The sequence below is a fragment of the Aromatoleum sp. genome (assembly GCF_035254505.1).
Lineage (GTDB): Bacteria > Pseudomonadota > Gammaproteobacteria > Burkholderiales > Rhodocyclaceae > Aromatoleum.
This window is the reverse complement of record NZ_DATFAO010000058.1, coordinates 1-57671: the sequence shown is the minus strand read 5'-3', so window position 1 is coordinate 57671 and position 57671 is coordinate 1. Positions and strand designations below refer to the sequence as shown.

General features: G+C 63.8%; 43 protein-coding genes and 1 tRNA gene (1 of these 44 running past the window's edge). 28 read left to right on the top strand and 16 right to left on the bottom strand.

Features of this window, described 5'->3' with window-relative positions; all coding sequences use genetic code 11:
* From VJ673_RS11575 to VJ673_RS11540, 8 genes are all read left to right on the top strand, one after another.
* Positions 1-399: the 3' portion of a hypothetical protein gene (locus tag VJ673_RS11575; protein ID WP_324126256.1), read on the top strand. 171 nt of this gene lie to the left of the window's left edge; 399 of the gene's 570 nt are visible here — the last part of the coding sequence; the start codon falls outside the window, past its left edge; the stop codon is at positions 397-399.
* A 108-nt stretch (positions 400-507) separates the two neighbouring features.
* Positions 508-726, top strand: coding sequence for a helix-turn-helix domain-containing protein (locus VJ673_RS11570; protein WP_324126255.1), 219 nt, complete (start codon positions 508-510; stop codon positions 724-726).
* Positions 727-738: 12 nt separating this feature from the next.
* Positions 739-1614: a toprim domain-containing protein gene (locus tag VJ673_RS11565; RefSeq protein ID WP_324126254.1), complete on the top strand. Its 876-nt coding sequence runs from the start codon at positions 739-741 to the stop codon at positions 1612-1614.
* Positions 1614-3530: a DUF927 domain-containing protein gene (locus VJ673_RS11560; RefSeq protein ID WP_324126253.1), complete on the top strand. Its 1917-nt coding sequence runs from the start codon at positions 1614-1616 to the stop codon at positions 3528-3530. Before VJ673_RS11565 ends, VJ673_RS11560 begins: the two co-directional genes overlap by 1 nt.
* Complete coding sequence (locus VJ673_RS11555) at positions 3527-3919, top strand: hypothetical protein (RefSeq protein WP_324126252.1); 393 nt, start codon at positions 3527-3529, stop codon at positions 3917-3919. Before VJ673_RS11560 ends, VJ673_RS11555 begins: the two co-directional genes overlap by 4 nt.
* Positions 3920-4003: 84 nt before the next feature.
* Entirely contained in the window at positions 4004-4312 is a 309-nt protein-coding gene (locus VJ673_RS11550) for a hypothetical protein (protein WP_324126251.1), read from the top strand.
* 86 nt (positions 4313-4398) lie between these two features.
* Complete coding sequence (locus VJ673_RS11545; RefSeq protein WP_324126250.1) at positions 4399-4818, top strand: DUF5681 domain-containing protein; 420 nt, start codon at positions 4399-4401, stop codon at positions 4816-4818.
* Positions 4815-5339: a hypothetical protein gene (locus VJ673_RS11540; RefSeq protein WP_324126249.1), complete on the top strand. Its 525-nt coding sequence runs from the start codon at positions 4815-4817 to the stop codon at positions 5337-5339. Before VJ673_RS11545 ends, VJ673_RS11540 begins: the two co-directional genes overlap by 4 nt.
* A gap of 72 nt (positions 5340-5411) precedes the next feature.
* Here the strand turns inward: VJ673_RS11540 and VJ673_RS11535 are convergent, their stop codons facing one another.
* The gene (locus VJ673_RS11535; protein ID WP_324126248.1) at positions 5412-8288 is read right to left on the bottom strand and encodes an SEC-C metal-binding domain-containing protein; all 2877 of its coding nucleotides are present in this window, start codon (positions 8286-8288) and stop codon (positions 5412-5414) included.
* A 378-nt stretch (positions 8289-8666) separates the two neighbouring features.
* Positions 8667-9716 carry an LAGLIDADG family homing endonuclease gene (locus tag VJ673_RS11530; protein WP_324126247.1) on the bottom strand — a complete coding sequence of 350 codons (1050 nt, stop codon included), beginning with the start codon at positions 9714-9716 and terminating at the stop codon, positions 8667-8669.
* A gap of 345 nt (positions 9717-10061) precedes the next feature.
* On the opposite strand from VJ673_RS11530, the gene VJ673_RS11525 reads away from it, so the two are divergent.
* A complete protein-coding gene (locus VJ673_RS11525; protein WP_324126246.1) occupies positions 10062-10277 on the top strand; it encodes a helix-turn-helix domain-containing protein in 216 nt (71 codons plus the stop codon).
* Positions 10278-10748: 471 nt separating this feature from the next.
* On the opposite strand, the gene VJ673_RS11520 is transcribed toward VJ673_RS11525, so the two are convergent.
* The 7 genes from VJ673_RS11520 to VJ673_RS11490 are packed head-to-tail and all read right to left on the bottom strand — an operon-like array spanning position 10749 to position 28067.
* Entirely contained in the window at positions 10749-11669 is a 921-nt protein-coding gene (locus VJ673_RS11520; RefSeq protein WP_324126245.1) for an HNH endonuclease, read from the bottom strand.
* 2 nt (positions 11670-11671) lie between these two features.
* Positions 11672-12865, bottom strand: a complete 1194-nt coding sequence (locus VJ673_RS11515) for a phospholipase D family protein (RefSeq protein ID WP_324126244.1) — start codon at positions 12863-12865, stop codon at positions 11672-11674.
* 52 nt (positions 12866-12917) lie between these two features.
* Entirely contained in the window at positions 12918-13709 is a 792-nt protein-coding gene (locus tag VJ673_RS11510) for an HNH endonuclease (protein WP_324126243.1), read from the bottom strand.
* Between the two features lie 7 nt (positions 13710-13716).
* On the bottom strand, positions 13717-15717 hold the full coding sequence (locus tag VJ673_RS11505) for a hypothetical protein (RefSeq protein WP_324126242.1): 2001 nt from the start codon (positions 15715-15717) through the stop codon (positions 13717-13719).
* On the bottom strand, positions 15714-19847 hold the full coding sequence (locus VJ673_RS11500) for an Eco57I restriction-modification methylase domain-containing protein (RefSeq protein WP_324126241.1): 4134 nt from the start codon (positions 19845-19847) through the stop codon (positions 15714-15716). The genes VJ673_RS11505 and VJ673_RS11500 overlap by 4 nt, the downstream gene beginning before the upstream one ends.
* A gap of 1 nt (position 19848) precedes the next feature.
* Positions 19849-22716: a DUF8741 domain-containing protein gene (locus VJ673_RS11495; protein ID WP_324126240.1), complete on the bottom strand. Its 2868-nt coding sequence runs from the start codon at positions 22714-22716 to the stop codon at positions 19849-19851.
* Positions 22713-28067, bottom strand: coding sequence for a DEAD/DEAH box helicase (locus tag VJ673_RS11490; protein ID WP_324126239.1), 5355 nt, complete (start codon positions 28065-28067; stop codon positions 22713-22715). Before VJ673_RS11490 ends, VJ673_RS11495 begins: the two co-directional genes overlap by 4 nt.
* A gap of 435 nt (positions 28068-28502) precedes the next feature.
* Here VJ673_RS11490 and VJ673_RS11485 point away from each other — a divergent pair, with 435 nt between their 5' ends.
* From VJ673_RS11485 to VJ673_RS11445, 9 genes are all read left to right on the top strand, one after another.
* Entirely contained in the window at positions 28503-28781 is a 279-nt protein-coding gene (locus VJ673_RS11485; RefSeq protein WP_324126238.1) for a hypothetical protein, read from the top strand.
* Positions 28782-29424: 643 nt separating this feature from the next.
* Positions 29425-30888, top strand: coding sequence for a tyrosine-type recombinase/integrase (locus tag VJ673_RS11480; RefSeq protein WP_324126237.1), 1464 nt, complete (start codon positions 29425-29427; stop codon positions 30886-30888).
* A gap of 195 nt (positions 30889-31083) precedes the next feature.
* A complete protein-coding gene (locus VJ673_RS11475) occupies positions 31084-31308 on the top strand; it encodes a helix-turn-helix transcriptional regulator (RefSeq protein WP_324126236.1) in 225 nt (74 codons plus the stop codon).
* A 2-nt stretch (positions 31309-31310) separates the two neighbouring features.
* Positions 31311-31652, top strand: a complete 342-nt coding sequence (locus VJ673_RS11470) for a hypothetical protein (RefSeq protein ID WP_324126235.1) — start codon at positions 31311-31313, stop codon at positions 31650-31652.
* A gap of 11 nt (positions 31653-31663) precedes the next feature.
* Positions 31664-32215 carry a hypothetical protein gene (locus VJ673_RS11465; RefSeq protein ID WP_324126234.1) on the top strand — a complete coding sequence of 184 codons (552 nt, stop codon included), beginning with the start codon at positions 31664-31666 and terminating at the stop codon, positions 32213-32215.
* Entirely contained in the window at positions 32205-33263 is a 1059-nt protein-coding gene (locus VJ673_RS11460) for a hypothetical protein (protein ID WP_324126233.1), read from the top strand. Before VJ673_RS11465 ends, VJ673_RS11460 begins: the two co-directional genes overlap by 11 nt.
* Positions 33260-34981, top strand: coding sequence for an AICE element replication initiation protein (locus VJ673_RS11455; protein WP_324126232.1), 1722 nt, complete (start codon positions 33260-33262; stop codon positions 34979-34981). Before VJ673_RS11460 ends, VJ673_RS11455 begins: the two co-directional genes overlap by 4 nt.
* Before the next feature lie 635 nt (positions 34982-35616).
* The gene (locus VJ673_RS11450; RefSeq protein ID WP_324126231.1) at positions 35617-36036 is read left to right on the top strand and encodes a hypothetical protein; all 420 of its coding nucleotides are present in this window, start codon (positions 35617-35619) and stop codon (positions 36034-36036) included.
* A 1149-nt stretch (positions 36037-37185) separates the two neighbouring features.
* The gene (locus VJ673_RS11445) at positions 37186-37503 is read left to right on the top strand and encodes a hypothetical protein (RefSeq protein ID WP_324126230.1); all 318 of its coding nucleotides are present in this window, start codon (positions 37186-37188) and stop codon (positions 37501-37503) included.
* Positions 37504-37670: 167 nt separating this feature from the next.
* Here VJ673_RS11445 and VJ673_RS11440 read toward each other — a convergent pair.
* Positions 37671-37746: transfer RNA gene (locus VJ673_RS11440), tRNA-Thr, on the bottom strand.
* 180 nt (positions 37747-37926) lie between these two features.
* Here VJ673_RS11440 and VJ673_RS11435 point away from each other — a divergent pair.
* Complete coding sequence (locus tag VJ673_RS11435) at positions 37927-39534, top strand: bacteriohemerythrin (RefSeq protein WP_324126229.1); 1608 nt, start codon at positions 37927-37929, stop codon at positions 39532-39534.
* On the opposite strand, the gene VJ673_RS11430 is transcribed toward VJ673_RS11435, so the two are convergent.
* Positions 39517-40467: a LysR family transcriptional regulator gene (locus VJ673_RS11430; RefSeq protein WP_324126228.1), complete on the bottom strand. Its 951-nt coding sequence runs from the start codon at positions 40465-40467 to the stop codon at positions 39517-39519. The two genes, VJ673_RS11435 and VJ673_RS11430, sit on opposite strands and share 18 nt — an antisense overlap.
* Before the next feature lie 180 nt (positions 40468-40647).
* Between VJ673_RS11430 and VJ673_RS11425 the strand changes: the two genes are divergently transcribed.
* Genes VJ673_RS11425 through VJ673_RS11415 form a run of 3 tightly spaced genes read left to right on the top strand, consistent with a single transcriptional unit; the run spans position 40648 to position 44318 of the window.
* A complete protein-coding gene (locus VJ673_RS11425) occupies positions 40648-41355 on the top strand; it encodes a haloacid dehalogenase type II (protein WP_324126227.1) in 708 nt (235 codons plus the stop codon).
* The gene (locus VJ673_RS11420) at positions 41352-42128 is read left to right on the top strand and encodes a sulfite exporter TauE/SafE family protein (protein WP_324126226.1); all 777 of its coding nucleotides are present in this window, start codon (positions 41352-41354) and stop codon (positions 42126-42128) included. Before VJ673_RS11425 ends, VJ673_RS11420 begins: the two co-directional genes overlap by 4 nt.
* Positions 42129-42140: 12 nt before the next feature.
* Positions 42141-44318: a malate synthase G gene (locus VJ673_RS11415; RefSeq protein ID WP_324126225.1), complete on the top strand. Its 2178-nt coding sequence runs from the start codon at positions 42141-42143 to the stop codon at positions 44316-44318.
* Positions 44319-44397: 79 nt separating this feature from the next.
* On the opposite strand, the gene VJ673_RS11410 is transcribed toward VJ673_RS11415, so the two are convergent.
* Positions 44398-44823: an acyl-CoA thioesterase gene (locus VJ673_RS11410; protein WP_324126224.1), complete on the bottom strand. Its 426-nt coding sequence runs from the start codon at positions 44821-44823 to the stop codon at positions 44398-44400.
* Between the two features lie 140 nt (positions 44824-44963).
* On the opposite strand from VJ673_RS11410, the gene VJ673_RS11405 reads away from it, so the two are divergent.
* Entirely contained in the window at positions 44964-45902 is a 939-nt protein-coding gene (locus VJ673_RS11405; protein ID WP_324126223.1) for a nucleoside recognition domain-containing protein, read from the top strand.
* A gap of 16 nt (positions 45903-45918) precedes the next feature.
* Here the strand turns inward: VJ673_RS11405 and VJ673_RS11400 are convergent, their stop codons facing one another.
* Complete coding sequence (locus tag VJ673_RS11400; protein WP_324126222.1) at positions 45919-48009, bottom strand: TonB-dependent receptor plug domain-containing protein; 2091 nt, start codon at positions 48007-48009, stop codon at positions 45919-45921.
* Positions 48010-48289: 280 nt separating this feature from the next.
* Here VJ673_RS11400 and VJ673_RS11395 point away from each other — a divergent pair, with 280 nt between their 5' ends.
* From VJ673_RS11395 to VJ673_RS11375, 5 genes are all read left to right on the top strand, one after another.
* Complete coding sequence (locus tag VJ673_RS11395) at positions 48290-48649, top strand: CidA/LrgA family protein (protein WP_324126221.1); 360 nt, start codon at positions 48290-48292, stop codon at positions 48647-48649.
* Positions 48646-49377, top strand: coding sequence for an LrgB family protein (locus VJ673_RS11390; RefSeq protein ID WP_324126220.1), 732 nt, complete (start codon positions 48646-48648; stop codon positions 49375-49377). Before VJ673_RS11395 ends, VJ673_RS11390 begins: the two co-directional genes overlap by 4 nt.
* A gap of 93 nt (positions 49378-49470) precedes the next feature.
* Positions 49471-51039: an MFS transporter gene (locus tag VJ673_RS11385; protein ID WP_414635650.1), complete on the top strand. Its 1569-nt coding sequence runs from the start codon at positions 49471-49473 to the stop codon at positions 51037-51039.
* A gap of 91 nt (positions 51040-51130) precedes the next feature.
* Entirely contained in the window at positions 51131-53182 is a 2052-nt protein-coding gene (gene fusA, locus VJ673_RS11380; RefSeq protein ID WP_324126218.1) for an elongation factor G, read from the top strand.
* A 12-nt stretch (positions 53183-53194) separates the two neighbouring features.
* Positions 53195-53461, top strand: a complete 267-nt coding sequence (locus tag VJ673_RS11375) for a DUF4212 domain-containing protein (RefSeq protein WP_324126217.1) — start codon at positions 53195-53197, stop codon at positions 53459-53461.
* A 75-nt stretch (positions 53462-53536) separates the two neighbouring features.
* Here the strand turns inward: VJ673_RS11375 and VJ673_RS11370 are convergent, their stop codons facing one another.
* The 3 genes from VJ673_RS11370 to VJ673_RS11360 form a co-directional block, all read right to left on the bottom strand.
* Positions 53537-54211 (bottom strand): OmpW/AlkL family protein, encoded by a 675-nt coding sequence (locus VJ673_RS11370; RefSeq protein ID WP_324126216.1) that lies wholly within the window; start codon positions 54209-54211, stop codon positions 53537-53539.
* A 325-nt stretch (positions 54212-54536) separates the two neighbouring features.
* Positions 54537-55781, bottom strand: a complete 1245-nt coding sequence (gene icd / locus VJ673_RS11365; protein ID WP_324126215.1) for an NADP-dependent isocitrate dehydrogenase — start codon at positions 55779-55781, stop codon at positions 54537-54539.
* 230 nt (positions 55782-56011) lie between these two features.
* A partial coding sequence (locus VJ673_RS11360; RefSeq protein ID WP_324126214.1) for an NADP-dependent isocitrate dehydrogenase occupies positions 56012-57671 on the bottom strand: 1660 nt, incomplete at its 5' end.

The following is a 57671-nucleotide window of genomic DNA, read 5'->3' as shown; positions in this document are numbered from 1 at the left end:
GCCCCCCTTCGTCTGCTCGCAAGGTCGTACGCGTGGCTCCATTCAATGGATCGGAACTCTCCTTACGATGATGAGTTGGACCCCCTTAGTCGAGCAGAAGATGAGGCCGAGACTATTTTCGGCTGGCCCGCCGACCAGTGTCCCGACTTCGATGCTATCAAAGCCGGCACTAAGATTGTCTTGCCCCCTCAGCGCAAAGGTGCAGAAACTAAGGTAACCAGTTCGCGGCTTGTGATCATCGCGGCTCTTGCCCGCGCGCTCCGAATTGAATGCGGCTCGCGTGGAGCAGCCGCGAGGATCGCTGACTACACGGCGTCCGCGGGCACGCCGGTTAGCGAGGACACGATCCGGGGAATTCTGAAGGAAATTCCCGAGGCGATCGAGCGCCGCCGGATCTAGGAAAAACCGAATTCAGCACCGAATTCCCGAATTCGGCCATCGCCGTCCTGCCATTTCCCATAGTTCGCATCCATACCGCACTCATGCGGGGCTTTATGGATAAGGACTATGACCATCGAAAACATCATCCACGCTAACCGCGATCTGCTCGACGAGCGCGCGGCAGCCGACCTGATCGACGTGGCGCCGGGCACCCTTTCTGTCTGGCGCAGCACCGGCCGCTACAACCTCCCCTTCATCAAGATCGGACGCAAAGTCCGCTACCGCCGCGGCGACCTGCTCGCGTGGATGGAAGCGCGCACCCGGGAGTCTGGTGCAACGGCATAAGGGGCAGCGGCGATGACCAAAATCGTTGACCAATTCCGGGAAGCCATGCACCGGGCCGCGCTGATTCCCCCTGTGGTGATCGAGGGCGATGGGTTGCTGCATCGCTTCTACGTCGAAGGCGACCGGCGCGGCACACTCAATGGCTGGTACTGCCTTCACCTGGATGGCCGGCCCGCCGGCGTATTCGGCAACTGGAAAACCGGCCTCCGCGCCACGTGGGCGGCGGACGGACGATGCATGAGTACGGCCGAGCGCGACGCCTTCGCCAAACTCATCGAGTCTGAGCGGGCGCGCGCGAAGGCCGAGCGCAGGATCGAGCAGGAAGCACGGGCGGCCGAGGCGCGGGCCGAATGGAATAGGGCCCAAGTCGCCGACCCCATGCATCCCTACCTCATCGCGAAGGGGGTGGTGCCGCATGGCCTGCGGCAGGCGGGCAGCGCCCTGCTCGTGCCCCTGTTCGACGTGCATGGGCAGCTGTGGAACGCGCAGCGCATCCAGGCGGACGGCACCAAGCGGTTCCGCGCGGGCCGCGCGGGCGGGCTGTTCTCGCCCATCGGCGACCTTTGCGACCCGGCGCGAATCCTGATTTGCGAAGGCTGGGCCACGGGGGCAACGCTGCACGAGGAATCCGGGCATCTGGTGCTGTGCGCGATGAACTCCGGCAATCTCCTGGCAGTAGCGCGTGCAGCGCGCTCGGCTTGGCCGGGCGCGGAACTGGTGATCTGCGCGGATAACGACCGCGGCACGCCCAACAATCCGGGCGTGACCGCTGCGACCAAGGCGGCAAAGGCGACCGGCGCGCGACTCTTGATCCCGGAATTCCCCGCAGGGGCGAACGGCACGGACTTTAACGACCTGGCGGCGTTGCGGCGCAAGGAGGTCGCATGATGAGCGCGGATCTTCTCGACGCCGCTACGCTTTGCGACGTTCCGGACGTTCCGGGCGTGCAACCCAATGACAATGCGGAATCGGCGGGAACGGCTGCCGATACGGCGGACGTTCCGCATGTTCCGGCGCTGCGCGATCTGCTCGACCGGGCGACCGATCACGACAATGGTAATCGCCAGGACGCGACCACGCCCGCCGTGCCCGAGCAAGAGCGCCCGTGCTTCCGCATCTATGACGACTGGACCCTGCTCGGCACCGGGCGCAAGCTCAAACCCGGCGTCTGGCATCACGCGATGAGCACGCCGAAGAGCGGCGAGTCGTTTCCCGTCGATACCTGGGTGTGCGGGGCGCTGCACATCGAGGCGCAGACCTTCGACACCACAGGCAACAACTTCGGGCGGCTGCTGCGCTTTCGCAACACGGCCGGTCGCTGGCGCGAATGGGCGATGCCGATGGAGTTGCTCAAGGGCGACGGTTCCGAGCTGCGCGGCGAACTGCTGGCGATGGGTCTGGTAATCGACCCCACGGCGCGCAACCTCCTTGCCCGTTACCTGCAAGACAACACCCCGCAAAAGCGTGTCCGCTGCACGCTCCAGGTGGGGTGGTGTGGTGACGTCTTCGTGCTGCCCGACGCAGTGATCGGACCGGATGCCGACGCGGTGATCTTCCAGTCCGGCGAGCGCGCGCATGAGGAGCACGGACAGGGCGGCACGCTTGAGGGCTGGCGGACGCAGGTCGCCGCGCGGGCCGTGGGCAATCCTCTGTTACTGCTTGCGCTGTCGGGGGCATTTGCCGGTCCGCTTCTCAAGCGCACCAACACCGAAGGCGGCGGCCTGCATTTCGTGGGCGACTCCTCGACCGGCAAGACAACCCTTCTTGAAGGGGCCTGCTCCGTGTGGGGCGGACCGGGCTACCGCCGAAGCTGGCGGGCGACGGCGAACGGCATGGAAGGGGCGGCGGTGCTCTTCAACGACTGCCTGCTCGCGCTCGATGAAATCTCGGAGTGCGACCCGCGCGAAGTCGGCGCCATCGTCTATTCACTGGGCAATGGGCGCGGCAAGCAACGGGCAAACCGCACCGGCACGGCACGCGCGGTGACCCGATGGGCCGCGTTCATCATCTCGACCGGCGAGCGCACCATCGCCACTACGATGCAGGAAGGCGGACAGCGGACCAAGGCGGGGCAATCGGTTCGCCTTCTCAACGTTCCGGCAGGACGACCCTTCGGCTGCTTCGACGCGCTGCACGACATGCCGAGCGGCACCGCGCTGTCCGACGCGATCAAGCGCGAGGCGGCACTTCACTATGGCCGGGCCGGGCGCGCTTTCCTCGAGCGGGTCACGCACGACACGCGGGACCTGGCCGAACGACTGGAACGTATCAAGGCGCTGCCCCCGTTCAATGCGCCCGATGCCGAAGGTCAGGACAAGCGCGCCGCATCCCGCTTTGCACTACTCGCGCTGGCAGGCGAACTGGCGACGGAGTATGGGGTGACGGGCTGGCCGGAAGGTGCGTCGATCGACGCGGCGGTAATCGGATTTGCCGCTTGGCGCTCCATGCGCGGAACGGGTAACGACGAGCGGCGGGAAATCCTCGACAGGGTCGCATTGTTCATCGAGCGGCATGGGGACAGCCGGTTCTCGAATCGGATGGACGAAGGCGCAGTGGTGCGCGACCGCGCGGGCTGGTGGAGGGCTGACGACCAGGGCGGGCGGCTGTACCTGTTCAACTCGGGGGGACTGCGCGAAGCACTCAAGGGGTTCGATTTCATGCGTGCGCTCGATGTGCTCGAAGTCTGCGGCGCGATCCCCAAAGGGAACGCGAAAGGCGAGCGCTCAAGGCCCGAGAACATCGGCGGTCGAAAGGTCCGCGTCTATGCAGTACGAGCCAACGCGCTATATGGGGATCAGCAATGAGCCTCGACGACGTGATCGCCAAGTTTAAGGTCGAGTACGGAACGGCCGGAACGGCTCCCGTTCTTGCCGACGTTCCAGCAGCCCCCTTGAAAACGCCGGGCGGCACGGCTGGAACGCCTGGTACGGCACAAATGGGCAACTGGCAGGAGAGGGCGACACGGGCCTGGGCACAGCACGCCGATCCGGGCGATTGCGCCATGCGGACCGACACCCCGCACGTCTACGGGCTAGCGCAGCGCCCACTGCCCGAGGACCGCGGCGTACACAAAAGCTGGCGCGTCTCAGTCCCCGGTCGCACGCCCTTCGACGCGGTATGCATGCAGGGCGCGTCCGCCGCTGAAATCCGCTCCCAGTGGCCGGGTGCCGCTGTCGAGCCCAACCATGCTTAGGCGCAAATCCTACCCGGACCTGAGCCATTCCGATTTCTACCCGCGCCGGCCGGCTGCCGGCATCTTCAACATGAGGAATTCATCATGACGACATCACACGATTTTCTTGACGCACTCATCCAACGCTACAAGGAGGATTCCGCCCAAACGCTCGATGAGTTGGTCGAGATCCAGAAAATGGTAACGGACCTTCGGGCCGGCCGTGGTCTTCCCGTCTACAAGGAGGAGGTGAAGGAGGCGCTCCAGTCCGCCTTCGCGACAATTCAGGCCGCACACGCAATACTTCAGTCCAACTTCGCCAGCCTTGAGCATAAGCGCGCCTTGTTCGAAGAGTTAGGCCGCATCGTCGACGAGGCCGAGGAACCTGCTCACCTCGCCGGTCAGCAACCCTAAATGTAGGGTCAATCTGCCGGGGGCGTGGCTGGCACGTTGCCCCCGGCGCTACCACAGCGACTGTTTTTGCACTGGAGGATACAGACATGAGCGGAAAGCGCGCCGGCCCGTGGCAGCCGGGCCAGAGCGGTAACCCGAAGGGGCGCCCCCGGGGATCGCGCAACCGCGCGACCCTGCTTGCGCTTGCAGCGATGGAAGGCGACCTGACGGAGATCGTGGGTGTGGTGCTTGCGGCGGCTCGGGGCGGCGACCTCGTAGCCGCCCGACTGGTGCTGGAGCGTCTGGTGCCGCCGATGCGCGACCGCCCGGTCACGCTTGACTTGCCGGACACCTCGACTTTGCAAGGCGTGAGTGCAGCGCAGGCCGCTCTTGTGGCCGCCGTCGCGGCTGGCGAGCTGACCCCAGTCGAGGCCGACACTTTGACCGGCATCGTGGAGGCGCGCCGTAAGGCCTTGGAGACCGAAGAGCTCGATGCTCGCGTGCGGGCGCTGGAGGAAAAGCAATGAGTCGCAGCTTGACCACGCGCATCGGCGTCCTGGAGGCCCGGACACGGTCCGACGACGAGGCCGTGGACCGGGATCCCACCGACTACGCGGCCCTTCGGCGAGCCTTCTGGGAGCGCGCCGCACATCCTACGCCGGCCCCTGTACAGCCGGCCTCACCCAGCGGGGTAGCCGGCGTTTTGCACTGGCGCCGCGAGATCGCCGAGACGGCCGCTATGGCGACTTCGACCCCGCCCCCAGACGAGCCCGGAAAGACCAACTATCAGGCGTTGCGCATTATGGCGGCCCAAAAAGCGGGCGGCGCTGCGCACCACGCGCTGCGAGGTGCTGAGCTGGAGGTGCTGACGGAGGCGGGGTTCGACCCCCTTGTGCTCGACCAACTCAAGGCCGAACACACTCGCTACGCAGGAATCCCGTGGCAATGGGGTAAAGGCGAGCTGCCCCCGAAAGCTCTTGCCGTCGTTGAGGCGGCAGCGGCGCTGCATTTGTCGGATGCCACCAAAAGTGAAAACTGTGCCGAGTAAGCGAAAAACTGGTCGGTGTCACATCGCGGCACCTCAACGATCCGATCGACTTCCGCCCCACGTTCGTACTGTCTATGTCTGACCGTGGCAGCGCTTGTACTTCTGCCCTGATCCACACGGACACGGGGCGTTGCGCCCGACCTTCGCGCGACGCGAAGCAGTGCTTTGTGACGCTCTCACCGTGCCCGGCTGCGTGCCAAGCCGGCGTAGGTCCCTCACCAACCTGCGCTGGTCTTCGAGTTCGGCGCGTTGATCCCTGGTGAGTCCCTCCCTATAGGGCTCAAGCCGATTCAGCTCGGCGTCTGCGGCATTGTATTCACCGCAATATCCGAGCACGACGGCGTACTGGCTTCGCACAGGGACAATCCAGTCCAGCATCCTTTGCTCGATGACCGCCGGTAGCAGATGCTGCTCGATCACTTGCCGGGCGCCGACGTAGTCACCACGTCCCACGAACTCGTCCACGAGGTCTTGATTGATTCTGGCGAAGGAGTCCAGGGCATTGGCCAAACCATAGAACTTGGCCGCATGTATGCGAGCGTAGCCTGAATCACGCCCTTGGGCGTTGGTCGTGCGGGCAACCACATCAAGGGAGTCAGCTAAGTGCTTGAGGTCGTCATTCAGCGTTGGGGTCAGCTTTAGCAGACCTGCAATTTTGGCGTTGCTGGCTCCGATGATGTCCAGCGGCGTCAATCCCAGGAGGTCAAAATACTCCTCGACCAGTTCGCGAGCGATTTCTTCCCCTTCAGCATGGTGATCCAGCTTGAACAGCGCAAGCGCGATGTTGTAGCGGAGGATGCGCTGGTGCTCGGGGTCCTGGGGAGCGAGGTCCCTCGCCCGCTCCATCGCTTGGCGTGTCCCGACCTCGTTGCCTCGATCGGACTCAAACACCATCCGCTTGAGCAGGACAACTAGTCTCTCGTGGCGGCCGAGGCTATGCTCGGCGAGGAGCGCTTCCATAGCCTGCAGTTGCCGATCGGCCTTGTCCAAATCACCCGATTTGATCTTGGCGAACACAAGCGCATCGAGCGCATAGAACCGCTGCTCCGCTTCGATTTCCTGATCAGCAACGGCAGCCTCCAGCGCCTCCCAGATGCCGCTATCCACGCCAAGTTCGTGGAACCACTCCTCCGTGGCGATATCGACCAAGAGCTTGAGTTCGCCCAGTTCCACAAGAGTGCGGATGAACAGGGGGAAGCGCGAGAAGTCGCGTCGCTTCTCGAACGACTCGAGGATCAGCTCCTTCAGCGCTTCACGGCCCGCCGTAGCCTGCAGCCGCGGGACGTTGGCGAACCTGCGCAGACCGAGCACGCGAAACGCGTCATGGATCTGGAGTCGCCGCGCGCCGTAGACACGCACAACACCTAGGGGCCTCAACTGCCGCACGGCGGCGGCAAGCGCCGGAGCGTTGAGCCCAAACGCGGCGTTGACCAGCCTTGCCGCTTCGGCTTCGCTCAGCGGCACGTCGCTCAGACTCAACACGGCAACACAATCGCGCACCTGTTCCGGCAAAGTGTCGAACAAGCGACTCAGGAGCAACTCCTGCGCGGTCTCGACGAAGTTCGTGTGGGCCTCGACCGCAGCGTACATCGCTCCCACGTTACCGTCGTATTCGGCTGTGCTTAGTTGAACGGCCGTGCGTACATATAGCGGCAGACCGCCCGTGAGGGTCAGCAGCGAGCCAAGTTCCGCGGTCGAGGCACGGGCACCCTGCGCGTGTACTTCTGCCGCAGCCTGGTCTAGCCCCCAACCTCGGAGCTCTTCCTGCCGCACGCCGGTGATGGCTTCCAACTCGGCGATCGATGCGGAGGGTTGCGCCAGCAGCACAAATCGCAAATGCTGCGTGGCGTCGAGCAGCATCCGCAGATCGCAGGCGGGCACCCGGTGCGCGTTGTCGAGCACAACAAGCGCCAGCGCGGCGTTTGTGCCAAGGAACTTATCCAACGCACGCAAAGATTCGGTGCCGCTGGCCCCGGGCAACAGCACCTGGCGCAGGCCGTCGGCTGTGGGTGCCGCCCATTGAGCGGCCAGCTCGCGCACGAGGCTCGCGGCGATTGCGGGACCGGGTATGTCACCGACGTCGTAATAGGCGCATTCGCTTCCCAAGTGTACCGCGGCCTGTGCCGCCCAAGCGGTCTTGCCCGCACCTGAGAAGCCGCTGACGATCCGCACACGTGCCTCGCTGTCCAGGGCGGGCTCGTCATCGAGCGGGCGATAGACCTCCGGCGGCGCGGGAAATTGCTGCAGTTGAATGATGAGCTGTTCGAAGAGCGTGTGCAGATCGGCCGTATTGAAGACGTGACCGGGCGCTCGGCCCGCCGCCGCCAGCAGCACCCGCCCGGCCAACTTCCAGACCAGTGTTTCCGGTTCGAGCGTGGCCATCGGCAACGCGCGAGCCCGATCAGTGCACCAGGTGATCGCGTCGGCAATGTCGGTCCATGCCGGCGGCGCACAGGCCGGTAGAGCCGTCATCGCACCGGGCGTGAGCAGAAGCACGCCCACGGGAAGGTCACCGGCATTAACGCGTGCCTGAAGTTCAGGTCCCGGCGCTGCATTCGCGATGACCATGAATGACGCTGCCCCCGATCGCCGTCCCTCCTGATGCTCAAGGCGGAGCCGCTCGAATCGCTCGAGTGCCCCCGCGATATCACTGTGTATCAGCGGCGACGAGCGCGTCTTAATCTGGACGTAGAGGCGATCTCCACTGTTGAGCTCGAGTTCGACGTCTTCGTCGAGTTCCACAGCGACCGAACGCACACCATGCTGACCGGCCAGGAGCAGGCATCCCGCCGCGTACAGGTGCTGGTAGAGAAAGCCGCGGTGTACGGACTCGATGCGCGCGACTTGGCGCGGGTCCAACGGGTCGAACGCGGTTCGGATAGTGTCTTGAGTATTGTGAGTCACGAGCAACGCCGGCTTGCCGCTCGGCGCAGTCAAGTCGGAAAACATCGAATCGGATTTTAGCTAAGTATCATGACACGGTCCGCACGCTGCGAGAAGTTGCGGAGCGTCAGGCGAACCAAACGCGAATCGGGGTCGTCTGCTTTAAGAGGCACTCACGGCTGGTGAGCCATGGGCGCTCCCTTCTGGCCGGGTGCAGCCGACAGGCCACGACGCCACGTAGCGGTTATTGGAATCGAAACCCAGCGCTGCGTCTCACTACCACTTTCCGCCGGTCGCCGTGGGGGCGGCTGCCTGGTGCGCCAATTCGAGTGCCGAACTCCCCGGCCATGGCGGCAACACGGACCAACTCGTCGACGAGATGATCCAGGCACGTCTCGTGCGGACGGCCCGCCATAATGAAACTGTGATGGCCCTAAAACTCTGCTAGGCCATGTCGTGGGTGGCCACCATATGATGCCCGACCAAGAACAAACCGTCCTCGCGCTGCAATTTCACGGTGCGTACCAGTGCGCTGCCGATTCGCGAGCAACCAATAATGTAGCGTCGCGGGCTGGGCCGGGCGCCCACCTTTGCGCGATTCGCCTTGCGGCTCAATCTAAAGGGGTTGAGGGCTTGATAGGCCTGAAACGCGACCTGCCAGTACGGCTTTTTTGCGCCAAAGTAAGCATATTTGGACGGCTTCAAACCCAATCCGGCCGCCAAGTCAAATACGTCGTCAGCCAGGCGTTCATTTGAATTGACGAAGGTCGCCGTGCCGCGCGTGTTGCAGTGACCATCGGTGTCCATGAGCCCGCGAAGCAGTTCCAGACGTTGCACAGTTGCCCCCCGCTGGTAGAGCAATGGAATGTGTTTGTTATGCAGCAGCCCAAGCGAGCGCAAAACGGTTGTCATACCCGTCCCTTTCCGGCCCCGTTGCCCGCAATCAAGACTATATAGGCCAGACGCTTGGTTTGACGATGCGACTTCGGCCACGCGCACGCCTTCGGCCCGTACGGCCTCTACAATTTCGTAGTCAGCATAGGCGCACGTGAGGCGCGCCGAGTTGCTGTGGCCGTCGCCGAGCCAGGCGCCCAAGGTGTAGGGCGGGACCGGTAACACAGCGTCGGGCATGACCAACGGAGCGTTAATTGGAATCGCAAGTCGGTTATCCCAGTGATGATCATGAGCGCCGATCTCTCGAACGGTGATCCTAACCCTCTCACGATACTGCCGCCTGTCAAGTCCTTGGCTCGACGAGCCGGCAACACGCCTGCGAGTTTTTCTTTCTACCACCCATAAATGCTCTGCGCTTGTTAGGAATTGGGCGCCATCATCAAAGCCGAGCTCGTAGATGTCATGGGCGGTACGGATCGCGCTGATTGCGACTACGGGCGTGAGTCTCCCGTCGGGACCATACACCTTGTCACCCAGCGCAAGCTCGGACAGCAAGCACCAGCCGAATTCCGTTGGAATCGGTAAATCGATCTGGAGCATTCTCTGCACCGCCCTGTGCGCCCGATCACCTACGGGCGCACCCCTACGGCTTGCCGAAGAGTCCGTCGCCTCTCCGTCATGGAGCGAGCGCTCGTGTGAGCAGGCCGACCAATCTCGCAGGGGCCGTTGCTGATCGTGGTGATTCCACTGGGTGACTCTCCAACTCGCGTTCAATCCAACCGGTTGGCTCGAAAAGTAGGGCACCGCCCCAAGCGTGCAGGTGAAACTCTGTGTGCCCTGCCTTCAAATTCCCACTACTGTGGGAAGACCAAAGTCTACCTCCACCGGCAAATTCCTCCAATTGTGGGAGGAGTCGGGTTGGACGCAGCGGCGGCGTTCGGGAGAGTGCTGAGACAGGCCAGAAGGCGGGCAGGGCTGACGCAAGAGCAGCTCGGGCTTGAGGCCGACCTACGCCGAACCTACGTCAGTCTGCTTGAGCTCGGGCAGCAGCAGCCGAGCCTTACCACGATACTCAAGCTCGCGACGGCGCTGCAGTGCCAACCGGGCGAACTCGTGGATCTCGTCGCTTCCGAAATGGAGAAAGTGGCTGACGAGAACTGATCGTCGCCCTGGCTGCCGCCCACCGGCACGCGGGATCGCGTTGATGCTTGGCGCAGTCGAGCCATTGCGTGATCGGCAGCCAAGGCAACGGGAAGTCGAGCGCTTCGGGCCCTCCTCCACTACCGGGAGACGTCGTCCTTCGTGGCCTCTGGGTCGGGACGGAGAAACGGTGGAATATCAAATTCATCCCGGAGCCCCGCCGCGCGAGGCTGTTCGGGCGCCCGCACCATGATGTGCGTGAGCTCGCCATGCTCATCGATACGCCACAAGCAGATGGACGGCGACCGCCGGGCTCTTGCAGCGGCTCGTGTCCGATACCGCCGAAGTACTCCATATAGGGCGATGGCGAGGACGAAAGTGGCGAGCGAGAGGGCGGTCACAACATCTCCTGAAGGACGCAGATGGTCTTACTGTCGGATGACGTCATGCGCGTCAGGGTGTGGAGGTCCTCGGCAAGCAACGGCGTCACGATCAGCCTCGGTAACAATGCTCATTGTGCCAGCTCAGCGCCTCGGGGTCCGGACGCTGCCCGACCTCCTTCGGCACCGCAATGGCCTGGCCATGCAGCGCGTAGTAGTGCCGGCCGTTGTCGAACTCCTCCTTGATGCGCCGACTGACTTCGAAATGCAGAGAGGGCGTCACAGTGACGTAGCCGGCGTCAAACAGACTGTGGACGTCGCGCCGCAGCAGCAGTCCGTTTCGCGCTGCATGCTCGCCGCCGTCGCCGTAGGGCCGAATGTGCGCAGCCTCCAGCGCAGGCAGTGTCCGCTCACCCGTCACAGCGCATCGCCGCTCGTAGATGTCAGTCACCAGCACGCGAAATGCCCCCTGCCCGAGTCGTGGCCGGATGAGCTGCGGCGCCCCGAAGCGGACGGGTGGCTCGGCAACTGCCGGAAACCGGGGTTGATTCAGGCGGTCGTTGATGGCCTCCCACAGCGCCAGTCCGTCGGCATCATCCGTGTTGTACGTCTTGAACGAAACGATGTTCGGGGACCAGCTCGACGGCACAGGAATCCAGTCGGGCTCATCGAAGAAGAACGGCTGGGTCAGGATCCGACAGCCGATCGCGAAGTCGCTGCGGTCACCCGGATCGGCCCTCCGGTACCGCGCAATACGCGTGCGCATCTCGTGTGCCGAGCGCGCGCCGTTGGCAGCGCCGAAAGCCTCCCAGGCCAGGGAGCACGGGAGCGTGTTGGCGTAAGCAAAGATACCACCGCCGACGATCATATTGCGCGGGGCGTGCAGCTTGAACAGGAACAGCTCGCCGGGCTGCAGCGCGCGAAAATTCGCAGCGGAAGGGGCCCAGAAATTAACCTCGGCGAGGTCCGGCATCCGCCGCAGTGACTCGAACCAGTCCCCATCGGTGACGGCGACGACGAGATTGATGGCCATCTCTATCGGCCTCCGCTATCCGCTGCACTAGCGGGCAACCGCGGCCAGTCGAGGCCGTCGAGAGTGGCCTGCGGCACAGTACCGTGGAAGTCAAATGCGGCCTGAAGCCGTTCGCTCAACCACGAACGCCCCTGGCTCGAGAGTTCCACGGCTGCTTGCTGTCGGTATGCCTTTCGGGGATCGGTGTTGCCCTTCCCCCGATCTGCATTGCGTTTCGTCGGCGCAAATGAATCGGGTCCGAGGGCTAGCATTAGCTCGTTTAGCGAGACGCCATTCGCCATCGTGCCCGCAACGAATTCGGCGCGGTGGACTCGGATGTATTGCGACCATTTCTCCTTCCACGGTCGGCTCTTGATTTCTGCAGGGCTGGCCTCGTCCCGACCGGAAACGTAACTCATCCCGATTGCGCGCCCGAAGACGCGGATGTCGTTGGGGTCACGCGTCAGCCGCGCGATGAAGATCACGGCATCGTCCTTGACACCGATCGGCCGGCGGGAAGCCGGATAGGCCACGGCCCAGTGGCACCCCGCGCGCCTGATCTCCTCGAACGTCTCGAATGTCAGCGCAACCCGATTGCTCCCTTCACCGAGGAATTTCACGAACGCCTGTGGGGCATTGGCGACCGAGGCTGGAAGGAAAGCCGGCAACGGCTTCGCAATTCCGACATCGGCGCCGAAGTCACCCAAGCCCGCCGCCCGATTCGGCCTCCCGCCCGCGGCTCTGGCACGCGTGACTTGATCCTCCCACGCGTCAATCTGCTCCAGCGTCAGAAAGTCACCTCCACATTGCCAGAGGGCGTCGAAGTAAGCGCCACAGGCGGAGATAACTGCCTGGTCACTGGCAACCATCCCGAATTCATGATTCCGATTCAGTGCTGCTTCGGTGAGGTTAGCCGACGTGACGATCGCGCGACTATCACCGAACAGGTAGAGCTTGGCGTGGAGGTTGCGGATACCCCTCACGTGTGCGCCGGCACGGACCAGGCTGCGCAGCGCCGCAAGGTCGCTGACCCCCTCGGCGAAATCGGCGAGATTGAACCGAGTGATGACCAGGATCGACTTTGGACACTCGGCAAGGAGGCGATCGAGCGCACCGGCCTTAATGAACGGGCAGATGATCCTGAGCTGACTGGCATCGGCGCGCAGGGCGTCGGTCAGTTCGCTATCCCATCCCGAATCGACCAGTCGGATGTTCACGCAGCTTCCTCCTTCAGCAGCATCGGTGCCTTCATTGCCGCATTGACTGCGCTCATGCGACATCGCCTACCTTCGATCCAGCCTGGAACACTCTGTCGCGGTGCCACGGCAGGTAGGCTCGGTGTCCGTCCGCCAGCCCGCGCACGTGAAGCGGCCGGTCGAGCCCCAGAGTCCGGCGGGCGTCGGGGTCGAGCGCGTCGCCCACAACGATCGTCCCGTCGTCGGCCACCGTGATGAATCCCCGATCAAACGCAGCATCAAGGTGCGGTGCGAGCAGGATGCCGTTGTAGACGTCGAGCCGCTCGGCATCCGTCTCACAGTCGGCCCAAGGCTTAATGTGGCTCGCGCGCAGGAGGGCGGGCACAGCCAGCCCTGTCACCGCACAACGCCCTTCCCACAGGTCCAGCAGGCCATCGCGAAACAAGTTCTGGCCGACGCGTTGGACCACAAGGCGCTCGGCCTCTGTCGTCGTCGGCGGCATGGCGACCTGCTTCTCAAACCTATGGAGCAGTTCGTTGGGCAGAGCCTTCGAGAGCTGGAGCGCACGCCTGAGGAGCCGGTGCAGCGCAGGCACGTCGGGCACGGTGCGTCCGGCGACGGCGCCCTTCGGGATTGGTCCCACAATAGGCGCGCCGTACTCGCCGAGCACGCGGGCGACGTTATGTTGCGAGAAGGCGGCGAAGAAGGCAGCATCGCCGAACGCCCAGAGCCACACGCGGAGCGGGCTCTGCGTGCTGGCAAAGACGAGCCAGCCGCCCTCGCGCTCGATCTCCTGATCGAATCCGTTGTCCGAGGCAGCTTTCTCGAGACGAGAGACAATGATGGGCGAAAGCTCCGCCTTCACGAGCGCCTCATAGGTTGCATCTCAGCAGTCGCTCCTCGGCAGGCGCGCCCGCGAGCCGTAGCCGTAGCCACGGTGTGTTGCGTTGGGTGAAGGCGTCCGGGGGATCGGTGGTCGTCGTCAGGATGTACTGGAACGACGGTTCGCCCGTGAAGCACTTCTCGAGTTCATGAGCGAAGAGGAATAGACGCTCGTAGACGTCGGGCGCCATGTCAGCCTCGCGAGGCCCGTCGTGAATAAGGAACCGTGGGAACGCTCCGTCGCCCTCGACGCTCGTGACAACGGCCGCGAGGTCGAAGGCAAGGAGCTTAATCGTTGCGATAGCAGCGCTGTCACGCTCCCCGTGCTCATCCACGGCAAGCGCCAACGAGCGCCCTGACGTATCGACACGCCCGGTGACGTTGTCGCCGATGATCGCTCGCAATACGTAGTCGAAGCGCGTCGAGAACCGGCTGGTCGCCACCCGCTGTCCCTCGCGGATCTTTTCTTGAAGCGCGTACGACTCGTCGATGTCGCGCGCGAGTTGTGTGATCGACTCGGCCTTCGTCGTCGCATCGCGCACCGCGCCTTCTGCCGCCTCGACGAGCTGGTCTAGCTGATCGAGATTCGAACGCTCCTTCTGGAGCCTTACCTTCTCGTTTTCGTACGCAGTCGCAGTGGCCGTGTAAAGGCGGAGCGCCGTGGCCGCTGCTGCCTCGGCGGCGTTGATGGCGTTCCCCGTTCTATTGACCTCCTGCTCGAGAGTTTTAGCGAGCTTGCGCTCCACTGCGAGGTCTTCAGCCGCCGTGCGCTCGCTACGGCGAGCACCAAGATCGATTGGGCGATCGGCGGCGCACGGACATCCCTTCTCACGGGCGACACGAAGGGGCACGTTGCAGAAGTCGCGCGACGGCGGGAGGGCCGCCAGTAGGCTCGACTGATCTTGTCCGACGAGTTCGGCAACAGACACCTGCACGAGGGTGAGGCGTGACTGCACTTCCTCGAGGGACTTCTTGAGTGCCCCGACCTGACGATTGGCGTCCTGAAGGGCTGCGAGCAGCTCCGCTCGCCGATCTCCTTCGACAAGGGCCTTCTCCCGCGCTTCGAGCTCGTGCCACCGACGCGCAATCTCGGCACGCGTTTCCGAACCGAAGAGCGGTGTCGACGCCAATGGTAGGTCTTTTCCGAGGACCTTCGAAAGGCGAGCACGATCAGTTTCCGCTTGATGCCGAAGCAGCGGCTCCAACCGTGCAGCTTCCTTCTTCTCTGCAACGAGTCGCGCGTTTTTCTGCTGCTCGGCACGCTCGGAATCGGAGATCAAACCAAGCGCCGCACGCACGATGAACTGCCGCTCGTCGACAGTGAGCGCAGGTGCCTCGGAGCCGCTGGCGCTGTGGCGCCACTCCAGAAAGTCCGCGAAGCGGCATTCCTGATCACGGGCGAGCCAAGGCAATACGTGCTCCCAGCGCACGGGTTCGTCGTTCGCCGGAAAACGTGCCGATGTCAGACGCTCGATTGTGGTTTCTGCAAGCGCCTCCAGGAACTCCTGGTAGTCGAGGCGTTCCTTTCCCTCGAAAACGTCGTCAAGCATGTCGCCGCGAAGGCAAAACGGGCGCGGCCCTATACTAAGTGGCCTCGCGACCACCCAAATCACGTCGTTGATAACGACCTCAGCGACAACCCACGCGGTCGGCAGACTTTCGCGAATCCTGCGTCTGATGCTGTCTGGAGCGAAGCCGCGCTCACCGAGGACGTGACGAAGGAGGCGGCAGAATGTGCTCTTCCCAGCGGTATGGCCGGCCACACCATCACGAAAGAGCGCGTTGTCCTCTCCTGCCGAGTGAGGTGGAGCCCATACGATGTTGAGGCCGCGGCGAAGCTCGATGTCGCGCACGATGTGCTCGTTGCCTGGAGCAAGCTCGTTGAGGACACGGAGGCGACGAACCCAGAACGCTGGCGCCGACCTCTCGACGCTCGGGCGAAGTTGGCGTGGAGGCTCGATGCCCGGCAGTCGCATCTGGGTCTCTGTCATGCGGCCTGCCTCGTTTGCTCGATCAGGCTCCGGTCATCGCCCGCAAGCGAGGCGTCGATAGCGCTGAACGCGGTCGCCGGCTGTGCTCGCAGAACCTGCAGGATAAGCTGAGCCTCGAAGCGGAACCAAGGATCGAGCTGACCTTCCGTTGGTGTGCTCTGACTCGCGCTGACCGTCGACTGCGATGCCGAGTTAATACCTAGCGTGACGCCGTCTCTCTCGGACAGCGCGCGTAGCGTCGCGGCAAGAGTGCCCTCTGCTATGGACCGCGAGCCGACCCTCGTCGCCCATTCCCCAGCTTGCGGGAGGGTCGAAGGAGCAAGTTGAGTCAGCAGCGCGGGACGTACTCGCAGCGCGAACGCGCGCGCGAGTTCAGTACGTGTGATGGTTCCTCCTGCCGCGTGGACCAGTGCCCAGATGAAGAGAGCGGTTTCCTCTACGGGCGAGAGCTGAGGCACGACTGTAGGCATCACTGGCAACGTGGAACCCGCGTCGAAGTCCAAATCGGCTTTGACGCGCTCAAGGGGATCTCTGGGTGGCAGATTCTCGACGAGCGTCTTCTGCTCCGCTGGAGTCATCGCGAACGCACGCATGATGAGCTCGTCGAGCTGAAGCTCCAGGCGAGCTCGCACTGCCGCTCTTTCCTCACGAATTATCTGCTCACTGATTCGCACAATCTCGTCGCGCTGCTCAGATGACACCATCGGGATCGGAAGCTTCTTCAGGTACTGTATGTCAACGCTCAGCCCCTCGTCCTTCATGTGTTGGAAGGTCCGATTGACGATCCACCACACCACGCGGGAGTTCAGTACGGCGAGGAGGAACAGGTCATCAGTCGGAACGATAAGAATCTTGTTGTTGACTGCGTGGCCGCCCTGATCGAGCGCAAACTGCGAGTAGTAAGCGATGCACTGAACGAGGAGCTTCGGGCCATCGAGGACCTCGTAGTAGTCGCAAGAGCGCAATTCCCACCAAAACACTCCCCGGTCCTGCCGCGAGCGAAGCGCCGCCTCAAACTTCTTAAGGTGTTGGTGAACGGAGGGATAGGTCTTCGCGAAGACATATTCGGCGTCTGACTCTGTTGCGCTCGCGGACCAAGGCCAGGTTCGGTTCTGGCTGGAAGCAATGACGATGTGCCACAGGCCGGCCCACTCGGGCGACCAGCGCTTGACGTCCCGCCCGCGAAGCATCTTCTTGAAGAGTGGCGCGGACGACGGATCGAGCGCGACGAGGGCGTCCCGTGTAGGTCCGTCGACGTAAAAGGCGTCGTTGAGGCCCGTCTTCAATCCGCTCAGCAAGCCGCGCTGCAACGACGCTTCGAGCGTCTTCCCCGTGGCGAGCAACCGACCGAGGAGTTGCGTTACGGCAGCGTCCTCAAGGTGCCAATGCTCGGCCTTCAAGCTTGCATGCGCGACCGCGACCCGAGCGGTGGCGATTCGCTCCTTTAATGACTGCTTGGCCAGATCCGAGTCGTACGCGCGAACAAACGTCGCGGTCTCTGAATCGGTCACAGATGCCGCAACGGGACGCAGCGCAACCAAGGCAGGAAACGTGTCGGCGTCAGGAAACAGCGTTCGGGAATGACCGAAATCGACGATGAACGTGACGCGACACCGTCGCCGCACGAAGGCTCGCAGCGATTCGGCATACGCTGCGCGAAACCACTTGTTCGGTGTCAGCATCGCCACGAAGCCCGACGAGCTGCCGACTTGGACGCCCCTCTCGATGAAGTAGACCGAAGAGTCGGCGGTGCTTGCGTATGAAGAGAACTGCGTGAGGAATCTCTTCTCAAGCTTCAGAAGCTCCTGGCGCACCCAAGGTGGGTTACCGAGGACGACATCGAAGCCTCCCTTTGCAACGACATGCGGAAACTGCAGATGCCAGTGAAAAAACCGAAGCTGCTGAGCCAACTGTTGTACCGTCTTCGTCGTTAGCGCCGACGCCTGCCCGTGACGATCGCGGAGTTGCCGCCACACTTCGTTCGTCGGCGCGGCATCTGCCAGTTCACCTGGCTTCTTAGGCCAAAAGAATGCAGCACACCAAGCGTCGGCGACCAGCTTCTGATGGAGGTACTCGGGTGAACCGAGGATGCCGTCCCAGCGTTTCTCCTTCCTTGCCAGCGCCTCGACGTCGGCATCACTTGCAGCGTCGAGTTCGACTACCGCGCGGGTGACGGCCTCAGTCTCGATTTCGTTGTATTGCGCACCTCCGAAATCAAGCGTGCGTTGCCCTCCGGCCTCCGCCTTGTTTCGCTTCTTCAGCGCGCTCGCGGTCTTTTTGTCATCCCCCTCACTCGCGTCCCACGCTGCATCAGGGATGCCTTTTGCCATCAGCGCGGGAGTCGTCCCGAGGAGCGCATTGCCGTGCTGGATGTGTGAGTCGAGGAACGTGAGCGGGAGGCCCGGCTCGACCGCCTCCATCCACAAGCCGACCTTACACAACTCCACGGCCATCGCATTCACGTCGACGCCGAAGATGCACCGGGCAACGACCTGTCGGAGCGCATGCCGGTACTCGCCTGCTGACGGCGTGCCGTTCGCCTGGAGCCGGGCGACGTGGGCCGCGAGCCTGCGCGCTGCGGCGAGCAGGAAGTGTCCCGAACCACACGCCGGATCCACGATGGAGAGTCCGAGCAGAGCCTCGACCGGATTGGTCGGGTTCTTCGCGATCGCGTCGGCAACGACTGGCTCGAGCGCATTGTCGAGGAGCACCTGGACGAGGCTGTCGGGTGTGTAGTAGCTACCCGTGGTATGACGGGCGTTGCTCTTGGTCTCACCGATCGCGAACGCAAACTGACGCCCGTCCTGCGTGATCTGCGGGACGAGCTCGAGGAGGCTCTCGTAGACACTTCCCAGCTCCTCGGGTCCCATGTCCCGCCAGTTGACGCGTGAGAGGCTACCGTCCTGGCGAAGCCAGGCGAGCTTGAACACGGCGAGAAGGAGCGCGCGATTCTCGACCTTCGACCCATCGAGCGCGGGGCACTGGCTCACGGCGAAGATGCCGGCGAGGGCCGGCAGGCCTAGGCACGGCTCTGCGGCAGCCAGTCCTCGGAACACCACCTTGGTCGCCTCCCACAGGTCGAAGAAGCGATCGTGGGCGCTACGCTTCACCGAGCGCTCGCGCAGGCGCCGCATCCCATAGCCGTGTGCGTAGAGGGCCTTGGCCGCATCGGTAGTGCCATTGGGATGTAGCAGTCCGCGCTCTTCCACCGTAAGGAGGAAAATGAACCTGTAGACCAGCCGCAAGAGCTGGTTGAAGTAGTCCTTCACCGGCAGCGTACCGTTCTGCAGGTCGGCACGCAGCGCCTGGTTCTCGGAATGCGAGAGGAAGCCCTGTCCGAGTGCGGCGAGCGCTTCCTCGACACCGCGCCGCAGGTACTGGCGAGCACGCGTGCCCTCCTCCCGGCCAGCGTTGCGCCACGCTTCGAGGGCACACTCGGTGACCGGCAGCCCCTCGCGGCCGAAGCGTGTCTCGTGGCAGAGGAGCCAGAGCGCAGCGAAGTCCGCGTAACGCTCCTCCGTGAAGATGCGCTGAAGGTCTGCCTCGATCCATGCGGGGCGCGTGAGGCTCGCATTGTCGCGCACGATGCGTAGTGACGCGCCGTCGGTGACGACGCCCCACAGCGCACCTTCCTGAGCGTTCAGGTACTCTTGGGCGAGACCAAAGGCGCTCCGCTTGCGGGTTCCGTCGCCGAACGCCGAAGCGAGAGTGTCGAGACCAATGCCGGCTGGAGCGATAACCACGGGTGCGCGGCCACCGAGCGCCGCGTGTCCGATTGGGTACGAGCGCTCCGCAAGGATTGCGGGAGCTACCGCAAGGAGCGACGTGAAGCCGAATGCGTCGCGGAGGAGCGCCAGGACGAGGCGTTCGGAGATCACCTTCGCGTCGGCCTTTGCCTCGCAGCCCGACTTGAAGTCGGCCCAATGGGCCTGCGCGATGCGCCAGTAGCGGCCGATCTCGTCGCGAAGGTTGAGTCCCTTGGGGATGCGGTAGTCGGCTTCTGCCTGGTTGCCCGCTAGAAGCTGGGCAACCTTCGAGAGCCACTCTGGAGAGAGCAGGCCACCTTCGATCGAGAGAGCCTCGAAGGCGAGCTGCGCCTCGCGGGCTTTGGTCTTTCGCTTGGCTGCCATATCAGTCTACCTTCGGCAGCAGGACGAACAGGCCGATGATGTCGGCTGGAAGAAGTGCCTTCACGCTATACCGGCCGACGGCTTCGGCAGCCTCACGCATGCGGCGATGATCGGCGAGGAGCGCCTGTGCACGTCGTTCGGCAAAGGCGTCGAGCTCTGGCAGGCGCGTCTCGAGCTGGCCGAGTGCTTGCGTAACCGCACGCTCGCGTACATGCGTGGGCGGATCGGCGACGGGCAGTGGCGACAGCAGCGCCAGTGCATCGGGACCTTCGAGCGCCGCGGGCCCGCCCGCCCACGCGACGGCGGTCGCCTCCTCGACGAGGAGTATGTTTGCCTGACTGCCGCGCTGCGACGAGAGCTGGTGCCGCAGGCGAACGAGCGCGACCAAAGTACGCGAGGTAACGCAGTCGGCAACCCAACAGCCGACACGCCCCAGCACGCCGGGGTCGCTCACATCGACGCTGGCGACATTGCCGAGTGTGCGCTCAAGCATCGTCTCGGCAAGCACTGAAACAAGCGGGTGGCTTCGCTGCACTGGTCGGCAGCGCGGGGCCGGCGGGTACTTGAAGTCAATGAGGATAGAGCCCGCAAGACCCTCCACATCCAGACGCTCGCGCACGTCCTCGGAAAGCGCATCTAATGGGACCTTGAAGCCCCTGCGACCGGAGTTGCCTATCGGCTCGAGTGCCCCCCCCAGGCGCGCCAGAGCCCGTCCGGTGAAGCGCTGCACGTCCTCCTTGCCGCCCAGTGCGGCGAGAGACTTCTTCCACTCCGGAAGCACATCCTCGGGCTTGAGGCGACGCTGCGCGAAAACGGTGCGGTTCTTCTTCGCCTTCTCAGCGGCGTCGAGCCATCGCGTCTCGATGGCCTTGGCCTCCTCCATCTCGACGAAGGCGAACGCTAACTGACGCTTGCCTTCGCGTTCGCGATTGCGCAGCAAGACCGCCTTCATCAGCGCCTGGCTGAGTGTGTGCCCGTCATCGGGTAGCGGCACCAGCACGCCGAGCTCCTCGCGGATCTTATCGGCCTTCCTGAGGATGACCTCGAGCACTGCACCGTCGACGGGGTTGTTCGCGCCGTAAAGCAGCGTGGCGCGCACGACGTCGCTCTTCTGACCGAAGCGATCGACTCGTCCTTCTCGCTGCTCGTGGCGCGTGGGATTCCACGAGAGGTCGTAGTGAACGACCGCGTCGAAGTGGTCCTGCAGGTTCACCCCCTCGGAGAGACAGTCGGTGGCAACGAGGATGGGGCGTTCGGCGCCCCCCAGAAGGTCGACCTTCTCCCTTCGCTCGTCCGAGGTCAGCTCGCCGGTGACGACACTGACCGTAACGCCCTTGATCTTGGCGGCGACGTGTTGGCCGAGATAGTGAGCCGTCGCGATGTAGCGGCAGAAGATGACGGGGTTGAAGCCCTCTTTCACCAGTTCCGCAACGTGGTCGGTGAGCACCTTGAGCTTCGGATCACCCGCTTGCACAGCAAGAGTCTCGGCCTGCGTGATGAGCGCCGTGAGTGCCTCGTCCTCCAAGCCCACAGGAGGCTCCACGTCGTCATCGGGGAGCGCGTCGGCAGCGCCATCGAAGACGCGCGCTTCGACGTCGTCGTCGGCGACTTCGTCTTCGAGTCCCGCGCGCGTGCGCAGCGCCTGGACAGCAGCCGAAGGGCTCGACGCCACACATCGCATGAGTGCCAGCGTGCCCCAAAAGCTCAGCCGCTGCTTCTTCGTATCCTCGCCGGCCCGAGCAACGACGGAAGCGCAGTAATCGAGCACGGCGTCAAAGAAGCGCTCCCACTCTCCCGTGAGCTTGTAGGTCAACTCCTTTGTCTCGCGGCGCGGAAACAGGCGGCCCTCCTTCCACTCGGCGATGTCGGGACGACGGCGCTGGACGAAGTGCGCCGCGAGACGGTCGCGGAGCCCCTTGTGCTCGTCTCCGGTCGCACTCGAGAGCGCGGTGAAGTCGGGGTGGAGTAGTCCGAGCAGCCGAAAGTACGCCTCCTCGTCCCCACTATGGGGTGTTGCCGTGAGCATCACGAGGTGGCGGGCACGCCCGCCCGAGTTGCCGTGGGCGCCGTGAGCGGAGTCGCCGACGAGGCCCTTCAACAGCTCGTAGCGCTGGTGTCGGCCCTGCCCGGTTGAGGCGCAGGTGTGCGCTTCGTCAACAATGACGAGTTCCGGGCACGCGCGCAGAAACTCCGCGCGCCGTCGCTCACTCTTGATGTAGTCGAGACTGACGACCGTGTGCGCGTGCGTTGTGAAGATGCTCTCACTCAGCGGCAGGTTGCGTTCGAGGCGCGCGGCGCTGGCGGCCGTAACCGCCACGGGGCGCAGATGGAACCGGCTTTCGAGTTCGCTGACCCACTGCTCGACAAGGTGCGGCGGACAGAGCACAACAAATCGCTCGACGTCGCCACGGTCGAGCAACTCGCGCACGATGAGCGCCGCCTCGATCGTCTTGCCGATGCCAACATCGTCGGCGATGAGCAAGCGGACAGGATCGAGCTTGAGCGCCATGAGCAGCGGCACGAGCTGGTAGGCGCGCGGCTCGATGGCAATCTGCCCAAAGCTACGGAAGGGCCCCGCCCCCCGACGAAGCGAGAGCACGAGCGCATCGCGCAGAAGCAGCGCCGCGTCGTGGCCAGCCTTCTGCGAGGGGTCGGGCTTCGGGAACGACGCATCAGCGACCGGCACGGCTTCAAGCGCGAGATGGATGTATGTCTGGTCCTCTTCGGAGCCCGAGACCGGGCGAACCCTCAATACCTCAGCATCGCTGCCGGAAAGCACGATCCACTCGCGGCCGCGCGCACGCACGAGACTGCCTGGGCTCCAGCGCGCTCCGAAAGGCGGTGTCGATGTCGTTGCCGTCGTGCTCACAAACCCCTCCCGAGGAGCTTCGCGAGCACCGTCGTGGGCTCACCCCAGCTTGCTTCGCTTTCACCGAGGACAACGACCTCGAAGCCCTTGTCGTCGAGCTTCGTGGACAGCGAACTGTCGTCGGTGAAGAGCGCGGCGACGTAGTGGTCCCGCCAAACTAGCGCGAGGGCGTGTTGATCGATCACGAGAGGTTCCGAATCAGGGGGAGGAAGCTCGCGGCCACGCGCGTAGGAGATCCACGAGACCGTGAGGTCTCCATTCAGGGCGTGACCGGTAGGAGCAGGTTCGGTAGAGCGACGCTGCACGGGCGCGACAAGCCCTGTGAGCGTTCCTCGGGCGAGCCGGAGCAGAAACGCGCGCGCGCCGTCGTCTCGACGGTCGAGCAGCTCGTGATCCGGCTGATTGAAGTAGGACATCACGCACCGGTAACAGGCGGCGACACATGCAGTTTCCGGTGTATCGACGAAGGTCGTTGCTGACGACGGGAGCCCATTCGACAAGTCGAAATGCATGATAACTAGCGCCTCGCCAGCCACCTCGGCGAGACGCTCGGGCTCGGCAACGAGGCGGGTGAGAACACCGGCGCCGCCCTCCGTCGCCTCGTAGAAGAGGAAACCCGTGCGCGCGTCGCGCTGGGGCATGGGCTCAGCGAGGATCTCGCCTTCCTCAAGCTGGAACACGGCCTCGATGCCTCGGAGCAACGCATGCTGCACCGTCGCCAGCGTGATCTGTGAGAGTTCGATGCCTTGGGGCTGGAGGAGAAGCGCATTCTTTCGGTCCTGCACACTGGGCACGATCCACTGGCGAGGCGACGCGATCGGATCGATACTGTCATCCCCCTCATCTTCGTTCTTCGCCCAGTAGCCCGAGACCGGGTCCATCATGAAGCCGAGCTTCGTGCGGTCCTTCCGTCGGCGAAGGCCCTTGTTCAGGCGGGTAATCGTTGCGCCCGGGCCGTAGGCGAGGCGCGCGATCTCCCCATCGGTATCGAGCACCACGCCCTTTCGTACGTCGAGCGCATGGTCGCGTGTAGCCCACTCGAAGGTCGTCTGCAACTCGAAGCCTTGGCGCTGCCGCTCCTCGTCATTCGCGGTGATGCGTTCGGTGGGCTGCGTCGACACATTCTCGATACGATACGTGTGATTGACGATCTCCGCGTCTCCGAGCGACGCGCCGCACGCATGGCACATCGATGCCTCGTCGGTCCAGTGCCCCGCACCGCACGCTTTGCATATGCGAACCGTCTTCGTCGGGAGGCGCACGTCCACCGTCGCACTGGCATGATGGTTCAGCGAGAGCATCGCGCGAACAACGCGGTAGGCGCTCCCCTCATGATAGACAAGGCTGCGCGGACCGAACTCGGACAGCCCGAGGAAGCGAGGTCGCTGGAGGTACGTCTGCCTGCCGCGCCCGTCATTCGTGGCCGGTATGTAGGCCATTAGGGGGAGGCGCGGGAAGTTATACCCAGGCAGGAAGCCTTCAGTCGCGAGGTAGCGGTACGTATTGAAGTCGCTGGATGGACTGTTCGAGTTCCGCGTGTCCGATTGCAACAGGTTTAGCTGGTCGATCGCCTGCGCATGACGACTCTGCGCGGCGCGCTTTTCGTTCTGCGGCGCCGAGTAGTCGTCCATCGTGCGCCGGGCGGCGTCGCGCTGCTGCTCGGCGGCAGCGAAGAGGTCGCGCCATCGGTTGAAGGCTTGCTCGAAGCGCGTCAGCGAACGCTCAACGACCTCGTCGGCGAATACGTCGCGGCCTGGGTACCAAGGCGCAAGCGCTGGCGACAGCTCTTCCTCGAGAAGGTCGAGCACGCGCCGGATGCGACGGCGCGCTTCCTCGGCAACCTTCGGAAGCGCCATCGGCTCCTTTACGTCCTTCTTCAGCGGACGCTCCGTCTCGGAGAGGACGAGCAACTCGGCGATCGAGGGATCGAGCGGCAGCTCGGTACACGCGAGCCAGACTGCGGAGAGGTGGCTCTCGACGAGGTCTCGGTTCGCGAGGTCGAGGAGCGGCGGGCGGACCTCGCCGTGCACCATCGCCTTCGGATCACGGAAGAAGTACTGGTCGTGCGGGCTTTGCGAGGAGCTGTAAGTCAGCACCAGTGCGGCCTGTCCACTGCGGCCCGCCCGCCCGCTCCGCTGCGCGTAGTTCGCGGGTGTCGGCGGAACGTTGCGCAGGTAGACGGCGTTGAGCGCGGAGATATCGACACCGAGCTCCATCGTCGGCGAGCAAAAGAGAACCGGGAGGAAGCGGTTAGCCTCGCCGATTTCGCGCAGGTGCTTCTCGTCGGAGCTAAGCTCGTCGTGCTCCTTCGCACCGAAGCGGAAGCGCTTCTCACGCACGGCGCGCTTCTCACCATCGACCTGCGCGGTGTGCTCACGCGCCTCGAACCCAAAGAGCGGATGAACCGGCTCGCGCAGCGTCGCCGCCAGGTTCGCGTAAAAGTCCCTGAAGAAGGCGTTTTCGTTCGGGTGATCCGCATCGATTGCCGGCTCTCCCCGCTTGAAGAGCACGCAGGCGTCGTTCAGGCGGAAGCCGGTCTGGTCGCCGAAGGGCGTAACCTCTTCGGACGCGAGCCCGTGTGTGACGGCAGCCTTGAGCAACACATCGATGAGCGCATCGAAGTCCCTGGCCTTAAGTGCGCGCACTGCGGAGGAGTTATCCCAGAGCCTGCGTCCATCAGGCTCCAGTGCGGTACGGGTTCCACGCGACGACTTCAGGAGCTTGCCGAGCGCGCTGCGCGAGCCGCCACGCACGATGAGGTCCTCGTCGCGCAGGCTGGTGTCCTTGCGCGGCGGCGGTGCGACGAGCAGCCAACGTGCCTTACGCGGCTTCTCGTCGTTGCCGAACCCCCACGGCGCGCGCAGGCGGCTGTGAGACTTCTGCAGCATCTGCTCGATGACAGTAGGATCGAGCACCTGGCTACGGATCGCCATCCACTTCCGCAGGTGGTCGAACACCTCGGTGTAGACGGCCTTGCGCACCGCGGGCGACGCGAGCCGCAGGACGTCCGGCGCCGTTGCGAACAACTCCTCGTCGGAAGCCAGCTCATCGATCCCGAGGTACTCAACCTCGACGAGGCCGAGCTGTTCAAGATTCGGGTTCGTATATCGCCAGCCCCGTCGCTGGTCGAACCACACACGGTACGAGAGCACCTGCCGCAGCGCGCTTTCGGCCTCCTGCAGGTTGAAGCCCTTGAGTGTCGGCTCGAGGAGCCACTCGCTGCGTAGCTCCGGCGAAGGGCGATCGAAGCCGAGCGCGCGCTGTTGGGCGGCGCCCAGCTCATCGCTGCGGAGCCCCTTGTCGCCCGCCGCGTCGAGCGCGCCGAGGAAGGCGGCGCGGATGAGGCTCACGAACAAGAAGTCGTTGAAGTGCCCTGCCTGGAGCGCCGCGTCTTGGCGGTTGTCGGTGAAGCCGAGGAGCTTTCTCGTGTGCATCGGGAGGCCTGAATCCTTCCCGTGCATCCAGCGGAGTGCGCTCGACACGAGCACCGTGGTAGCCGAACTCCGGCCTTCAGCCGAGAGGGACGCGAGGCGCGTGCGGTCGCGCGCCGAAGTGCTGTGCGTTGCCTCGCAGCGCAGGCAGAACCGGAAGCGGCCGGGGATGAACCAAGCCTTCACGCCGGAGCCCACCTTGCCGTTGGAATCGACAAGGACCTGGCGAACACGAGCGCTACGGTAGTGGCTTTTGATGCGCGGGTTTCCCGCCGCATCAAACTCGAGCCATGTTTCCGGATAGTCTTCGTCGCGGTCGGCAAAGGTAAAATCCGAGTCGCCCGCGTGGAGCGTGAGGAAGCCGAAGACCTCACGGTTGGAGGACTGTTCATCCTCACCCTCCGGCTCGTCGTCTGCCTTCGCCGGTGCTGCGTCGTCGATGTCACGTGTCAGGAACTTTCGTTCGCCATCGTCCGAAACAAAGCGAACCGGGTGGTATTCGTGCCCGCACTCGCGGCAGAAGTGGAGCGGATAGAGACGCTTGTCAGGAGCGCCTGGCAGGTACTGCTGCCCCTCGATCGTGACGGAGCGCTTGCCCGGCGGCTCGAGCGTCGCGAAGGCGTGGCCGGCGCCCGAAATGAACTGGTGCAACTTGAAGGCAAAGAAACTTCGGTGGGAAGCCGATTCGTTGCCCGTGCGTTCGGCCTCCGAGAGGCTCGATACGAGGAGCAACTGCCGCAGCGCGTCCTTGCACGCCTGCTCATCGCGCCCGGCTTCGGACGAGAGCTCGCGCGCGGCCTCGTCGAGCATGCGCGGGCGCGCGCGGTGCCATGCCGGATTCGCATCCGTTGTCGTGATGCCCAAGCGCGTCTCGGTCCAGATGGCAAGCGGGTGGCTGCAAAGCGCATCGTCCGTGATGTCCGACAGAATCTCTGCGTCGATCGCCGGACCAAGCGAGTTCGTCACCGACTCGGCACGCTTCGACTTATCGGTGACGCGTTCGAGCTCCTCAATGATGACATGGCTCGGATCCACCGCTGTCGCGAAGAGTTTGGAAGCGACGCTCGCGACGACCTCCTGCTTGTTGCGCGCGCTGCCCTCGCTGGCCATCGTGGCCGAGGTGCCAATGCACTGGAGTTGGTCGGGAGCGAGGCGTTCTCGGACGCGGCGCACGAGCAACGCAACGTCGGCGCCCTGACGTCCCCGGTACGTATGCAGCTCGTCGAGCACCAGGAATCGGAGTCCGACACAGTTTCCGATTACCTTCCGATCCAACTCGTCCTGACGGGTCATCAGGAGCTCGAGCATCATGAAGTTCGTCAGCAGGATGTCGGGCGGGTTATCCGCGATGCGCCGACGCTCCTCGTTGTCCTCCTGACCGGTGTAGCGGGCAAATGTAACGGGGCGATCGCCTTGTACGTTAGCGACGAATTTGTCGAGCTCCTCGAGCTGGCTATTGGCCAGCGCATTCATCGGGTAAATGATGATGGCGCGCGTCCGACGCACTGAGCTTGTGCGCTTTTCCGCGAGGACGGCGCTGACGATGGGAATGAAGAAGCAGAGCGACTTGCCTGAGCCCGTGCCGGTGGTGACGACGTAGCTTTCGCCCTGCGAAGCGAGGACAACGGCTTGCTCCTGATGCTTATAGAGGGAAAGCGGCGCATCACCGACGCGGAAGATTTCCGCAGTCCGAGGGTCGAGTGCGCCGTTCGCGATGAGCGTCTCAATGTTCAGCCCGCGCTTGTAGCTCGGGTTAATCTGGAGGAGCGGATCCGGCCAGAAGCGCCCCTCGGCATAGATCGCATTGACCTGCGCCCGAATGTCCTCGGCGTGGATGGTCGTGAACGACGTGGCGAACTTGCGGTACTCGCCAACGATCGAGTCGCGCAGCGAGAAGACGTCCATGCTTTTGCCGCTCACGAAATCCCCCTCTTGGTCTTGGCGGTTTTGGTCCTCGCGGCGGGCTTCCCGCCCTCCGCTCACCACGCGCGGAGCCGTCAATCCAGCGGCAATTGAAATCCTCAACGACCATTGGTTGTGCCGCGACCAGCTCGAATGAAGACCATGACTCCGCCATTTTCACTCGCCGCAGCACTGCGAGCGTGGAGTATCCCTTAAGAATGGCAGGCTGTGGAAGAGGAGCCCTGAGTCGATATCTTGGAGGCCGTGGTTGATGTCCGCGAGGCGCCGCACGCGCACACGACCGACGAACCGGTTGAGGGCGGAAAGGCTCGCTGATCGATCTTGCACATTCATTGTGGAGGGGGCAAGGAATCATGAACCAAGACGCCGAAGGGGAGGTCTATGCTGAGCGACACGCCAAGCCGGCCATCGGAATCGAGGAAGTCATACCTCATGCACGACGACAAAGGGGACACCACCAACGACGAGCTGGACTCGCTGCCGATCATCACCCTGCCGAACGGCACGAGAGCCGTTGTGTTGATCGAGCCTGTGCGCCCCTATCTCGGGGTTATACGGGGGTCTCCCGAATCGTCGTCAGCACGGACGACGCCGACGACGGCATCTGAGGCTTTTCCTCAGGGCGAGCCACGCGTCGCAAAATCACCGACCACCGGCAAGCTAAGGCTCATTGCTGTCGACAGACAGCCCACGCGGCGCACCTCGGACTGATTCAGCACCATGGCGGGGTCATGGCCCGCTTCATTCAGGCTCATCGAACTCCGAACGGCTCGGGCAGGCGAGCGCTCGGACAGTTCGGCAAGTCCTTCGCGCCAGTCGCCAGACGCTTGCGCTTTCCAACAGCGTCTATAACGAGCGGACGGTCCGCGTCGTGTATGGCCGATAGGGAATCGGTCGCGCCAACGTTCCGGCCTTCATTGTACGAATGATCGACACCTGCTCGACGAACGGCTCTTCACCATGGGCCGCGGGGCGACAGTTTTCCCGCCCGGATGAGCTGTGTCCGCCGCGGCCCAAAACCGAGCCATACCGCTTCAACGAGAGGGGAACGTAACCCGGGCGTAACCCAGCCTAAAAGCAACAAGGGCCTGCATCGCTGCAGGCCCTTGTTTTGTCTGGTGCTGTTGAGAGGAATCGAACCCCCGACCTACTGATTACGAATCAGATTTTCCGCCATTTTCCAGAACACTCCCGAACAACCACGAACGAACCGTCTAGCCATAAATACTCGATATAACAGTGATTTACTGTTATCATTGGTTCGTTGCCGTTCACAATTTTTCATCAGTATCCGCCGCGAAACGGCAACCGAACGGCAACCAGTCACGAAAAACGGCAACCGAGGGGTGCGGTGATGAGCACGGGGAAGACCGGAAAGAAGCGTACAGTGGGGAAGGTTCAGGTAAAGACGCTTGAAGCACTGAAGCCGGGTAAATGGCTTTCAGACGGCCCGGCAGGAGATACGCGGCGCGGTGGAGTGCTTCTCTTCCGCCGCACGGCGAGCGGCGCTGTGATGGCCTACTTTCGCTGCACGCTCCCCGATGGGAAGCGCGACGTCATCAAGATCGGCGAATACGTTAACGGCGGCGGAGACGGCGCGCTGACCGAATTGCGGAGCAAGGCACGCAAGACGTCAGAGGAATATCTAGCGGGGGCGCGCGACGTAAGGCAGTACCGCGCGGAACAGGAAGCGCAACGGGACGCTGCGGAGCGCGCTGAGAAAGAGGCCGCAGAGGCCGCAGAACGGGCAGCGCAGGACGCGGAAGAAGCAGCACGTCGGGAAGCCGAGCATCGCCAGCGGTACAACCTCCGCGCCCTCTGCTGCGCCTACGTCGCACACCTTGAGGCACAGGGCAAGACGAAAAGCGCCGACGAAACCCGCTCTTCGTTCAAGTGCCATGTATTCACCCATGCTGAAATCGCTGACCTTCCAGCACGTGATGTGACGGCGCACCACATGGCTACCGTCATCCGCAAGGTCCGCGAAGCCGGGAAGGAACGCGCGGCAGGTATCTTGCGCAGCTACTTGTCTGCTGCATTTAATGCTGCGAAGCGAGCCCCCTTCGATTCAGCGCTTCCCGCTGATCTGATCCCCTTCCGTATTGACGGCAATCCCATCGACGCAATCCCCTCGATTCCAGTGAACGCGGGGCACCGCACCTTGAACGCAGAGGAACTCGGCGCGTACTTGCGCGCCCTAGGGGCCGAACTACCCGACCAAGCACTTAGGCTTGCCCTGCTGGCTGGTGGGCAACGGATGGCACAACTACTGCGCGTGAAGGTCGGGGACTTTGACGCCGATACCGCAACGCTTCGCCTTTGGGATGGAAAGGGGCGCCGCAAGAACGTACGGGAGCACCTGTTGCCACTGGGGCCGAAAGGCGCCGCCCTTGTTGCGGGGCTCGTGAAGCGCGCGAAGGAAAGAGAGATTGAACGGGCGAAGGCGGAGGGGCGCACTGCCGACATGGCGGGGCTTTGGCTGTTCTCGACGCGTGGCCGGGTAGCGATGACCGAAACGACACCGGGAAAGCGCGCAGCAGAAATTTCCGCGGAGATGAAGGGGGAGCCGTTCGACCTTCGCGATATTCGGCGCACGGCGGAAACGACGTTGGCAGGCATGCGCATCAGCAAAGACGTGCGGGCGCAGTTGCTATCGCACGGGCTCTCGGGTGTCCAGACGGTGCACTACGACCGGCACGCTTACGCCGACGAGAAGCGGGCAGCGCTGATCGCGTGGGAGAACCGACTTACTGCCATCGAAAAAGGCGGGACGCCGAAGGGCAACGTGCGTCAACTGCGGCGTAAGAATGTCGCGTAATTAATTTTATCTATGACACGGCCCACCCGCCTAGCTACACGGACGTATATGGGCGGTTACGAACCGTACGGAACACTGCCCGGAGCGGCGTAGACCGCGGTAATACCCTGTTTTCAATAGAAATATTTTCCGTGCCGGACTGAATGCTCCGCTTTAGGATTGCCTCCACCTTTTCATCAATAAACGGAGGCAATCATGTTGGATCTGCTTAGTACCAAGCCGGAACTGGCGCCGGACCGCATTGTGCGTGAGTCGGAGCGCCGCGCAATTACGGGGCGCTCCCGCGTGTCGTGGTGGCAGGACGAGCGCGAAGGGCGCGCACCTAAGAAGGTGCAAATCGGCCCCCGCGCCGTAGGCTGGAGGATGAGCGAACTGCAGGCGTGGGTTCGCGGTGAGTGGCACAGTCGCGGGGAGGCATAAGCATGAACGCCTCTGACGTGAAGTACTTTGAGGAGCACCCCAGACGTAACCTTCGCATTCGTCCCTACAGCGAAGACGATCCTGCCTTGCTCTTCGGGGGGTACTGCCCCGCGAACAACTACAGCCAGTCCCGTGGCGCAATGAAGATGGCGACGGTAACGCTGGTCCATCGTTCGGGCGCTGTGCGCGTCTACTACCTGCCTGCCGCCGTTCCCCTCAGCGTCTATTGGCTTGACGATGAAATTGCGGACCTGCTTCTGCATCCCGCTCATACCGACGTGCTGAACCGCAAGCCGGGGTTTGACCCGAGTTGGCTCGGAGCACTCGAAGCACCGTTGCTGTGAGAGGTGAGGCGATGTCAAACCTCTTTCCCCACCCGCAGAACGAGGATCGCGAGCGGCAAGCACGCTTCCTTCGCGAAGCCGCTCTAGTTGTGGCGATCCGAAAAGACCTCGACACAGCAGCAGCGCGTTCCGGTGTTTCTGCCGATCAACTGATCGACTTTGCGGCCTCTGATTCTGGATCACGCGCCATCGCTGCTGAAATCGACCGCCTGCGCGATAGCGGCGAATTGCTGAAGGCACAGGCACTTGCGCCACTCGAAAAGCTCGTCGGGAAAATGAACGAGATGGTCGAAGCCGGCGAAGTGTCACCTTCCGCAGCCCCGAAGCTCGCAGATGTGTTGTTCAAGCTGACCGGGACCGCTGAAGAACGCGCTGCCCGCCTGCGGGCTCAAGCCGAGGAAGATGAACCGAAAGTGACGGTGCATATCCTCCACCCCGGGGACGCGGACCCCCCGCCCGCGAAGGCGGGGCAGCATCGACTCGTGATCGACTTGCGCGGCAAAGCTCGGCAGAAGGTGCTGGACGTTACCCCGACCGGCAAAGGGGCAGACGATGACGAGTAATGCTGAATTCCTGAAGCAGATTTCCGCACGGGCGCCTGCGGGCGCACTCGTGGGGATCGCGAGTTTCGCGGAGAGCCCGAAGACCGCCCCTCCGGGGGTGTGGTTCACCAAACCGTGGGCGCGGGGCACTGTCCCTGCGATCCCCGCCGAGGCAAACAACTACTTCACCATCTCGTGCTATCAGCCCGATTTCGAGGGGCGTTTTCGGCGCAAGACGGATAATTTTGCGTGCCTCCTCGCTGTCATGCTCGATGACGTCGGCACCAAGGCGAGTGTTCCAGAATCTGCACCTCTTCTTTCATGGTTGCTTGAAACCTCCCCCGGAAATTTTCAGGGCGGGCTGTTGCTCGATCAGCCGATCACGGATGCAGCCGAAGCCGCCCGACTGATGAACGCATTTATCAGGAAGGGCCTTTGCGATCCTGGAGCGAGCGGGCCGACTGCTCGATACGCTCGCCTGCCGCGTGGGTTCAACTCGAAGCACAACCCGCCGTTCCCCTGCCGCCTTCACGAGTGGAATCCTGATCGTCGTTACTCTCCCGCCGCGCTCGTGGAAGGGTTTGGGCTTGAACTCGCGCCGAAGGTCGAGCGCCCGAAGGCGAAGTACAAGGCGCCCGTCCTGTCTCCCAGTGCGCAGGTAGAACGCTTCGGCAATGGCCTGCGAATGATAGGTGCGGAAAGTTACGGCCCGTGGATGATCGGCCTTGCCGCGCTCAAGGGCGCTGTGGCACTCGGTCAGCTTGCCGACGAAGACGGCGCCGCGCTGTGGTGGACTTTCACCGACTCGGCAAGCGCAGAAGCGCGAGCGGGAAATGATGACACGCGATTCGACCCTGAAGCCGTGTGGGGGCGCTGGGTGCCCTCTGCGGCGCCTGCCGAGGCACTCGTCGCGAAGCTGTTTGCCTGTGCTCGCGATGCCGCGAAGGCGCTTGTGCACGCGGAAATGACCCAACAGGGCGAACTGTCGGAGCGTGGGCTTGTTGCTGCTCGCTACCTCGCGCGGTATCACCGCCGCGTGTTCGATGAACTCGGGAGGGCCGTAGCGTGAGCTCAAACGCTATCCAAGAATGCGCCGCTGAACTGCGCGCGGAGCGAGAGGCGAAGGCCGCTGGCAACGTGGCGTCGCTGCGCGTCGAGCAGAAACCGGCACCTATCATTCAATTTCCCTCTACTGAGGTGAAGGCGCCTACCACGGCACTGGCACAACTCGAACAGATCAAGAACGAGCAACCGAGACCCGACGCGGCGCAGCGGGCGGCGCAGTGGGCACAGAGTATCGCGACGGCGCTTAACGCCTTCCAAGATCAGTACGGCAACTTTAACGTCAAGCTTCCATTAGGCGAGCGTATCGAAGTCGCGCCCATCGGTTCAGAAGCGGTCGCCGACGCAATCCGAGATATTGCGCGCCGTGAGTCGGGGCGGGTAATCGGAAACGACGTCATCGCAACCGTGTGCAGCACGTTGCGCACCGGTGCCCGTGCGAAGCCGGGCGAGCACCTCTTTCGTCGAGTCGGCAAGGACGGCAGCGATTACTTGATCGACCGGGGAGACGCAGGCGGGCATTGTTTTCGTGTAAATGCCACAGGCATGACGATCGAAAAGAACGACACGATTCCGTTTCGCCGTGGGCGTGGTTACGGGGAGTTGCCGGTCCCGGTGGTGCCTGCAGCTGCTGCGCAGGCGTGGGGGTTCGTGGCTCCGATGGTGGAGAACGTGTCCGAGGACGACAAGCTTGCCGTGGTCGCCGCTGCCGTGGAGCACCTGCGCTGTGATAGTCCGAATCCCATTCTCGCTTTCGTGGGGCCGGAAGGCTCTAGCAAGAGCAGCGTCGCAGAGCGCCTTGCGCGAGCAGTCGATCAGTTTGAGGGGGACATGCCGAGCACCGAGCAAGACCCGCGCGACATGATCGCAGCGGCGCAAGTTCGCCATGCAGTCGTTATGGACAACGTAACGGCCGGGCTCCCCGAAAACCTGATGTGCCGTATCTCTACTGGCGGGGCTGTGACGCAGCGTGAGTATTTCACCAACGCGGATGCCCTGACGCTGCCAATCCATGCAGCACTGATCCTCACCGCGATCACTCCGCCGCTGCGCCAGTCTGACACGCTGGACCGCGCCTTGATCGTTCCGGTTCAGAAACCACGCGCCTACCGTCCAGAGGCTGAAGTGCGAGCCGAGTATGCCGCCAAACTGCCCGAAGTGCTCGGAGGGCTGTTGTTCTTCCTGCAGGAGTCACTCCGCGTCCGCGAAGCCGTAGCACGTCAACGCGACTGGAAGCACCGCATGGTCGCGTGGAATCAGACCGGAGAAGCCATCGCGCAGGCGTTGGGACATCCACCGGGGTACTTTGTGGAACAGATGGCGGGCAAGCGTCAGTGCGCCGCCGCCGACTACGTCGAGGGAGACACCTTCGCCCGTTCGTTGGTCAAGGCGTTGCATGTCTGGGCTGGTGAGGCGAAACCGGCAGAGAAGCTTCCGAGCTACCGCTACTGGCACAAGGCGCCCGGATGGTGCGCGGCGGAGATCAAAGGCCGCGTGTTTATTGCTGCATCGGCGCAGGCGATCTGCGGTGCGGTTGCGAGGCAATGCGATGAGTGGTCGAGCCGTGGTCCGACGCTACCTAGCACTGCTCGCGCGACTACGGGCGCACTGCAGCGCGTGCAGGGGGTTCTCGGACGTGCAGGCATCGAAGCATCACTGCAACCGATCAACGGCGCGAAAAACTCCGCATGGGTCTTCCTGTTGCCGGCCACGGGCCGCGAGTGAACCGTATGCACAGGGGGACATGCTCCATTTTGCAGGGTGTGCCGGGTGTCGGACCGGCAACACCCGGCAGGCTGAACCCCGCGCCGCTGCTGCGATTGAGGCACGTGCAGGGTGTTGCGGGTGTTGCCCTAAATCTCTCAAGAGAAAAAGAAAAGGTAGAAGAAAGAAGAAGTAATAGAAGGAGTGTGCGCCCCAACACCCGGCACACCCTGCAACGTGCTGAAACCCGCGCCGTTACTAGCCCTTAGCCTGCCGGGTGTCGAAATACCTACACCCGCAACACCCTGCACTCCCGTGAGGACCGAACATGAACCCCATGCACCTCGCCCACGATCTGGCCCGCGTTACAACATGGTGGGCCTCCCAGCCCGACACCGCGCGCCGCACCGTCTACCGCCCGCATGAGATCCGCCGCGCAACCGGAGTACCCCGCCAACACCTACCCGCAGTGCTCGAAGTTCTCAGATGGCACAGGGCGCAGCGATGGAGCCGAGCCAATAACCGGAGGGTGCTGCGCGTGCTCTACGCACCGCCAGGGCACCGAGTCCCTCGCCCCCCGAGAGGGCGCCCGCCGCTAGACGTGCTCGCGCTCTTCGCCCTGCACGAAACCAACTGACCCAAAGGAGTGATACACCATGACCGCAACGACCGCCGACCGCCACGAAATTCTTATCAACCTCGGCAGCACCCCCGCTTTCACCGTTTCGAGCACTGACCCTCTGGTCGTGTGGCTCCGGGAGGCCGAAGCATGGCCGACCTACACCCCCGCCATTCAGCGCGCGCTGCGCCCGCTCGTGCTTGAAGCTGTGCAGCACCTCTACCGTGAGTTCGTGAGTAGCTTCGAGCCGTGGCGCCTCGGCATCTGGTACGAAGAAGACGCCTACCGCACCAACCCTCATGAGCTGTGTCAGCAAGTGGGCGGCGCTCTGCGCGAAGGGGCCTCGTGGCCCTACATGGCTGTGCTCGCGGCAATCGGAGTGTCTGACGAGGAAAGCGCCGACCTCATGGCACCGATCCTCGAACGGAACCTGCTGGCGGCGTACGGCGGCTGCTAACGGGTTTGCCGAACGGCATACGGCAGGCGGGCCGCTGGTGTAAGCTGGGGCTCCGACCTGCCGACGTGTCTGATGTATGACGAAGCCCTTTTTCCTCGCGGTGCTTGCTCTGGTGCTTGGATTGAGCGGCGCCGCCTCTGCCTCCCCATCCGACGAAGCTCTCATGTGTCAGGACACCCGCACGAAGCTGGTCCGTGCGTTCAAGACGTGCCCGAAGGGCACCGTCGAAGTCTTCCCACTCATCAAGTCCACCGGCGGCGGGCACTGGTCGGCAAACGGATACTGGGTAGGGCAAGTCGCGCCCCGAGTGGATCAGTCGCCGCCTGACAAGCACTCCGAACAGGATGCACGGGCGTTGCAGAACCTCTTAGGCAGCACGCCCCCTGCGCGGATGAGGTGATGGTCCTGCCTGCGTGGCCGCGCCAATCCTACGGCACGTTATTGGCTTGCCCGCAGTGTGGGCACTTGTAGACCGAATCAGCGACCCGTCGAGCGCTCGCCAGAGTAAACGCGTTACCGCAGACTGGGCACCGATGCCGGATGTCTACGTTCCGCACCGATGGTTCCGGGGACCTGGTTTGTTCTAGTTTCGGACTTTCGACCGGGCCTTGGCCCGGAGTATCGCGAATGAAAATTGCTGCGATGATTCCCAAGGGGAGAAACAGAATCAAGTCAGCCGCAATCGCGCCGGCAATTGGCCCCGTCAATAGCAGGAGAGCGAGGATTAGGCTCCCTATGAGCCCGCCTGATTGCGGTTCTGGGCGGCATGCTTCGATACTCCATCGCACCACCGCGGGTGTCCACAAGAACATAGAAATCTCTTTCGCCCATGATGGCGTGATTATGCTCTTGTTGTTTCGAATGATACACCCAAAGGTTTTCAATGGGCCTTGGTGTGAGAGCCCAGGGTAGGCAGGGGTGGCATAGGGGGGTGGGGGTGTGTCCCTCCCCCGGGGGTGGGGGTGCCCCTACGACGGTTGCGCACGTGCTTACGCGTAAACACAAGCCATTGATTATGAATAACTTTGTTGCATATCGCACGACCCGTGCGTATAGTGCCGACCCATCCCATTCGGGATAAGCGGCGCAGCGGGGTGTTAGCGCACCCCGCCCGCCTGACCACAGCACGACCGCTAGGAGATCGCACACATGGCTGACCTGAATCTTACCCGCACCGCCCGCACCCCGGCTTATGACGAACTTGGCGTCCCACCGGATACCGCCGCACGCTTCCTGCGCGCCCTACAACGGGCTGACGCTGCCGACGTGGAGCGAACCCTTACCCGCAAGTCGATGACCGCCGGAGCCTGCGAGACGCTGCGCGCTGGGTATGCGATGGCACGTGGTGATGCGGGAGTCGCCGACGAGTGGCTGACGCGCTACCCCGACCTGCTGGCCGACGACACGCTGACCGATGCCGAACTTGCCCTAGCGCGTCTGGTGGATGCGATTGCCGAAACGGTCTGACCGCCAGTACGAAGCACACGACGAGAGCCGGGGAAACCCGGCTTTTTATTTTGGAGGGGAGGCCGCAACACAGGGTCTAGCCGGAGCCGAACGGCAACCAAACGGCAACCGGACCCAGAAAAGCAAAAGGCCAGATCCGGAGATCTGGCCTAAGTGCTTGAATCTATTGGTGCTGTTGAGAGGAATCGAACCCCCGACCTACTGATTACGAATCAGTTGCTCTACCGACTGAGCTACAACAGCAAAGGAGTGAAACTATAGCGTAATTTTTCCCGCCTGTACAAGCCCCTCACCCCGATACCGCGGACTTTTCCAAACTCCTGAGCCGAAGCCGCATTCGCCCCTACAACGAAAGATATACTCGCAAAAACCACGGCACGACTGTGGCGAATCCCTCCCCGGCATAACCGAACCAGGAACATCATGAGCCATCCTCCGCGTGTGAGTCTCACCCTTTTGTACCCCCTGGGCGTGACAGTCCTCGTCTGCACTGTGGCTGCGCTCTCGCTGGCTTGGTCCACCGAACTCGCTCAAAAGTCGTGGATGGTGGTGCTCGGCGCCGGCATTCTGGCGACCGCAGCCCAAGCCCTGGCGCGCTCGGCGACCCTGCGGCTGATCGGCGGCGATCTGCCCGACATGAACCGCGCGCTGCAACAGATGCGCGACGGCCGTCTCGCCGACAGTCCCCTCGACGCAAACGAAGGCAGCCTGTCCGCGTCACTGCGCGACGCCATGCGGTCGCAGCGCGGCGTCGTCTCGGGGATCAGCGGAGACGCGCATGCAGTGTCCGGCGAAGTCCGTCGCATTTCTGCGCAGACCACGGAGATGGCGCTGACCCTGCAGATGCAGGCGAGTACCAACCGGGAAGTCGAGAGCGCGATCCACGAAATCGATCGAAACATCGCCGTGGTGTCGGCGCTCGCCTCCGAAACCGAATCCGACTCGCGCGAAGTCACAGAGCTGTCCTGCAGCGGTCAGCAGCTCGTGGTCGGGGCGGCGGACAAGATGCGACGAATCGTCGATTCCGTCACCGCGACCTCCTCGCAAATGAACTCCCTTCTCGACGGCACCCGCGAGATCGGCAGCATCGCCAATATCATTCGCGAAATCGCCGATCAGACCAACCTGCTTGCGTTGAACGCCGCAATCGAAGCCGCCCGTGCCGGCGAACAGGGCCGCGGCTTCGCGGTCGTTGCGGACGAGGTCCGCAAACTGGCGGAACGGACGACGGGCGCGACGGCCGAGATTTCCCGGATGATCACGACGATCCAGGGAGACACGCACAAGGCCGTGCAGCAGCTCGAGTCGGTGTCGCCGGAGCTCGAGGGCGGGGTGCGCGAAGCACAGGATGCCGCCGAGATGCTGGGCCGGATCAAGGAACGCGCCGAGGAGACGCTCGCGAAGATCTCCTCGCTCGTTGCGGCAACAGCAAGCGAAAGCACGCAGGCGCGGGAGATCGTCACCGGCGTCGCCAATATGGTGGCTGCGGCCGAAAAGACCGAGGCGATCATCGCCGAGGCCTCGACGACTTCGGCGCGCCTTGAGCAGCACTCGACGAGTCTGCTGAAGCGGCTCGCCTTTTTCGCCGACATCGGCGACAGCACGGCGTCGGGGCGACAGCGCATCGCGGTGGCGCCCGTGATGAGCTGGAACGGCGCGCTCGCGACCGGTCACGACGACATCGACGCGCAACATCGCAAGCTCATCGATCTGGCCAATCGGCTCAATGAGATGATGCAGCGCGGGGAAGACCGCGGCGGCATCGGTGCGGTTCTCGACGAACTGATCCGCTACACAGCGTTCCACTTCGAGTTCGAAGAAACGATGATGAAGAAGGCCAATTACCCGGACTTCTTCCGTCACCAGCAGGAACACAAGCAACTCGTCGCCGACGTCGTCGCCCGCAAGACGCAATTCGACAGGGGAGAAGCGCTTTCGTCCGAGTTGCTGAGCTTTCTGCGCGACTGGCTCGTCAATCACATCATGAAGACGGACAAGGCGCTCGCACGCGAGCTACGCAAAGCCGCCTGAGGCCGTTTCACTTCCCCGCCAGTCGGAATCACCCGGCGGGGAAGCCCAGTAGTCAGGCCGCCCGTAGTGATTCTTGAGGTGGTCGATCAGCAGGCGCACCCGCAGCGCAAGGCGCTTGCGCTGCGGGAACACCGCGTAGATTCCCATCGTCGGCCCGGCGAACTCGTCGAGCACCGACACCAGTCGCCCCGCCCGCAGGTCGGCGTCGACCTCCCACAAGGAGCGCCACGCGAGGCCGTCACCGGCGAGCGCCCCTTCGTGCAGTACGGCGCCGTCGTTGCACTCGAGGCGACCTCCGACCTTCACCGAGAGCGTCTCGCCCTTCTCGTTGCAGAACAGCCAGCCGCGCTGCTGCCCCAGCGACAGGCAATTGTGGCCGGCGAGATCCTGCGGTGTCTGCGGCGAACCATACCGTGCGAGGTACGAGGGGCTCGCGACGACGACGCGACGGTTGTCCGCGAGGCGGATCGACACCAAGCTCGAATCGGCGAGTTCTCCGATGCGGATCGCGCAGTCGATGTTTTCGTTCACGAGGTCGACCAGGCGGTCCGAGAGGTCGAGCGTGCAGCTCACGTCGGGATTCACCTCAAGGAAGTCTCGTAGCAGCGGCGCGACGTGCAGCCGCCCGAACCCGGCCGGTGCCGATACGCGCACGTGGCCACTCGCCTTGACCCCGCCGAGGCTCACCGAGGCCTCGGCGTTGGCGAGGTCATTGAGGATGCGCTGGCAGTCTTCGAGGAAGGCTGCGCCCTCGAAGGTGAGCGCGATGCTGCGCGTCGTGCGCGTCAGCAGCTTCACCCCCAGGCGATGTTCCAGCGCGTCCAGGCGGCGTCCGATCACGGCCGGCGTGATCCCTTCTACCCGCGCGGCCGCCGACAAACTCCCTCGGGTCGCGACACTAACGAAGCTTTCAACCTGCTTGAACGCATCCATTTTTTACTTTTGGTACAAGATCAATTGACCGAATAAGGTATTCAGTCTTATAGAAGATATCAATACACTGACCCTAAATTCAGGGTGGAGGAGACGCTACCCGATAACAAAGACGCCAGCGGGCCACGAGGAATCCGGCTCGCTGGCACCAATAACCGACACCCCCGGACCCGGAGCCCCATGAAAGCCCCCGAGCGCATCCGCGCCATTGCCTTCGACGCCTACGGCACGCTGTTCGACGTTTATTCGGTCGGCGCGCTGGCCGAGCAGCTCTTCCCGGGCAAGGGCGAAGCGCTGACGGGCCTGTGGCGGCTCAAGCAGATCGAATACAGTTTCCTCCGCACCCTCTCCGGGCGCTACAAACCCTTCCTCGAAGTGACCGAAGACGGGCTCGTGTACTCGGCGAAGAAGCTCGGTCTCGCGATGACCGACGCGCATCGCCGGCAATTGATGAACCAGTATGCCTGCCTGTCGCCCTTCCCGGAAAACCTCGGCGCGCTGAAGGCGCTGCGCGAGCTTGGCGTGCCGATGGCGATCCTGTCGAACGGCACGCCGGAGATGCTCGGCGTGGCGATCCGCAGCGCCGGCATGAGCGGCCTCTTCGCGCACGTGCTGTCGGTCGATGCCGTTCGCCAGTACAAGACCGCCGACGCCGCTTACCAGCTCGGCCCGGATGCCTTCGGCTGCCCCGCGAAGGAGATCCTCTTCGTGTCGTCGAACGGGTGGGATGCCGCCGGCGCGACCTGGTTCGGCTACACGAGCTTCTGGATCAACCGCGCCCAGCAGCCGATCGAAGAACTCGACGTGACGCCAACGGCGATCGGTCAGCGTCTGACCGACGTTGTCGACTTCGTGCAGGCCCGCTTCCGTCAGGACGGCCGCCGATGAGCCCGGCCGACATGCTCGTCATCGGAACCGCCGCGGCGATGGCCGGGGCGATGAACTCCGTTGCCGGCGGCGGCACCTTCTTTTCGTTCCCCGCGCTGCTCGCGATCGGCGTGCCGCCGGTCATCGCCAATGCGAGCAACGCGGTCGCACTGTGGCCGGCGAGCCTCTCGAGTGCCTGGGCCTACCGGCACGAACTCGCGCGCTTCAGCAAGGGCCTGCCGGCGTTGTCCGCCGTGGCGCTGATCGGCGGCATCGCCGGCGGATTGCTCCTGCTGTCGACCAAGGATGCAACCTTCTCCAAGCTGATCCCGTGGCTGCTGCTGATCGCCACTGCGATGTTCGCCGGGAGCGGACGGATTTCGGCGCTCCTCAACCGCCTGCGCCAGCGAGCCGAAGAAGGCCCGTCGCATGCGAGCGCGGGCGGGCTGCTGTTCCAACTCGCCGTGTCCGTGTACGGCGGCTTCTTCGGCGCCGGGATGGGCATCGTGATGATCGCCGCGCTGGCGATCCAGGGCCACCGCGACATTCACGATATCAACGCACTCAAGAATTGGCTGTCGGCGATCATCTACAGCGTCGCCGTCGTCACTTTCGTCATCGCCGGCGCGGTGAGCTGGCCGCACACGCTGGTCATGATCGCCACCGCGGCCATCGGCGGTTACTGGGGCGCGGTCGGTGCCCGCAAGGTTCCGGCCGTTTGGTTGCGGCGCTTCATCATCGCTGTGGGAAGCGTTTTGACCACCTATTATTTCTGCAAGACCTATCTGAACTAAGAGCGAGGAATCATGAGCACGAGAATCCAATGCCACCAGCTGCAGGTTGATGCCGAACTGCACCGCTTCGTCGAAACCGAAGTCCTGCCGGGCACCGGCATCGACGCCGGCGCGTTCTGGAAAGGCTTCAGCGAGCTCGCGAACGAACTCGCGCCGAAGAACCGCGCCCTCCTCGCCGAACGCGACCGCCTGCAGACCCAGCTCGACACCTGGCACCGCGCCAACCCCGGCCCGATCCAGGACATGCCGGCCTACCGCAGCTTCCTCGAGTCGATCGGCTACCTCCAGCCCGTGCCGGCCTCCTTCAAGGTCACGACCGCGAACGTCGACACCGAACTGCGCGACCAGTCTGGCCCGCAGCTCGTCGTGCCGATCATGAACGCCCGCTACGCGCTCAACGCCGCGAACGCCCGCTGGGGTAGCCTCTACGATGCCCTCTACGGCACGGACGCGATCCCCTCGGACGGCGGCGCCGAAGTCGGCGCGAGCTTCAACCCGGTGCGCGGCGCGCGCGTGATCGCCTTCGCGCGCGACGTGCTGAACCAGGCCGCTCCGCTCGCTCGCGGCGACCATAGCCAAGCCGTGCTCTACTCCGTCGTCGGCGGCCAGCTCGTCGTGACGCTGCAGGACGGCAGCCAGACCGCACTGGCCGAGCCGACCAAATTCGCCGGCTACCAGGGTGCGGCCGCGGCCCCGTCGGCCGTGCTGCTGCGTAACAACGGTCTGCACCTGGAAATCCAGATCGACCGCAACCACATGATCGGCAAGACCGACGCCGCCGGCGTCAAGGACGTCCTCGTCGAAGCGGCGATCTCGACGATCATGGACTGCGAAGATTCGGTCGCGGCCGTCGACGCCGAAGACAAGGTCATCGCCTACCGCAACTGGCTCGGCCTGATCAACGGCACGCTGGTCGAGAGCTTCGACAAGGGCGGCAAGACCGTCGTGCGCAAGCTCAACGCCGACCGCGAATACACCGCGCCGGACGGCTCCGCGCTGCGCCTGCACGGCCGCTCGCTGCTCTTCATCCGCAACGTCGGCCATCTGATGACGAACCCGGCGATCCTGCTCGCCGACGGCGCCGAGATCCCCGAAGGCATCATGGACGGCGTGATCACGACGCTGATCTCGACCCACGACATGCAGCGCAAGGGCAACTCGCGCACCGGCAGCATGTACATCGTGAAGCCGAAGATGCACGGCCCGGCCGAAGCCGCCTTCACCAACGAACTCTTCGGCCGCGTCGAGCAGTTGCTCGGCCTGCCCGCCAGCACGATGAAGGTCGGCATTATGGACGAGGAGCGCCGCACCTCGGTGAACCTCGCCGCCTGCATCAAGGCCGCCGAATCGCGCGTCGCCTTCATCAACACCGGCTTCCTCGACCGCACCGGCGACGAGATGCACACCGCGATGGAAGCGGGCCCGATGATCCGCAAGGGCGACATGAAGACCTCGGCGTGGATCCAGGCCTATGAGCGCCTCAACGTGCTGGTCGGCCTCGACTGCGGCCTGCGCGGCAAGGCGCAGATCGGCAAGGGCATGTGGGCGATGCCGGACCTGATGGCCGAGATGCTCAAGCAGAAGATCGGCCACCCGAAGGCGGGTGCCACGACCGCGTGGGTGCCCTCGCCGACCGCCGCCGTGCTGCATGCGCTGCACTACCATCAGGTCGACGTGAAGGCCGTGCAGCAGGAAATGGAGAAGATCAGCCTCGCCGCCGAGCGCGACGGCCTGATGAACAACCTCCTGACCGTGCCGGTCGCCGCGAGCGCCGATTGGAGCGCCACCGAGATCCAACAGGAACTCGACAACAACGCCCAGGGCATCCTCGGCTACGTCGTGCGCTGGGTCGACCAGGGCGTGGGCTGCTCGAAGGTGCCGGACATCAACAACATCGGCCTGATGGAAGACCGCGCGACGCTGCGCATCTCCAGCCAGCACATCGCCAACTGGCTGCGCCACGGGGTGACGAACGAGGCGCAGGTCATGGAGACGCTGAAGCGGATGGCCGCGATCGTCGATCAGCAGAACGCCGGCGACCCGCTGTATCAGCCGATGGCTGCCGACTTCGACAAGTCCATCGCCTTCCAGGCCGCAAAGGACCTGATCTTCAAGGGCTGCCAGCAGCCCAGCGGTTACACCGAGCCGCTGCTGCACAAGTGGCGTCAGGTGAAGAAGGCTCAGGGCTGAGACGCTTCGCGGACTTCGGTCCACTAATCAGGCCTGCAAACGGCACCGCATACGCGGTGCCGTTTTTCTTCGTCCCGACTCAGTCGTCCGTCGTCTCGAGGAAGGCCTGTGCGCGGGCCGCAACCTCGGCGGGAAAGGGCTGTGAGCGCCGGGACTCGGGATTCAGGCACACGACGGTGAATTCGCAGGCAGCGCAGACTGCGCCGGTTTCCGTGTTGAAAAGCTTGTGCCGGAAGCGCAACACCTTCTCGCGCATCTCAAGCACCCCTGTGCGCACGACGATCGTATCGCCCGGATACAACTCCTTGATGTAACTGATGTCCTGCTGCACTGCCGCCAGATGCACGACGCCGCTACGCAGCAGCGACGCCGTCAGGCCGAGCATTGCATAGAACTGCCAGCACGCCTCCTCGAAGAACTCCATGTAGGCGCGCACGTTGATGTGTCCCATATGGTCGCGCTGCCATTCATGGACTGTGCCGCGCGCCGTTTCGACCATCGTCATGCCTGTCTCCCGGATTGTCCTCGGCCCGTCGCCGACTTCCGCAACGATAGAGCGTATCGCATGTGGCGGCGATACCGGTTACGAGAAGTGAGCGCTCTCTTGGTATCATCTGCCGCACTGCAACATCAATTCTGTTCCGCATGGACATCCTTACCGACATCATCCTTCGTGCCGGACGTTCCGCCGTCGAACTAGCTCTTTTCGTGCTCCTGCCCGTGATGGTGGTGATGTTGTCGCTGATGCGCCTGCTGGAAGCCAAGGGCGTGCTCGACCGCCTGGTCCACGTCGTCGCGCCGGTCGTGAAGCCGGTCGGTCTGACGGGGCTGGGCGTCTTCGGGGCGCTACAGATCAACTTCGTCAGCTTCGCCGCCCCGGTCGCGACGCTGACGATGATGGAGACACGCGGCGCATCCGACCGCCATCTCGCGGCAACTCTCGCGATGGTGATGGCGATGGCGCAGGCCAACACCAGCTTTCCGATGATCGCGATGGGCCTCGATTTCAGCACCACCCTCGCATTCTCGATCATCGGCGGACTCGTCGCTGCGGCGGTCACCTACCACGGCTTCGCCCGCACGCTCTCGGCTCAGGAAGGCCCGGTCGACGAGACCCTGCATCACCACGTTGCGGAGGATGCCAAGGGCGTGCTCGACGTGATCAACCGCGCCGGCGCCGAGGCGTTCAAGATCGCCGTCGGCGCGATCCCGATGTTGGTGCTGGCCCTCGTCGCGGTGCAGGCCCTGCGCACGAGCGGCGCCATCGATCTGCTGACGCGGCTTCTCGCGCCCGTGCTGACCGCCGCGGCCATTGATCCCGCCCTGATCCTACCGACGCTGACAAAATACATCGGCGGCGGAACCGCGATGATGGGCGTAATGGACGAGATGCTGAAGAACGGCAGCGCGACGATCGGCATGCTGAACCGCAGCGCCGGTTTCCTGATCCATCCGCTCGACGTCCCGGGCGTCGCGGTGCTGATCTCGGCGGGGCGACGCGCCGCGGGCGTCTGGAAACCGGCCGCACTCGGTGCCGCCGTCGGCATCGCGGTGCGCGCCGCGGGTCACGTCCTGCTGTCCTGAATCCCGCTGCGGCGGGTCAGAGCTCCAGCACGAACCCCAGCCAGACCCTCGGATCGAGGTATTGCGGCGCGGCCGCCGTGTCACCGTTCGGGTCGGCATTCCGGCTGCGGAACTCGGCATGCTTGCCGTCCAGCCCCTGCACGGTGATGGAAACTTCGCCGCGGCTCGCCCCCATCCGGAAAGGTTGCGCGAGACGCAGGTCCGTGCGATGGAAAGCATCGACCGCCGAGCCCCGCGTCCACTGGAAGCGCCCGTAGCGGTAATACGTGAACGACAGTTCGGTGCCGGACGGCAGGTGCTCCACCCATCGCAGCATCGTCGCCGCTTCCGGCGCGGAGTTGTCCATATGGCGCTCCACCGCGATCGCCATCCGCTCGCTGTTGGCGAAGAGGGCCGCACTCGCTTCGGAATCGATCGAAGTAAACGCCTGGTTCACCGTGAATTCGGTGCTCTGGCGCGGACGCCAGCGTGCCTGGTATTCCACTCCACGGATCACCAGGTCCTGCCCATTGATGAAGTCCGTGTAGTTGCCGCACTTCCTCGTCAACATCGCCAGCACCTCGCAATTGGGCGGCTGCAGCGACAGTACGACGGGCACGATGCGGCCGCTGACTTTTTCGCGGAAGGCACGCACGTCGAGGAACAGCCCCTGCTCGTGGAAGTCGCCCAGGTACCCGATCTCCTGCACGTCGACGACCTCCTTGTCGAGATCGCCGCTGGCATCGAAGCCGATCTCGAGCGGCCGAATTCCATACGGCTTGCGCACAGACCGCGGCAACGTCGCGGTATCGAAGGCGCCGAAGTACTCCTGCGAACGCGACTCCGTCAGCGAGGGGATGCGCTGTGCGCGGGAAATGCCGGCGCGCAAGGTCTGGCGTGGCGACAGGTGGTAGTTGACCGCGAGCCTCGGCGCCAGCGAGCTGTCCGACAGCGAGTCCTTTTCCCAGGTCAGGCCGACGTTGGTCGTCCACTCGCGCGACGGGCGCCATTCGAGGTTGCCGAAGAGGCGACTCACGTCCTGCCGCACGGCAGCCCGGGTATTGTAGTACTGCTGCCCGTGCACCGCATCGTAGCGCACGCCCACCCCCCACACGAGGCGTGTGTTGTCGGTCGGCAGCAGCGTGTGCTGGAACTCGGCCTCGTCGCGCACCGAGCTCGTGTGGTAATCGATGGGCAAGGTCAAGGCGCCGGACTGGGCGACGAACGCATCGTCGTAGAGTTCGTCCGTGCGCGTATAGCGCAGCGAAACGCCGCTGCCGTCCGCTGCGCTGCGCGTCCAGGCGAAGGAGACGAAATCCTTGCTCGCGCTGAGCTCGCGCAAGGGATTGGTCGGGGTATCCGGATAACCGGTCTGCAGCCGTAACTGCGTGTTGCCGGCGAGGATCTGCAGCTCGTCGGCCATGCCCAGCGGAACGTCGGCGCGCAGATTCACCCGCTGGTTGCGCCGGCCGTCGTGATAGTCGAGCACGCCGTTATCGCGTTGCGTTTCCGCGGAAAGGCGCACGAAGGCGTCTCCGACCCGCATTCCCACGCGCGCGCCGCGATCCTGGATGCCGTCGTTGCCCTGCGCGATGCGCACCCGGACGCCCTGCGTCTCGGCCGCGTTGAAGGTGACGATATTCACGACGCCGAGAAAGGCATTCGACCCGTAAGCGGCGGAGTTGGAACCCCGGATCACCTCGATGCGCGCGATCTCGTCGAGCGAGACGTCGATCAGGTTCCACGCGACGCCACCGAAGAACAGCGGACTGTACTGCGAACGGCCGTCGATCAGGATCTGCAGGCCACGCGGATTATCGTCGGTTATCCCGTGATAGACCGCGACGGGCGCGCCGTTGAACGAATGCGCGACGAGAAATCCGGGGACCAGGCGCAACAGCTCCGCGAGATCGCGCGCGCCGGAAGTGCGGATCGTCTGGGCGTCGATCACCGTTACCGAGCCGGGAGCGTCCTGCAGCGGCTGGGCGAGACGCGACACCGACAGCACGATCGGCAGATCCTCGAAATAGCCGTCGTGCGACAAGGCCGCCGGGGAATCCGCCTCCTGCGCAAGAGCGGAGCCGGCAGCCGCGGCAAGAACCAACAGGGATCGAATCTTAACGGCCATTGCGGCGAAGCTATCAGGGGCGACGAACTGGAACCCGCCGCTGCCATGCGGCAATCGGACAGGCATATATCGTTGGAATTATGCGTGAATTCCCCCACTGCCCGCGAAGGCTCTCCGGAGCAGCGTGAAATCCTACCTCATTGGATCAGAAAGGAGCCATGCTGCGTTGCAACACTCCCCGGAACGGGCAGCCGCTTCCGCATCCAACGGGCGTGGCCCGCCGGCCGGACGTGCGCATAGAATGTCGGGCCATGCTGCCAGCCTGTCGAACGAGGTTTCCATGATCAGCGCCCTGACCCAACTCCTCGTATTCCAGCTCATCGGCGAAGTGATCGCCCGCGGGCTCGGCCTGCCCGTGCCCGGTCCGGTGATCGGCATGGGGCTGCTGTTCGCCACCCTGGTGCTGCGCGAGGGGCCCGGCGAAAACCTGCGCAATACCGCCAGCGGCCTCCTTCAGCATCTGTCGCTGCTCTTCATTCCGGCCGGCACGGGCGTAATGCTCCATTTCCGGCGTCTCGCCGACGAATGGCTGCCGCTCACCGTCGCCCTGGTGCTCAGCACGCTGCTGTCGATCGCCGTATCGGCGCTGCTGCTGAAAGTCCTGTCCCACCGCGACGGTCACGACGGAGCCTCGCAATGAACCCGGCGTTGGGGGAAATCTGGGTCTATCTCTCTGCCACGCCACTGCTGGGTCTGACGTTGACGCTGCTCGCCTATCAGGGCGCGCTCTGGCTCTACCGACGCGCCAACCATCACCCGCTGTGCAACCCGGTGATGATCGCCGTGGCCGCCCTCGTCGTCGTATTGACGCTCACCGGCACGCCCTACCAGACCTACTTCGACGGCGCACAATTCGTCCACTTCCTGCTCGGCCCTGCAACGGTCGCGCTGGCCATTCCGCTCTACGCGCAGTGGCAACGCCTGCGCAGCATGCTGCTGCCCCTGCTCGTGACGCTCGCGGTCGGCTCGCTGACCGCCGCGCTCTCGGCCGTCGGCATCGCGGCGCTGCTCGGGGCGAGCCGCGAGTCGGTGATGTCGCTGGCACCGAAGAGCGTGACGATGCCGATCGCGATGGGCGTCGCCGAACGTCTCGGCGGGCTGCCCTCGCTCACGGCGGTTCTCGTCATGACGACCGGCATCCTCGGGGCGGTCGGCGCACGCTACGTCTATCGCCTGCTGCACATCGAGGATCACGCGGTGCGCGGTTTCGCGATCGGCATCGCCTCCCACGGCATCGGCACCGCCCGCGCTTTCCAGGTCAGCGAACAATGCGGCGCCTTCGCGGCATTGGCGATGGGCCTCAACGGCCTGCTGACCGCCGCTTCGCTGCCGTGGATCCTGCCCTGGCTCGAGCGCCTCTTCAGCTGAGCCCGCCTCCTTCACAAACTCGACAGGACCTCCGACTTGTTCAAATCGCTGCTTCGCTGGTTCGACCGCAACATCTTCGAACTCGGCCGCGAGATGCGGCTCTCCTACCTGCCACCACTGATGGTCTACGTCGCGGCGGGCGTCTCGGGACTGACCGGCATCGTCGGCACCTTCTTCGTCAAGGACTACCTCGGACTCTCGGCAGCGTTCCTCGCCAGCCTCGGCTTCTGGGCCGGCATTCCGTGGGCGCTGAAGATGCCGATCGGCCATCTCGTCGACCTGCTGTGGCGGCACAAGGCGGGCCTCGTCTATCTCGGAGCGATCCTGATCGCCGCGAGCCTGGCGATCATGATCGGCCTCATCGGCCATCCCGACGACATGCGGCGCTTCATGCCCGCCGAAGCCTGGTTCGTGCTGTCGACCTTGCTCGCTCCGATCGGCTACGTGATGCAGGACGCCGTCGCAGATGCGATGACGGTCGAGGCCGTCCCCCGCATCGATGAGAAAGGCCTCCCCTACCCCGCCGACACCGTGCGTCTGATGCACACGACGATGCAGATGCTCGGCCGCGTCGCGATCATCGGCGGCACCGTGCTGGTGTCCCTCGCCAACGTCGTCATGTTCGCGGACGCCGAGGCCTTGCCGGAAACCGCGAAAGTCGCGATCTACGTGCGCATCTACGAGCTCGCGCTGATCATTCCGGTGCTTTCGATCAGCGGCGTCCTGCTCGCCGGCCTGCTTAAGCGGCGCGAGGCGAGGCGGCTTGCGGCCCTTGGGCACGATGCGCAGTCGATCCGCAAGCTGATCAGCGAGCCTGAGGAAAAGACCGCGCCGAACTGGACCATCCTCGGCGGCAGCGCGGCCTTCGTGGCGCTCACCGTCGCCACCGGCCTCTCCGGCCTCGAATATGGACAGGAGCTGATCTTCGCATGCTCCTTCCTTGTAATCGGCTTCATGATCCTGCGGCTCGTGCGCGAACTCGACGACGTTTCGCGCCGCACCCTGCTCGGCACCATCATCGTGATCTTCGTCTTCCGCGCGATGCCGGGCCCGGGGGCGGGGGCGAGCTGGTGGATGATCGACGTCCTCGGCTTCGACCAGGGCTTCCTGTCACGCCTCGACCTCATCACCAGCATCCTGACGCTCGCCGGCCTGTTCCTGTTCCGGCGCTTCATGGCCGAAAAGTCGATCGCACAGATAGTCATCTTCCTGACCGTCACCGGCACCCTGCTGTCGCTGCCGCTGCTCGGGATGTACCACGGACTGCATGAGTGGACGGCCGCGCTGACGGGCGGCGTCGTCGACGCCCGCTTCATCGCCATCGCGAACACCGCGCTCGAATCCCCGCTGGGTCAGGTCTCGATGGTCCCGATGCTCGCGTGGATCGCGAATTCCGCGCCCCCGCACCTCAAAGCGACCTACTTCGCGGTGATGGCCTCGTTCACCAATCTCGCGCTGTCAGCGGCGCAGCTCGGCACGAAGTATCTCAACGAGATCTACGTCGTCAGCCGCGAAGTGCGCGCCCCGGCTGTCGGTGCCGTGACGGTGCCGGCCGATTATTCGCAGCTCGGCGAACTCCTCCTTGTCGTGCTAGTACTCAGCCTGTTGGTGCCGCTCGCGGCGATCGCCCTCACACGGCTCCTCGGTCTGCGCAGCGCCTGACGCCGCCGCGCAACGGTATCCGCTGCAAAACCGTTGCGCAGTCGCTAGGACAGGTGGAAACTCCCATCCAACAACCTCGGGAGGAAGCGACATGACACCCACCTCGGTGCACGACATCCGCAACCTTGCCCTGCTCGGCCACGCCGGCTGCGGCAAGACGACCCTGCTCGAAGCCCTGCTCGTCGCCTCCGGAGCGATCGGCGCTGCCGGCACGATCGAACGCGGCGACACCGTGTCCGACTTCGATCCGCAGGAAAAGGCCATGGGCCACTCGCTCGCGACCTCGCTCGCGCACCTCGAGTGGGCCGGTCATTGGATCAATCTTCTCGACACCCCCGGACTGCCCGACCTCGCTGGCCGCGCCCTCACGGCCCTGCCGGCGGTCGAAACGGGCGCCGTACTCGTCAGCGCCACGGCCGGCATCGAAAGCGGTACGCGGCGGATGATGGAGGCGGCCACGGGCAAATGCCGCCTGATCGTCGTCTCGAAGATCGACACGGCCTCCCCCGCCGAACTCGGCGCGCTGATGGAACAACTCTGCGCGAGCTTCGGTCGCGAATGCCTTCCGATCAACCTGCCGGCTACCGGCGGCGATCGGGTCATCGACTGCTTTTTCGCGCCGGAGTCCGCGCAAGCGCCGGCATTTTCGTCGGTCTCGGCCGCTCACGATGCCATCGTCGACCAGGTCGTCGAACTCGACGAAGCGCTGATGGCGAGCTATCTCGAGCAGGGCGAATCGCTCGATCCCGAGCAGCTCCATGTCCCCTTCGAAAAAGCCCTTCGCGAAGGCCACCTGATCCCGGTGTGCTTCGTGTCGGCCCGCACGGGCGCCGGCGTGCGCGAGCTCCTCGACATCCTCGGCCGCCTGATGCCCGACCCCACCGAAGGCAATCCGCCCGCGTTCCTGAAAGGCCAGGGCAGCACGGCCCAACCGGTCGAGGTCGTGCCCGATCCGTCGCGCCACGTGATCGCCCACGTCTTCCAGGTCGCGAACGACCCCTACCGCGGCAAGATGGGCCTCTTCCGCATCCATCAGGGCAGCATCACGCCCAACACCCAGCTCTATATCGGCGACGCCCGGAAGAGCTTCAAGGTCTCGCACCTGCTGCGCCTGCAGGGGAAGAACCAGGTCGAGACGCCGCTCGGCGTGCCCGGTGACATCTGCGCCGTCGCCCGCGTCGATGACATCCACCCGGACGCAGTGCTCCACGACTCCCATGACGAGGACGCCTACCACCTCGCCCCCTCGCGCTACCCGCAGCCGGTCTTCGGCCTGGCGCTGCTTACCCAAAAGCACGGCGACGAACAGAAGCTCGCCGAAGCGCTGACTCGCCTCACCGACGAAGACCCCTGCATCGAAGTCGGCTTCGACTCGCAGGCCCGCCAGACCGTCGTGCGCGGGCTCGGCGAACTGCACCTGAAGATCGTCCTCGAGCAATTGCGCAGCCGCTGGAACCTCCAGCTCGACACCGCCATCCCCTCCGTGCCCTACCGTGAAACCGTTTCCGGCAAAGCCGAATCTCGTTACCGCCACAAGAAGCAGAGCGGCGGAGCCGGTCAGTTCGGCGAAGTCGCGCTGCGCGTCGAATCGCTGCCGCGCGGCTCGGGCATCGAGCTTGGCAACGAGGTGAAGGGCGGCACGATCCCGACCAACTTCCTGCCGGCGGTCGAAAAAGGGGTGCGCCAGGCACTCGCCGAAGGGGCGCTGGCGGGCTTTCCGGTGCAGGACGTGCGCGTCGTGCTCGTCGACGGCAAGAGCCACGCGGTTGATTCGAACGAAGTCTCCTTCGTCACTGCCGGCCGCCACGCGACACTGCAAGCCTTGCTCGAAGCCCGGCCCGTCATCCTCGAGCCGCTGCTCACGGTCACGGTGAAAGTCGCGGACAGTCATTTCGGCGACATCAGCGCCGAATTCGCCGGTCGGCGCGGTCACCTGACCAGCACCGAAGGTGCCGGAAACGGCTGGACGCTGATGACCGCGACCGTTCCGCTCGCCGAGATGGAAGGCTTCGAGGCGCGCCTGAAGGCGATCTGCGCGGGCGAAAGCGAATTCGCCCTCACTGCCGCCGGCTACGAACCTGCGCCCGGCGACGTGCAGCAGCGCCTCATGAAAGCGCATGCGAATCGCAGCACGGCTCAGTAGGACCGCCCGACGATGACGACGACGCTGACACCCCGACACCGCGCCTACTGGCACCGAACGTTGTTCCTGACGTTTTCGCTGCTGTCGGTGTGGTGCCTGGTGACTTTCGGCGCCGGATACTACGCCGACGAGCTTAACCGCTACACCTTCATGGACTTCCCGCTCGGCTTCTACATCTTCGCCCAGGGGTCGCTGATCAGCTTTCTCGTGCTGATCGGGATCTACGTCATCGGCATGAATTATCTCGACCGCAAGTATCAGGTCGGGGAAAGACGCTGAGCGCCGGCCCACGCCCCAAAGAATAAGGCGACCGCCGAGCGGTCGCCTTATCAGAGCGTCGGAATTGAAGCCCGATCAGAACTTGTAGCCGACGCCGATCATATACACCCACGGATCGACGTCCACATCGACCTTGACCTTGCCCAGCAGGCTGTGGCGCGCCGTGGCTTCGGCCCGCAGGTCGATACGCCAGACCGCCGCGTTCAGCACCAGGCGGTCGGTCAGCTGGTAGTCGACGCCAGCCTGCAGCGCAAGCCCCCAGGAGTCGCCCACCTTCAGCTTCGAGAAGCCGTTCGCACGCTGGCGATCGGTGAGTTGCTCGTCGAAGAAGGCCGTGTAGTTGAGCCCGGCACCGACGTAGGGTTGGAGCCTGGACGACGCATCGAGCGGGAAATACTGAACCGAGACCGTCGGCGGAAGCTGCTTGACCTCGCCGAACTTGCCGTCGATCCCGCTGCCGATGCCCTTGACGCCAATGCGGTGAGTAAAGGGGGTGGCGGCCAAGACTTCGACCCCGAGGTGATCGGTTACGAGATAGCTGAGCGTCAGGCCCAGCTGCGTATTCGTGTCCGCAGTCGCCTTCGTGCCGGCGATCTTCCCGGTGACCGTCGTCGAAATCTCGGAGCTTTCGCTTAGCGGATCGACCGTGGCCGCACCGGCCCGGACGATGACGTCCCCCTGCTTGTATGCGTGAGCCAACGGGGCGACGGTTGCCGCAAGCATGGACGCAATGACGATAGAATATCTCATGACTTACCCCTTATGCATAGTGCACCTGAATAATGGGTGATTTTACCCACTTTCATGTAATGGGTATTTGCAGCGCACAAGAATTTCGCCATTGTTTGACGATGATCAAACTAAAAATTGGGATGGGGAACCTTGCCCCACTTTCGACACTACCCGGAGACGGCCAACAGGCCTGCGTGTAACCTCCTCCGGCAGGCGAATTGTGGCGGGACTTGCACGGCCGAACAGCGCTGCTGCTACGCACAAATAAAAAACCCGCCATCACATTGCGAAGGCGGGTTTTCCGAAACGGAACCCGCGTGAGCGGGTTCCGGCTACCGAAGAATTACATCCGGGCGATCATCGCATCCCCGAAGGCGGAGCACGAAACTTCCTTCGCCCCTTCCATCAGCCGGGCGAAGTCGTAGGTCACGACCTTGTCGCCGATCGCCGCCTCCATGCCCTTGATGACGAGGTCAGCCGCTTCCTTCCAACCAAGGTAGCGCAGCATCATTTCGGCCGACAGGATCAGTGAACCTGGGTTCACCTTGTCCTGCCCGGCATACTTGGGCGCCGTCCCATGGGTCGCCTCGAAGCAGGCGTACTGGTCCGAAATGTTCGCTCCCGGCGCAATCCCGATGCCGCCCACCTGCGCGGCGAGCGCATCGGAGATGTAGTCGCCGTTGAGGTTCAGTGTCGCGATCACGTCGTATTCGGCCGGACGCAGCAGGATCTGCTGCAGGAAGGCGTCCGCGATCGCGTCCTTGACGACGATCTCGCGGCCCGTCTTCGGGTTCTTGAACTTGCACCACGGACCGCCGTCGATCGGCTGGGCACCGAACTCTTCCTGCGCAACCTTGTAGCCGGTGTCACGGAACAGGCCTTCCGTGAACTTCATGATGTTGCCCTTGTGCACGATCGTCACCGACTTGCGGTCGTTTTCGATCGCATACTTGATCGCCGCGCGCACGATGCGCGTCGTGCCTTCGATCGAGACCGGCTTGATGCCGATGCCAGAGGTTTCCGGGAACCGGATCTTCTTGACGCCCATTTCGTTCTGCAGGAAGCCGATGACCTTCTTCGCGCCTTCCGACAGCGCCTGCCATTCGATACCCGCGTAGATGTCTTCGGTATTCTCGCGGTAGATCACCATATCGGTCAGCTCGGGCTGCTTCAGCGGCGAGGGCACGCCCTTGAAGTAGCGCACCGGGCGCACGCACTGATAGAGGTCGAGTTCCTGGCGCAGCGCGACGTTCAGCGAACGAATGCCGCCCCCGACCGGCGTCGTCATCGGCCCCTTGATCGAGACCGAGAATTCCTTCAGCGCATCGAAGGTTTCCTTCGGCAACCACTCGTCCGGGCCGTAGATCTGGGTCGACTTCTCGCCGGCATACACTTCCATCCAGTGGATCTTCTTGCTGCCGCCATAAGCCTTGTCGACCGCCGCGTCGATGACCTTGATCATCACGGGAGTGATATCGACGCCGATGCCATCGCCCTCGATGAAGGGAATGATCGGATTGTTCGGGACCGGTTGCCCCGGAACGATTTTTTGACCAGCAGCGGGGACCTTGACGTGAGATGCGCTCATTTCCACTCCCTCTATAGGAACTCGTGTCGATTGACTCAACTTTCTATTGCAAGCCCTGGTCGGGCCCCTGCGGCGCAGGAGGCAGCGCCGCCGAAATGCAGTGGAATATTATCGCTAAACGCGTTTCGTCGCTTCTTGACCCGCCCCAAGAAATCGAACGTCGCCCGGGTCGCACAATAAAAAAAGCCAGCGCTTTCGCGCTGGCTTCGTCATGCCGAGAACCCGGAGACTCAGGCGTTCGCCGCAGCCAGGGTTTCGTTGAGCGTGGCGCTCGGACGCATCACGGCGTTCACCTTCGCCTGATCGGCAAAGTAGTAACCGCCGATGTCCGCCGGCTTGCCTTGGACGGCGCTGAGCTCGGCGATGATCTTCTGCTCGTTTTCGGCGAGCGTCTTCGCCAGGGGCGCGAAGTGCGCCTTCAACTGGGCATCCTCGTTCTGCGCAGCGAGCGCTTCCGCCCAGTACATCGCAAGGTAGAAGTGACTGCCACGGTTGTCGAGCTGGCCCGTGCGGCGCGACGGCGACTTGTCGTTGTCGAGCAGCTTGCCGGTCGCCTCATCGAGGGTCTTGGCGAGCAGCTTGGCCTTCGCGTTGCCGGTCTTGATGCCCATGTCTTCGAGCGAAACCGCCAGCGCGAGGAACTCGCCGAGCGAATCCCAACGCAGGTGGTTTTCTTCGACGAGCTGCTGCACGTGCTTCGGCGCCGAACCGCCCGCGCCCGTCTCGTACATGCCGCCACCGGCCATCAACGGGACGATCGACAGCATCTTCGCGCTGGTACCCAGCTCCATGATCGGGAAGAGGTCGGTCAGGTAGTCGCGCAGGATGTTGCCGGTCACCGAGATCGTGTCGAGGCCGCGGGCCACGCGCTCGAGCGTGAAACGCATCGCACGGACCTGCGACATGATGTAGATCTCGAGACCGTCCGTATCGTGATCCTTGAGGTAGGTCTGCACCTTCTTGATCAGCTCGTTCTCGTGCGGGCGGTAGGGGTCGAGCCAGAACACGGCCGGCATCCCGGAGTTGCGTGCGCGAGTGACGGCGAGCTTGACCCAGTCACGGATCGGTGCGTCCTTCACCTGGCACATACGCCAGATGTCGCCCGCTTCCACGTTCTGCGACAGCAGCACTTCACCCGTGTCAAGGTCGGTGATGTTGGCAACGCCGTCTTCCGGGATCTCGAAGGTCTTGTCGTGCGAACCGTATTCCTCGGCCTGCTGCGCCATCAGGCCGACGTTCGGCACCGTACCCATCGTGGCTGGATCGAAGTTGCCGTGCCACTTGCAGAAGTTGATCATCTCCTGGTAGATGCGGGCGAAGGTCGATTCCGGCATGACGCACTTGCTGTCGTACTGCTTGCCGTCGGCGCCCCACATCTTGCCGCCGCCGCGGATCATCGCCGGCATCGAGGCGTCGACGATGATGTCGTTGGGCGAGTGGAAGTTCGTGATGCCCTTGGCCGAGTCGACCATCGCCAGCCGGGGACGATGTTCCTGGCAAGCGTGCAGGTCGCGGATGATCTCGTCGCGCTTCGATTCCGGCAGGGTCGCGATCTTCTCGTATAGCGTCGCCATGCCATTGTTGACGTTGATGCCGAGCTCGTCGAAGAGCTTGCCGTGCTTCTCGAAGGCTTCCTTGTAGTAGATCTTCACGCAGTGGCCGAAAACGATCGGGTGCGAGACCTTCATCATCGTCGCCTTCACGTGCAGCGAGAACAGGATGCCCGCTTCACGGCAGTCGTCGAGCTGCTGCTCGTAGAACTCGCACAGCGCCTTCTTGCTCATGAACATCGAGTCGATGATCTCGCCGTCCTGCAGCGCGGTCTTCGGCTTCAGCACAATGGCCTTGCCGCTCTTCGTGAGGAGCTCCATCTTGACGTTGCGCGCGCGG

Coding starts and splice junctions, on each gene's coding strand:
- VJ673_RS11375 (WP_324126217.1), top strand. CDS start 53,195: ATGACGACGACGCTGACACCCCGACACCGCGCCTACTGGCACCGAACG.
- VJ673_RS11410 (WP_324126224.1), bottom strand. CDS start 44,823: ATGACGATGGTCGAAACGGCGCGCGGCACAGTCCATGAATGGCAGCGC.
- VJ673_RS11505 (WP_324126242.1), bottom strand. CDS start 15,717: ATGACAGAGACCCAGATGCGACTGCCGGGCATCGAGCCTCCACGCCAA.
- VJ673_RS11400 (WP_324126222.1), bottom strand. CDS start 48,009: ATGGCCGTTAAGATTCGATCCCTGTTGGTTCTTGCCGCGGCTGCCGGC.
- VJ673_RS11430 (WP_324126228.1), bottom strand. CDS start 40,467: ATGGATGCGTTCAAGCAGGTTGAAAGCTTCGTTAGTGTCGCGACCCGA.
- VJ673_RS11570 (WP_324126255.1), top strand. CDS start 508: ATGACCATCGAAAACATCATCCACGCTAACCGCGATCTGCTCGACGAG.
- VJ673_RS11435 (WP_324126229.1), top strand. CDS start 37,927: ATGAGCCATCCTCCGCGTGTGAGTCTCACCCTTTTGTACCCCCTGGGC.
- VJ673_RS11545 (WP_324126250.1), top strand. CDS start 4,399: ATGAGCGGAAAGCGCGCCGGCCCGTGGCAGCCGGGCCAGAGCGGTAAC.
- VJ673_RS11385 (WP_414635650.1), top strand. CDS start 49,471: ATGCGGCTCTCCTACCTGCCACCACTGATGGTCTACGTCGCGGCGGGC.
- VJ673_RS11405 (WP_324126223.1), top strand. CDS start 44,964: ATGGACATCCTTACCGACATCATCCTTCGTGCCGGACGTTCCGCCGTC.
- VJ673_RS11425 (WP_324126227.1), top strand. CDS start 40,648: ATGAAAGCCCCCGAGCGCATCCGCGCCATTGCCTTCGACGCCTACGGC.
- VJ673_RS11530 (WP_324126247.1), bottom strand. CDS start 9,716: ATGCTCCAGATCGATTTACCGATTCCAACGGAATTCGGCTGGTGCTTG.
- VJ673_RS11535 (WP_324126248.1), bottom strand. CDS start 8,288: ATGTTTTCCGACTTGACTGCGCCGAGCGGCAAGCCGGCGTTGCTCGTG.
- icd (WP_324126215.1), bottom strand. CDS start 55,781: ATGAGCGCATCTCACGTCAAGGTCCCCGCTGCTGGTCAAAAAATCGTT.
- VJ673_RS11475 (WP_324126236.1), top strand. CDS start 31,084: ATGTTGGATCTGCTTAGTACCAAGCCGGAACTGGCGCCGGACCGCATT.
- VJ673_RS11395 (WP_324126221.1), top strand. CDS start 48,290: ATGATCAGCGCCCTGACCCAACTCCTCGTATTCCAGCTCATCGGCGAA.
- VJ673_RS11445 (WP_324126230.1), top strand. CDS start 37,186: ATGGCTGACCTGAATCTTACCCGCACCGCCCGCACCCCGGCTTATGAC.
- VJ673_RS11555 (WP_324126252.1), top strand. CDS start 3,527: ATGAGCCTCGACGACGTGATCGCCAAGTTTAAGGTCGAGTACGGAACG.
- VJ673_RS11480 (WP_324126237.1), top strand. CDS start 29,425: ATGAGCACGGGGAAGACCGGAAAGAAGCGTACAGTGGGGAAGGTTCAG.
- fusA (WP_324126218.1), top strand. CDS start 51,131: ATGACACCCACCTCGGTGCACGACATCCGCAACCTTGCCCTGCTCGGC.
- VJ673_RS11390 (WP_324126220.1), top strand. CDS start 48,646: ATGAACCCGGCGTTGGGGGAAATCTGGGTCTATCTCTCTGCCACGCCA.
- VJ673_RS11460 (WP_324126233.1), top strand. CDS start 32,205: ATGACGAGTAATGCTGAATTCCTGAAGCAGATTTCCGCACGGGCGCCT.
- VJ673_RS11485 (WP_324126238.1), top strand. CDS start 28,503: ATGCACGACGACAAAGGGGACACCACCAACGACGAGCTGGACTCGCTG.
- VJ673_RS11370 (WP_324126216.1), bottom strand. CDS start 54,211: ATGAGATATTCTATCGTCATTGCGTCCATGCTTGCGGCAACCGTCGCC.
- VJ673_RS11465 (WP_324126234.1), top strand. CDS start 31,664: ATGTCAAACCTCTTTCCCCACCCGCAGAACGAGGATCGCGAGCGGCAA.
- VJ673_RS11540 (WP_324126249.1), top strand. CDS start 4,815: ATGAGTCGCAGCTTGACCACGCGCATCGGCGTCCTGGAGGCCCGGACA.
- VJ673_RS11550 (WP_324126251.1), top strand. CDS start 4,004: ATGACGACATCACACGATTTTCTTGACGCACTCATCCAACGCTACAAG.
- VJ673_RS11420 (WP_324126226.1), top strand. CDS start 41,352: ATGAGCCCGGCCGACATGCTCGTCATCGGAACCGCCGCGGCGATGGCC.
- VJ673_RS11560 (WP_324126253.1), top strand. CDS start 1,614: ATGAGCGCGGATCTTCTCGACGCCGCTACGCTTTGCGACGTTCCGGAC.
- VJ673_RS11450 (WP_324126231.1), top strand. CDS start 35,617: ATGACCGCAACGACCGCCGACCGCCACGAAATTCTTATCAACCTCGGC.
- VJ673_RS11500 (WP_324126241.1), bottom strand. CDS start 19,847: ATGGCAGCCAAGCGAAAGACCAAAGCCCGCGAGGCGCAGCTCGCCTTC.
- VJ673_RS11470 (WP_324126235.1), top strand. CDS start 31,311: ATGAACGCCTCTGACGTGAAGTACTTTGAGGAGCACCCCAGACGTAAC.
- VJ673_RS11520 (WP_324126245.1), bottom strand. CDS start 11,669: ATGGCCATCAATCTCGTCGTCGCCGTCACCGATGGGGACTGGTTCGAG.
- VJ673_RS11565 (WP_324126254.1), top strand. CDS start 739: ATGACCAAAATCGTTGACCAATTCCGGGAAGCCATGCACCGGGCCGCG.
- VJ673_RS11415 (WP_324126225.1), top strand. CDS start 42,141: ATGAGCACGAGAATCCAATGCCACCAGCTGCAGGTTGATGCCGAACTG.